The organism is bacterium, assembly GCA_019695305.1.
GTDB lineage: Bacteria > UBA10199 > UBA10199 > UBA10199 > JAIBAG01 > JAIBAG01.
In genome coordinates, this window is sequence record JAIBAG010000009.1 from 1 (window position 1) to 57,671 (window position 57,671).

Below are 57,671 nucleotides of genomic sequence, written 5' to 3' on the forward strand. Positions count from 1 at the left end.
TCATCCGAAATAAAACCATATTGCCCCTGCACCAACCACAAGGTGGGCAAAATAGCCGCTTTTTTGGTAGGATAACGCGTTAAGAGCGTGTCAAATTTCTTTTTATTATCTGCTGTAAATTCAATCGCCATCTTTTTGCTATACAAGACCTAGCGGTCTAATTCTCCTACAATCACATTAATAGAACCAATCACCGCCACCGCATCGGCCACCATTTGTCCAACAATCATTTTTTCGTATGCGTTAAACAGAGGAAAACACGGAGGACGCACTTTAATACGATAAGGGTTCATCGAACCATTACTAATAATATAAAATCCCAATTCACCGTTAGCCGCTTCGGTGGCCGAGTAAATTTCACCGGCAGCAGGCTGAATACCATGCATAATCAGTTTAAAATGATTCATCAAACCTTCAATGCTGCCATACACTTCTTCTTTGGTAGGAAGCACCACGCGTGGATCATCCGTAAAAATGGGACCACCGGGTATTTTATCAACCGCTTGTAAAATAATACGGGATGACTGATTCACTTCTTCCAAACGCACCATGATACGATCGTAGGTATCACCGTTTTCAGCTACAGGAATATCAAAATCAAATTCATCGTAATGATAATAGGGTTCCGTTTTACGTAAATCGTGCTCGATGCCGGTAGCACGCAAAGCCGGGCCGGTAAAACCCCATTTAATGGCTTGTTCCTGGGTTACCGCACCCACATCCACCGTGCGCTCAACCAGAATACGGTTATTTTGAATAAGCCCACGTATATCTTTAATACCGGCTGCTACTTCTTTTAAAACTGCCTTCACATCACTTTCAAAACCGGGATAAATATCACGCGCCAAACCACCAATACGGGTATAAGCATAGGTCAGACGAGCGCCCGAAATTTTTTCGATAATGTTATAAATTTTTTCGCGCATGTTGAAGAAAAACCAAAAATTGGTAAGCGCGCCTAAATCTACCAGATTTGTTCCCACACACACAAAGTGATCCATAATGCGGGAGAGCTCGCAAATAATGACACGAATAAATTGAGAACGGTCAGGGATGGTAATGCCTAAAAGCTCTTCCACCGCTTTGCAATAACCCACATTGTTCATGAGGGCCGAACAGTAATTGAGACGATCGGTATAGGGAATAACTTGCTGGTAGGTAGAGTGTTCGGAATGCTTTTCAAAACAACGATGCAAATAACCCATTTCGCTTTTAGCCGAAATAATGGTTTCACCGTCTAAAATCATCTGCGTGCGCAAAGCTCCGTGCATAGCCGGGTGCGACGGCCCCACGTTGATGGTCATTGTGGGGGTTTCAAGTTCTACATTTTGTAAAGCGTTCTGTGTCATTTTAAATCAATCCCTCTTCAACCAGCGACAAAGTCGCGTTGGGGGGAGGCTCAAATCCGGCTTTGCCGGTTTGAGGGGCGACGCAAGCCCCTACAATAAATCAGCAGGCTCCGGAATAGCCTGGCGTTTTTCTAAAGGATAATCTTTCCGTAACGGGTGTCCTTCAAACGCTTCCCACATGAGAAGCCTTTTTAAATTAGGATGTCCATCAAACTTAATTCCAAACATGTCATACGCTTCGCGTTCAAACCAATCGGCTGCTTCCCAAATATCAATCGCCGATTTCACAGTAAGATCATTTTCGGGAACTTTAACACGCACACGGATGCGCATTTTTTTAGCAAAAGAATACAGGTGATAAACCACTTCAAAACGCACTGACTGACCCAAGTAATCAACACCACAAACATCGAGCAGCATATTAAAAGGGTATTCACTGTTATCACGCAAAAATTTAAGCAGCTCGTGGCTTTTTTCTTTGGCAATAATCACCGTTGGAAATCCACCCTTCTCGTTTGAATCGAGAATAGAAGATGCAAAATTCTTTTTTAATAAATCAATGACTGACATAATTTTAATCTAAACTCTTCCGCGGATCGATCTTATCCATAATTTTGATGACCGCATTCATAATTTGTTCAGGGCGGGGAGGACAACCCGGCACATACACATCCACCGGGATAATTTCATCAATTCCCTGCATCACACTATAATTATTGTAAAACCCGCCCGAGGCCGCACAAGCACCCACAGCAATCACCCATTTAGGGTCACACATTTGTTCGTAAATTCTTTTTAAAACTGGAGCCTGTTTGTAGTTGATGGTGCCCATTACGAGAAGTAAATCGGATTGACGGGGAGAAAAGCGCACCACTTCGGCACCAAAGCGCGAGATATCGTGCATACTGGCAACCGTACCCATAAATTCAATGGCACAACATGCCGTGCCATAGGGCATGGGCCACAGGGCATATTTACGTCCCCAGTTCACCAAGTCTTCCAGCTTGGTTGTAATCACGTTATCTTCAAAAAATCTCATATCGTTTATCGCTAATCGTCTATCGCTAATCGAAAGAGCAAAAAAAGACTCTTGCGAACTGCGATAAGCGATTCACGATCAGCGAATTATTTCCATTCCAGCGCACCTTTGCGCCAGATGTACGCCAAACCAACAACTAAAATAACCACAAAGATAGCCATTTCAACGAACATAAAAGTTCCCATGCCACCTTTAATAGAATCTTTATATAAAATAGCCCAAGGGAACATAAAAACGGTTTCTATGTCGAACAAAATAAACAACATGGCCACATTAGAAAATTTAATATCAAGCTGTTCACGTGCCGAGCCGATAGGATTTAATCCGCATTCGTAAGAAGATAATTTTGCCGCCGAGGCTTTTCTTTTTTTAGGGCCAATAACAGCCGAGAGCGTTAAGAAGAGTGCCGAAAATCCGATACCAACTAAAAGAACAATCAATATGGGAAAGTAAGGATGATCCATGAAAGTGCGTGCATCTTAACAGAATTATTAACAAAAGCTAAAAGTTTTTTCGAAAAATGCGTGCCGTATTTACATTTAAGTTATATAAATGACAAGAAATAACTATGATACGTTCATTAGGACTCGACATTGGTGACAAAACGGTTGGCGTTGCTGTGAGTGATGGCCTGGGAATTACAGCTCAAGCTTTAGAAACCATTTATATCAAAAGCCCTCAAGATAGCTTTAAACGACTTTTGGAAATTATTTCGGAATACGATGTAAAAATTTTGGTTCCAGGCCTTCCGCTCAACATGAACGGCACTGAAGGCCCGCGCGTCGCTAAAACAAAAGAATTTATACGCCAACTTGAAGTATTCTTGAACAAAAGAAACACTTTTGTTGAAATTATTTATTGGGACGAACGTTTATCAAGTGCAGCCGTGGAGCGTACGTTACTGGAAGCTGATATGTCGCGCGAAAAGCGTAAAAAAGTGATCGATAAACTAGCCGCCAGTTATATTTTGCAAGGATATTTAGATTCGAAACGTATTTATAATGATGACACTAACTAGCCCAAAATGAAAAAATTCCTCCTTTTTTGTCTTTTTTCCCTCATTTTAGCATCTGGATTTGTTTTTTACATCTATCAAAAGGGAAATTCTTATAAAAATCCCCAAACCATTACTGTTTATTTTCAAAAAGGCTCTTCTTTAAAGTCAATCGCCCAAGAATTAGAACAAAACCACATCATTTATCATCGTTATCATTTTGAAGTGATGGCCCGCCTTACACATCAAGATCGTAAACTGAAATATGGAGAATACGAATTTGAAGAAGGTTTTACTCAAAACCAAATTATTGAAAAAATGGCCAAAGGCCTTACCAAAAAATACCCGCTTACTATTCCCGAAGGCTATAACTTAAAAGATATTGCTGCCGTAGTTGCTAAAAGTGAAGTTTTGCAAAACAAAGAAAACTTTTTAGCCCTTACACAAAATACGGATCTCATCAAAAAACTGAATATCCCTATCAATAATTTAGAGGGCTACATTTTCCCCGACACCTACAACATTGCACGCGAAACAACATCAGCCGATTTGCTAAAAAGCATGACGGATTTGATGCAAAAAAATTTATCGGATGAAATTGTGGGAAAAGCCAAAGCGATGAATTTAGACAAGCATGCTCTCCTCACACTGGCCTCTGTAATAGAAAAAGAAACAGGAAAAGCCAGCGAACGCCCTCTCATTGCCTCTGTGTTTTTTAACCGCTTTAAAATGAACATGCCACTGCAATCAGACCCCACCGTTATTTATGGAATCCCCAACTTTAACGGCAATTTAACCCGTACCGACTTGGATCGTGATCACCCCTATAATACCTACACACGCCCGGGATTACCTATTGGGCCTATTTGCTCACCAGGCTTAGAATCCATTAAAGCTGTAGTAAGTCCGGCTCAGAGTGATTTTTTATATTTTGTAGGAAAAGGTGACGGCAGCCATTATTTTTCAAAAACGCTGGAAGAACATAACCAGGCTGTGCAGTATTATCAGCTTAAGCAAGGTAACCCGCCGGGGGGAGAGTAAGAGTAACCCCTCCCAACCTCCCCTTAACTTAAGGGGAGGAGAAAGAAAGTCCTCCCCCCTTAAGTTAAGGGGGGAGATAGAGGGGGGTTATTCTTTCTCTGCTACCGCAACTTTCATAGTTTCTTCTTTTTCATTTTGTACACTGCACAAAATAGTCAGATTTGCAGCATCACATTCACCACGTGTGCCACTAACCTGGCAGCCACATTCTTTAGCGGCTTTACGTTTTTCCTGAGTATCATCTCCGGAATATTTTACATAGCTGCCACCGCTGCAAATATAGCAACCATCGGCTTTAGCTAATGTAGAATAACCAGCAACAATAAAACCTACAGCCAACATTAGAAGTACTTTTTTCATGAAGTGTCCTTTACGATGTGATTCTACCGCTTACTTTCCCCATAAATCGTAGGCCGTAGAATCGGTTATGGTTACGGGAACAAATTGTCCCACGCGGGAGTGTAAAGGAGATTGTGGATTTAATGCAATAAAAACTTGTCCGTCAATACCAGGGGCCTGGCCGGCATGGCGGGCTTTCATAAATTGCCCACTCTTAAGAGGAATTTCTTCGGGCATATCATCGCCTGTGGCTAGTCCTTCAAGTAAAACAGTGAGTGTTTTCCCTACATAAGCAGCATTTTTTTCTTCGGAAATTTTTTGCTGGAGGCGCATTAAATGCCCCCGACGATCTTCTTTAACCTGATCGGGCACTTTGCGCTTCAAATTATAAGCAGGGGTTCCTTCTTCGTCGGAATATGTAAAAATACCTACACGGTCAAAACGGGTCTTTTCAATAAAGCTGGCCAGCTCTAAAAAATCTTTTTCGCTTTCTCCGGGATAACCCACAATAAAAGTGGTGCGCAAGGTAATGCCCGGCACATGCGTGCGCAAATTATCGATAAGACGGTGGATGTAACGCGACGACGACCCGCGATTCATGGATTTAAGCATTTTATCAGAAATATGTTGCAGCGGAATATCAACATACGGAACCAAATGCTTATGCCCCGCCATCATTTTTACCAAGCGATCGGGAAATTGAAGCGGATACATATACAAAGGACGCAGCCAAAAATCGCCTTCAATAGTATCCAGCTCTTCAAAGAGTTTAAAAAGACTAGAACGTTCGGATAAATCGCGGCCAAATTCATTAAGATCTTGGGCGATGAGATTAAACTCTTTCACACCTCCTTTGGCAGCTAAACTTACTTCTTTTACTACATCGTCTACAGTACGGCTCATAAGACCACCACGCATTTTGGGAATGGTACAAAATGAACACGCATGCGAACAACCTTCGGACACTTTCACATAACGCGAATAAAAAGGTGTAGCATGCAGACGCGGGATATCAAAACTGGGAAGCTCTTTGGGTTTTTTAATAAAATTGCGCGTTTGTTTTTTAGTAAATTTTTCTTCTGCCAGTTTTAGTTCTAAAAGTTTAGGAAGACTTGAAAAATCGCCGGTGCCAATAAAGGCATCCACCTCGGGCAGTAATTTGGGAAGCTCACCTGTGTAACGTTGCGCCAAACACCCAGCTACAACAAGAAGCTTTAAGCTCCCCTTTTTCTTTTCCTGGGCTAACTCTAAAATAGTGTTGATGGATTCTTCTTTGGCATCTTCAATAAATCCACAAGTATTGATAACGGCCGCATCGCTGGCACTATCATCGCCCACAATTTTAAAATTACCGGCATTTAAATGTCCCATCATAATCTCGGAATCCACCAAATTTTTGGGGCACCCAAGCGACACAAAACGGACGGTAAAAGGTTTATCGTGAACTTCTGCCATAAGGGGGCAAGCTATAATGAACTTGGGGAAAAGACGCAAGGGGGTGAATTTAAAGAGTAACCCCCTCCTGGCCTCCCCCTTAATTTAAGTGGGAGGGACTTTTATCGACCAATTTTGCTATAAGTCCTCCTCCCTTAGATTAAGGGAGGAGACAGAGGTGGGTTACATTCCACGAATGTCAAAAATTAGGCTAAATTAATGCATTTCCACCGACACCAATTGTGATACACCCGGGGTTTGCATGGTCACACCATACATGGTGTCGGCCATTTGCATGGTGTTTTTATTGTGGGTAATCACCACAAACTGTGTACGGCTGGTCATATCACGAATAAGCTCGTTGTAGCGGTGTACGTTTGCCTCGTCCAGCGGGGCGTCAACTTCGTCCAGCAAGCAAAAGGGCGAGGGTTTAATTTGGAAAATGGAGAAAATAAGACTTACCGAAGTAAGTGCTTTTTCACCACCCGATAAGAGTGAAATAGATTGAAGCTTTTTGCCCGGGGGCTGAGCCACAATTTCCACACCGGTTTCCAAAATATTGTTTTCGTCGGTTAAAAGCAGTTCGGCACGTCCACCACGGAATAATTTGGGAAACAAAACTTTGAAACGTTCGTTTACCATGTTGAAGGTGGTAAAGAACCGGTCTTTGGTGGTGCGGTTAATTTTTTGAATCACACGTTCCAACGCTTCCAGCGAGGTGTTTAGATCGTCGCGTTGTTTACTTAAAAATTCAAAACGGGTTTTAATCTCTTCAAATTCTTCAAGAGCTGCCGTGTTTACTTCACCCAAGCGCGCAAGCTTGTCTTTTAATTCGGCCACCAACGCCTTGGCTTCTTCCACATTAAGCTCGGTATCGTAATGCACATCGCATACTTCCGACAAACTGAGCATGTGGCGTTCTAAACACTGCTCCACCAAATTTTTTGTTAAGTTGCGCACGTCGGCCAATTTTAAGGTTACTTCATTTAATTGCTGGCTTGCTTCTTCATGTTCTTTACGACGTTCGCGTATAAACAATTCGCGATCTCTAATTTTATTACCAATGCCTTCAAAAGCTTCACGCTCCTGCGATAATTGAGATTCTAAATCGGCATGCTTGGTTAGTTTTTTATCGAGCACTTTGTCTAAATGAGCCTGCTCACTGGCCAATAATTTTGTTTTAGAGTCTAAAAAGCTTAAGCGTTCTTCGTAAGTAATTTTTTCAATACCAATTCTAAATTGTTCATCGCTTAAACGGTTAATTTCCGATGACAGATGTGTGTTGCGCTCACCAGCCTGGGCTAGCTCCACTTTTAAACGGGTTAAGTTGTCATTTTTAGTATCAAACGATTCTTTTAAAACTTCCAAGCGTCCACGACTATTTTGTAGTATATCGGTTAAACCCAGTTTTTCTTCAGCCAAGCTGTCGCGTTCAATATTTAAATTTTGTAGTTCGGGTTCAATAGCATCTACCGATATTTTTTCGTTTTCAATTTGCTTTAACAACACCTGTTGCTGATCCGACAATTTTTCCATTTCCTTGCGGCAATGATCTAAATCTTTTACTTGCGTGGCGAGTTTTATTTCTTCTTCTACCGAGGTACTTTTTACTTCTTCTAAGGTAGACGTTAAGGTTTCTACTTTTTGAGTAAGCGAGTACAGCGTATCTTCGTTTTGCGACACTTCAAAACTTAAGTGCTCGGTAATAGAAAGAAGTTCTTTAATTTCACGTTTTTTCTCAAGCAAGGCTTTAGAGGTAGAAGCCAAAGTACCGCCGGTAATAATGCCGCTTTTATCCACTACGGCACCATCCATGGTAACAAGAGTTTTATCTTGGTAACCACCTTCCCACAAACCTAAAGCACGCTGAAGCGTATCAACCACAACAGCATCGCCAAATAAATAATCGCCCAATTTATCGTAACCGTTTTTAAAATTAACAAATTGCTTTAACGGCCCCACCACACCTTCTTGATGGGCATAGTCGCCAATATGGGATCCACTAAAGGAGGACGATTCGATGGGGACAAACGAACTGCGACCCGATCCGGAAGTTTGCAAATAATCGATAGCCGAAACACCCTGAGCCTGCGATTTAACCACCACGTATTGAAGTTTTTCGCCCAATACAGCCGAAACTGCACTTTCGTAAACAGGATCGGTTTCAATACCATCGGCAATGGTTCCTAAAATACCATCGGCGCTAATTTCTTCTTTTTTAAGCAACACCGAACGCGGGCCTTCTTGGTAGCCTTCAAAAGTTTTTTCAAGTTCTTCCAAAGATTTTAAACGTGAACGTTTTAACGTAAGATCATCTTTTAAATTTTTAAGTTCAGCTTGTTTTGAAACAAGAAGCTGTTTTTGCGTATGCAAATCAAGAGCCAGCTCGTCTGTTTTAGAAGTAAGGTTAAGTTTTAATTGTTTTAAATTATTGAGCGATTCATTGGCATCGCGGTACACATGACTTAAACCCTGATAATTCTTTTTTAATCCTTCTAACTCCATTTCCTGGCGACTCATGCGAGTTAAGAGATCTTCGCGTTTATTTTTTAAATTTTCTTCAATGGTATTAATTTGCGTAATACGCGAATCAATTTGATGCGAGCGACTTTTAGCATGCTCAAAAGATTCGGTAAGTTCCATCATTTGTAATTCTAAATTATCAACTTCTTGCTGCAACATTTCGGTTTCTTCACGCAAACTTTCTTCGTCGCAATCGGCCAAAAGTTTTTGTTCGTTAATTTGCTCTACGCCATTGCCCATACCGCTCATTTCGGCCGAAAGTTCGTAAACATGCTTTTTAATATCGTCCATTTCACGCGTAATTTGCGTAGTGAGCTGGCGTTTATGAAGCAGAGTGTTTTCGGCCAAGCGAATAATATTGGTGGTTTCAAAAAAATCGTTTTGGATGCGGTTAACGGCGCGTTCTTTTTCAAGCTGGATAAGCTTTAATTCTTCTAATGCGTTTTCTTCTTCTAAAATTAAAGTGCGAGTCTGATTTTCTTTTTCGTCAGCTTCGCGCAGCACTTTTTCAAGTGAATGTTGTTCAGTCTGGTTATTCTTGAACAGATAAGAAGCAAGCTTCAAATCCCAGGTTGTAAATTCGGTTTTTACTTCGCGATATTTTTCGGCTTTTTTAGCCTGGCGATCCAGGCTTTTCATCTGACGATCAAGTTCGGTAATAATGTCGGTTAAACGCAAAATATTTTGCTGGGTTGCTTCCATCTTGCGCAGCGCTGCTTCTTTGCGGGCTTTAAAACGCGAAATGCCAGCAACTTCTTCAATATAAAAACGGCGTTCTTCGGGTTTGGCTGTAATCACTTGAGCCACACGGCCTTGTTCAATAACGGAGTAAGCGCGTTTACCAATACCGGTTCCTAAAAAGAGTTCGGTAATATCCTTTAAGCGACAGGGAACTTTGTTGAGAAAATATTCTGATTCGCCGCTGCGATATAAACGGCGGCATACGGAGATTTCGGATTGGCCCAAATATTCAACGGGTGTGACGCCGCCATCGGTAGAAAAAGTAAGTTCCACATGCGCCATCGATTGAGGCGCGTGACCATCGGAACCGGCAAAAATAACATCTTCCATGTTTTTGCCGCGCAAGTGCTTGGCGCTTTGTTCGCCCATCACCCAACGAATGGCATCCACAATATTAGATTTGCCACAACCGTTTGGTCCAACCACGGCCGTGATGTCTTTTTCAAAAGTCACCACGGTTTTTTCCATGAAGGATTTAAAACCAATAATTTCAAGACGCTTTAGCTTCATTAATAATATGCTTGGATGGAGTTTTCCCTCTTAAATAAGACTAAACTTTGACGTGACCGTAGCACATGCTAGTTTTTTTTGTAAAGGTGATTGTGTGCCTCTGATTAAAATATTTTAAACACGTCTAAACCCTTAATATAACATACTATTTTAGGCGCATTTTGGACCAACTTATCCACAGCTGTGGATAAGTCTGTGAATATAAATGTAAGGTAGTGTATGGTCATTCGCTTCTGAAATTATTTAGCGCTTACAGCTTGAGACGTACTGGGTACATTGGCTCCCCACAGAAAAGAGCCAGGGGAATAAGACAGAACACTTTGTTCACCGGCTTTTTGCAGTTGATCAAAAGTATAAACATCGTTGGGTTTTCCAAAAACAAGTACACCCTGGCCAATAGTATTGGGCTCTGAAGCTTCTACTCGCCCTGCCCATCCCCGCATAGAATCAAACACCATGGTTTCGTAATCGTGGCGATCTAACAGAGCCCCTACTTCGGAATGATCTACCAAATGCGTGCGACGCGGCGAGACTCCTACCAAATCGAGGTACGGTTCGCGGTCCATAAGCATGGCTGTGGGCACACGTTGAGGTTGAGCCCGTAATAACACCGTGCCCTCGCCCAAAATTTCATCAATGAGAGCATTGTTAGTAGCATCTTGCTGCATCACGCGCGGATAATAGGCATATTCTTCTTGTGCTTTACGAAGGCGCACTTCCAAATTTTCGTCCAAGCGAATTCCCACACGCGGCGGCTCTAACATATTGCGCACTCCTGTTTGTACCGGCTGCGGTACCCATTCGGGAATCCAGCTACCAGCATTTTGCGTTGGATTCATGAGTGTCCACAATACTTGCGAACGCGTTTTGGGACCGTAGATGGAACCTTGAAAGTCGCCGATGATGGCACTGTGTAAATCATCGGATAGTTCCACCACCTCAAAGCCCTGTGCGCGTAAGGCGTCTACACGGGCATAAAGAGCATCACGTACTGCAGGTTCTTGCATCTCAAAATCTTTTTTCACATAGGCTATACGCGGAACATACGGAGTAAGCGTTGGTGCTGGAACACTTGACGTGGCGCTAATACCCTGAGCCACTCTAAAAGCGGTTTCGGCATCTTGCGCCATCATGCCAATATGATCGTCGGTAAGTGAATAATGCACCACACCCTGGCGCGGAATACCATCTACCGGTGGAATATAAGAACCCACACCCGATACAAGTGATGCGGGCGCGTGAATAGACCCGCCTGTATCCGAACCTGAAGCCACCTTGATGGGACTAGTAGAAGATTTTACCAAATAGACTGTAGGTGATGACGATCCTCCAATATCGGTACCGCGATAAATAACACCATCAATTTCTACCACCTGCTCGGAGGCAGGCGACGGGTTAGGAATATAACGTCCACGCACATCTTTAGCCGTTCCGCCATTACCGGCTGTAACCGCGCCAATAGGAACTTCTATGGCACCCAACTCACCCACACGGCGTGAAAAGAAACTCACTTCGTCGCTGGCTAATCCTGGTCCCATCGACCCCATGGTAGTGTAGCCTGCAAATCCATCTTTGGGCACACTCGTTACCACTAAATCTTTACTGCCAACAAGTAAGCCAGTAATTGTTTCTTTTTGTCCACCCACTTCAAAATAAACCGGACGCCCGCTGTCCCACAAGCTATCCGCCTCACGAGCCACGCTTCTATAATGAGTTACATCGGCTTGGGTATTACGTGTGTAGATAGAGTTATTGGCAAAATCGGGATCACGCAGCATGACATCAATCTGTGTTTCACAACGCATTAACCGTTGCCCGTTAATCCCGTTTTGCGGATTAAAAGCCCAAATCAAATCGTCGGTAGTAAATTGGCGATTGATAAAATCGAGTGCCACATTAGGTTCGCTTGCTAATAATTCTTCAAAATTGCGATACCCATTCCGTTCCAAATAAGTCTTCATCTGCTGAGCCGCTGATGTATTGGGAATACGGGTAATAGGGGTTGTGAGTTTATTAGGTTCTTTTTTACCACCCGTAATTGTATCCACAGTATCCAGTTCACCGCTGTCTAATTTAGCACGTGCTTCGGCATGCATGGTATCGTTGGCATCTAAAGTTCTTTCAAGTCCTGCGCGATGATTGGCACGTGTGGGTAAATAACGTTCGGCATCCAACGCAGCCACGGTGCGCGCGTGTGTTGATGCATCTTCGGGAAGAACAGGATGTTCCTCAGGCAATGTTCCTATTGCACGCCTGGCACGCTCAACAGCCAAACTTTCTTCGCCTGCTGCATGGCGTGTTGCATCGGCCAAAATTTGTTCGGCTGTAAAATCACCGTTAACGGCAGGATTTGAACCTGTTTGCGACATCATGCTGCGATTAGCCGCATTTTTCATGAGTAAAGGTTCTAGGTGAGCTAGACTTAACAAGCTTACGGTTGCTGCAGAAAAAAGCATTTGTCCCACACTCACTTGCGAATCCTCATCAGTAGCAGCCGAATAAAGATACGATCCTAAGCGTGTAAGTTCGATGGGTAAAAGTGTTTTGGATAAAGGATCCCACACGCGCGCCAAACCGGCGTGCATGGTCGACAAATTGCCGGCAAAGCGAGGATGGGACGCCATTTCTGCAGCATAATGGGTTGAAGACATAAAGCGACGTACGGCATCAGCATCTTTAAGAGCTTGCCCCATAGCAGCAGTCCCCATACCGCTTGATTGGTACATCGACAAACTGTTACCAAAAGTTCTGGCTCCTTGCGCCCAGGCACTTACACCAAAAGCAGTGCCCACGGCACCTACAGCCCACCCACCCACATTAAGAGTATCATCTAGGGGTGTATGCTCCGAATTTGCGGGATAATCTTGCGTAGCGAGCCTTTCGGCAGATTCCAGAGCAGCTGGTGCCGACCGCACCGTTAAATAGGCACCGGCGGCTGTAATGGTAGCTGCTCCTGCCGCAGAAAAAGCAATAGTAGAAGCCGTAGCGCCAACACCTGCTACAAAAGCTCCCGCTCCCACTAAACCAGCACCCACCAAAGCAGCGCCGGCAACAGGTGCCAGCAACGCAGCCCCTGCTACAAGAGCCCCACCAACTACAATAGTAGTGGCGGCCACATCTACATAATCCCAAAAACCCCATTCTTCTTCAGCGGCCGCAATTGTGCCAGAAGCTTCCGCCGGCTCATGGGGTGGTACATAGGGTTCAATAGGTTCATCCACCACAGGTTCGTACGCCGGTCTTAATACCGGAGGCACATATTCATCTTCTATAGTAGAACAGGTTGGAGGCGGCAGACACTCATCCTCATCCATCATCGACATGCCATATGCGTCTTCTAGAAAAGAAGTATCGTAGGCAACAGAATCTATGTAGTCCCCAGCGCCCATCTCGTTCCTTAATAAAAGAAGCCATCGTTCTGATGTCTTCTCTAGTGGAAAGCCTGAGCAAATATGATGCCATGCGTCATTAGCTAAGTAAGCACCTGAATTTTATTGCTTTTTATAAGTAATTGCTCAATTAGAAAACGCCTCAAAACCGTGCAATGCCCTAAAATAGGGCATGAGCGGGCTATAGGCCTACAAATTAAGCAAAATTAAGTTGATTAAAAACCAAAACGCCTGCACAACCAAAAAATGAACAAAATAACTTTCCTATTTATTGTTGCTTTCTCTTTTATCACTCTTTCTTTTGCCCACGCTCAAAGCTTGCCCGCACCCTGTAACGGCATTCAAGCTGGAACTGGACTACAAATGGCCGGGTGGGATGTTTTAAAAGCAGCTCAACTGTTCTGTGCTTCACATCCTCAAGGGAATTGGAGTGGAATGACACTGTTTGCTCACGAAGAACCCCGTAAAATTAAAAAAGGAAAAGGGAAGCAAGCTTTTGGCTGGTCTACCAAGAATAGACAGGCTCATATTAGCCTGGTCGGCAACAAAGTAAGCCAAATTGAAATTCTCCATCATGAAATTATGGGACATTTAATTCCCAACGCCTGGGAACATGATGATAAATTTAGAAGAAATCGGATGCAATCGGCCGTTGATTTAGGCTGGCTTACTAAAGAAGAAATGAACCGTGCCTTAAGCCAAGATCTTAAAGAACGAGTATATCAGCAATGGATGTACCCACGTATTAGAGAGTGGATGATGAAAAATAATATTGCGCAAAACGATTAATAATTTTTTAAACCTTAAAATGACTGTTATCGCATTCAAAAAAATCGTTTCCTTTATCGTCGGTAATAATAAAGGCCGGAAAGTTTTTAACTTCAATTTTACGCACAGCCTCCATGCCCAATTCGGGAAAATCAACCACATCCACACTTAAAATATTTTCTTTAGCTAAAATAGCAGCCGGCCCACCAATAGAACCCAGATAAAATCCGCCATATTTTTTACAAGCATCCTTCACAACAGAAGTGCGATTCCCTTTAGCCAGCATAATCATACTACCGCCATGTTGCATAAAAAGATCAACGTATGGGTCCATACGCTGCGCTGTAGTGGGGCCAAAACTGCCGCTGGGCATGCCTTCGGGTGTTTTAGCGGGCCCTGCATAATAAACAGGATATTTTTTAAAATATTCCGGCATAGACTTACCCTCGTCTAGCAACTTTTTAATTTGGGCATGGGCAATATCACGCGCCACAATGAGTGTTCCATTTAAAATGAGACGCGTTTTAATAGGATATTGCGATAACTCGGCCAGAACGTCTTTCATGGGACGATTAAGATTAATGACCACCGGTTTTTCCAAAGTGGGTGGGGTTTTTGGTAAATATTTTTCGGGATTTCGTTCCAGCTTTTCCAAATAAATACCTTTGGGTGTAATTTTAGCTTTAATATTTCTATCAGCCGAACAGCTCACACCAATTCCTACAGGGCAACTAGCCGCATGACGCGGCAAACGAATAACACGCACATCATGCACAAAATATTTACCGCCAAATTGCGCGCCTATGCCGCTTTCATTAGCTATAACATGTGCTTTCTTTTCCCATTCCAAATCGCGATAAGCCTGCCCTCCCGCATTCCCCTCTGTGGGCAAATAATCGAGCTCGCCGGCACTGGCTTGCTTCACCACCTTTAAATTGGCCTCGGCCGAAGTGCCACCAATAACAATAGCCAAATGGTAAGGTGGACAGGCAGCCGTGCCCAGTTTTTTAATTTCGTCGCGCAAAAACTGCGTAAGACTTTCTTCATTTAAAAGTGATTTATTTTTCTGAAATAAATACGATTTATTGGCCGACCCACCACCTTTGGCCAAAAACACAAAATGATATTCGTTGCCAGGCACCGAATAAATATCAATTTGCGCCGGCAAATTGGTGCCGGTATTTTTTTCGCTAAACATGCTTAAGGGTGCCAGTTGCGAATAGCGTAAATTTTCACTCTGATATGTTTTACAAATTCCTTTTGATAAAGCTTCACAATCATCCACATCGGTCCATACGTTCTGTCCTTTTTTAGCCATGATGATGGCTGTTCCTGTATCCTGGCAGGTAGGCAATTGCCCCTTAGAAGCCACAACCGAATTTTGCAAGAGCGTATGCGCCACAAAACGGTCGTTATCGCTAGCTTCGGGGTCTTTTAAAATTTTAGATAATTTTTCGAGATGAGCCGGACGTAAAAAAAACGAAACATCCTTTAAAGCTTCGGCAGCCAGTAACTCGAGTCCCTTGGGATCGATTTTAAGAATGGTTTTATCCTTTACCTTTACCGTTTTAATATAATCTTTGGTAATAAGACGATAAGCGGTTGGATCCTTTTTAATGGGGAAGGGTTTTTGATATTTAAACATATTCACCTCTTAACATTTTGCTCTAAGAAGTGAAGAAAAAAGCTTAAAACCTCATCTGCACCCCGCCCTGAATAGTTTTACCATCATACGAAACAGTAGGTTCTATACGTTTAGCCGGGCTTTTAAGATTTTTATTATGTTTGTGTACCAAAAGAGGTGTCATCACGGCATCCACCAAAAAAGCACTGGCAACAAAAGTAACGCCAAAACCAAGGGCAATGCCTTTAAACCCAAAATCATCGTCACCGTCAATTTTAAGCCCGGCAATTAAAAGAGGAACACCAACAGCCTGTTGAAAAATAAGCAACCCTCCCCATACAGGATGACCCGTGTAAATAAGACCATCCCCACCAATGGGCGACAAAGCCAAACCCCAACCTATACCTGTACTTAAGGGTTTAAAGGTATCGGTACGACTATCGTATTGTTTTTCGTAATAAGGAGCAGTGTCGTTAGGGTTTTGAGCAGGTATTATTTCAACGGGCGGATTTGTTACTACCGAAGATTCGGATTGGGTTACCGAGGGCGCTTCTTCTTGCTTTTTATCCTGACGCGATCTGTTTCGTAACGAAGGATAATCACCGGCAATTGCAACAGTAGCTTGTAAGAAAACTAAACCAAACAATACAATTTGCTTCATCATCACCACCTTGGGAATCTGCAATCGCTAAAACCTTTCCTATTTTAGCGATTGCAGATTCAAATATCCACATTTATTGCGTGCATTACAAGCAGTAATCAACCCATGCATCATTCATCTTTACTTTTTTAGATTCTCCTTCGGCGCAACGATATTTTTGTGAGTGCGAAAAAGCACGTGTGGTATGTAAGGCCGTGTCTAAACTTTCAACGGTTACGGTGCGTCGCGAATAAGTGCTAATACGAATATCGGCATCGCCAAAACCTTCCATAGATTCGTAAGCAGTATCGTGACGAAGAGAAATTGTCATATCACCACTAGCTAAATCATCAAAAAAATAATGATCTAAATCCAAGGTGTACGAACCATCATCACTGGTGGAAAACTGGGTCCAACCTGAAGCTCCGTCGGTAGTAGTATAAGAAACATCTACATAAAGCTTACCCAAATTTTTCTTAGTCCAGGTAAGCGATACTTCGGAACCCGGTTCCACAATGTCATCTTGAGCAGGCGTGATAAGTTCGGGAACACCTTGCGAAGAAAACTGCGCTGTGGTTTCTACACCATCCACATCTTTATAGATGAGGTAATAATCTTCACCTACAGCTGGTTTGTCTAACTTGGTTTTATAGGTTTCGCCAATATCTAAAAAGTTATAATCATAGCTCATGAGCGTATAATCTACAGGATCACTTCCTTCTTTGGTCCCTACTTTAAGGGTTTCACCCTGGTTAAGCTGAATACCTGTGCCATCCGGAATGGTTTTTAAAAGAGCCGTAGCGTCCACCTGGTCTTCATCATTATATTCATAAAAAGTACCGGTAATTTTAAGATCACTGGCTTTAGTTTCCTTTAATTCGGAACTCGTAATATTAGGGTTACAGGCTTGTGTTAAGCCCATAAGCGCCATAAAAACAGCCATTTTTGTCATTTTAAATTTCATCATATTTCTCTTCTCCATCAATAAGGTTAATTTGAACCCTTTTAAGCTTTGAGCAAAGCAAAGTGGAAAATGGGTAAATTTAAATTGAATATTAAATGGGCCCATGACAAATAAAGTTACCCATTTCAGCACGTTATCTTGTCAGATAAAGGAGAACACATGGACAAAGGGGACATTAAAACCCTTTACGAAAAATACGCCGGAGCCCTGCACGCCCAAGCTTTCAAGATTTTAAGAAACAAGGCTTTGGCCGATGAAGCACTGCAGGATGCGTTTATTAATGTGGTGCGCTATGGCGATTCGTTTAAGGGAGAATCTAGCCCTTATACGTGGCTATATAGAATTGTAACAAACTGCGCGCTCAGCATTATTAAAAAGAACAAGCCCATGGATGAATGGGATGAAAAAGATAGCCGGGAAACTGTTCCTGTATCGCGCTTTGAAAAAAAGGATGTTTCTCAGTTTTTAGATAAGCTTAAAGACGATGAAAAGCAGATTTTTATTTACCGCTATTTTGACGATTTGAAGATGGATGAAATTACCGCATTAACGCAACTTTCGCGCAAAACGATATTTAATAAATTAGAACGCGTGGAAGAGAAAATTAAGAGATTTTTTGGAGAGCATCATGAATAATAATCAATGCCCCAGCTCCTTTGCCTTGGAACTGTATGTTTTGGAAAATACAGGCGATGAGACCTTAAAAGATCATATAGCCTCGTGTGCGCATTGCCAAGAACAGATCGCGTCTATTCGCAATGAACAAAAGGCTTTTTTGGTTACGCATCCGTTTGAACCTTTTTATGAGAAGATAACCACCCCGTCGTCATCCCGGCGGAAGTCGGGATCCATCTTCGATTTCTTTTCACTCCCGTCTTTTCGATGGGCTTCCGGCCTGGTAATGGCCATGCTCGCTCTCTTCATCTTAAAACCTGTGCTATTTGAAAGTAAGGGTGTACGTTTTAAAGGCGAACCGGTAATTGGCTACTATATAAAAGAAGGCACTGAAGCCGTTTTAGGAAAACCCGGTGACCTTGTTTCTCCCGGAAATCAAATTAGGTTTTATGTAAACCCCGGTACTTACACGCATGTTGTGGTTTTGGGAGTGGAATCGGATGGAACCATCAATCGTTATTATCCCGATAAAGGCGACACCAATATTCCTATTCCACAAAATACACCCTACTTTTTTCCTGATAGCATTGTGCTCGATACTTCACCGCATAATGAGCTGATTATAGCGGTTTTTGGAGATGCTGATTTATCGTACGCTTCCGTGGAACAAAAATTAAAAAATATTCCAGGGCTTTATGACAGTATTAAAAAGAAAGAAACACCGGCTCTTAATAAATTAGGTTTAGTCACCTCGAGCCTTATCCTTAATAAGGGCGAATAATTGATGAAATACTGGCTTACATTCATTCTTTTCATAATTAGTTTTTCGGCCCACGCCGCCATTAAAAAATTTGCCATCATTGCCGGCAATAACACAGGAGGTTATGGCAAAGCAGCCCTGCAATACGCCGAAAAAGATGCCACCAGTGTTTACCAGGTACTCACAAGCCTGGGTGACTTTAATCAAAACAATGTGGTTTTTTTAAGAAACCAAGACGCCATTGCCTTAAACGATTCATTTAGTGTCCTGTCTAAAAACATCAAAAAAAGCACAGAGTCGGGAGATGAAGTTGTTTTTTTCTTTTACTACTCAGGCCATGCCGATAATAACACTCTGCGTTTAGGCGATAGCGTTTTCCCTAGCGATAAACTTAAAAATTTAATTAAAACCGTACCGGCTCAGGTAAAAATTGCTGTTATCGATTCGTGCCATAGCGGCAGTTTTACGCAAACAAAGGGAGGCACCAAAGCCGCTCCCTTTGAAGTGGTGGTGGATGATCAACTTAAAGTTTCGGGCGATGTTTTTATCACTTCCAGCACCGAACTTGAAACCTCGCAGGAATCGGACGAGCTGTCTGGATCTTATTTTACACACTATTTTACGGCTGGTTTAAAAGGAGCGGCCGATAGTGATCATGATAACCGCATTTCACTGTATGAAGCCTATCAATATGCCTACACACACACGGTACGTCATTCGGCCGAAGCTATAGGTCCCATTCAGCATCCCACGTTTTTGTACGAGCTTAAAGGCAAAGGCGATATTATTTTGGCCGATTTAACAAGCAAATCTTCTTATCTGTTATTTCCACCACCTCTTAAAGGCACTTTTTATATTTACGACCGTAACAGTCAATGGATGGTGGGTGAATTTGATAAAGAATCTGCGCAAAATATGAAATTTGCAGTTTCTCCCGGACGCTTTTCTATTAAACAAAAAGATGGAACTTTGTTTTACGAAAAAGATTTTGATGTGATTGATGGGCAAAGCTTAACAATAAGTATGACAGATGCCATTAAAAAACCGCTCACTCAGGGCGCCTTTAAACGCACACTTCAGTATAGTTATGCTTCGTCGGCTAAGGCTGGTGAAAAAGTTATTTTGCAAAAAGGCACCATTATCAAAGTTCGTTTGCTGGAAAATTTAAGCTCTAAAACCAGTTATATTGGTGAAAAAATTCACATGGAAGCAGCCACCGATGTACAAATCAACAATAAAGTGGTGATTCGTGAAAATGCACAGGCTATTGGTGAAATTTTAGACGTAGGTAAAGGCTTAAAAATTCCTCCTTTCCCCAACAGAAAAGGCATGCTCATCATCTCCATCCGCTTTGTAGAAGCTGTAGATGGCACCATGGTCCCGCTGTCCTCCATGTATGCCAAAAAAGGCAAGGGCGGCCGTTTGCAAAATGCAAAATACATCCGCGGCACCGAGTTTGATGCGTTTGTGGATGAAACAACTACACTCAATATCCCCTAATGCCTGGCCCTCTTCTTAGATGGTTTTGAGTTATTTCCACCAGCGTTAAATAATACTGGCACTTCTTGAAAAGATTCTTCACACTCTCTTCATGCTCAAAAAATTTATTTTATTATCCTTTGTGTTTGGAACATTTATTTCTTCAACAACGCATTCTATGGAAATCCATCCCAGTTTTTCTCTTTTTAGCGCTTCACAATTTGGCAATAACGATAACATGGGAAAATATGCTCCGGGCCTGGGTGTGGAGGCTTATGTGAGACTTTTTAGATTTTTTGGCACCGGTGGTGAATTTGTTTATAATTTTGGCCGTGATGATCGTAAGTTGGGCCAACTTAATTTACTAGCCGGACTTCATCTGCTGGATCCCGATAATGAAAAACTAGATGTGTATGTAAAAGCCGGTATTGGAGATGCCTTTTATACAGGGCAAAATAGCATAGTAGCCATAGGACGCCTGGGTACCGATTACTGGTTTATGCAAAAACTGGGAGTAACAGCAAGCGCTGGTGTAACCAGTGTCCTTAAGTTTAAAAACAGCGATGATTCTTTTAGCTTGGGGCAACTTAATGCAGGTGTTCGATTTAGATTTGATTAATTTTGTACCCCTCTTTTTCTTTTTTTCCTTCGCCAAGTAATGTCTAAAAATACTAAATAATATCAGTTATTTAAATAAATAAATGAACATGTTCAATTTTTTAATTGACAAATTCGAGCCTATTCTGTAAATATTTGAACATGTTCAAAAGTACAGGGATGGTCCTGATACTTTAAGAAAGGAAACACAATGGAATTAACAACAGTCAACAATACATTAAACCTTACCACTTTGGGTATATACTTAAGCATTAGCTTACTCATTACTGTTTGGGTGGCCAACACACTCTTCAAAAATGGTCGAGTCTTTTTGCTGGATGCTTTTAATAACAATATAGGCCTGGCCGATTCGGTAAACAAACTGCTGGTCGTGGGCTTTTACCTGGTAAACCTGGGTTATGTAAACCTGCGCGTGAGCCATATCTATATAGACAACTCGGTAGACTCCGTTCTTTTTTTAATGAAAAACATCGGCACGGTTTTGGTAGTGCTGGGCTGCATGCACTTTTTCAATATTTTTGTGCTGTCGCGCTTTAAAAATAAAAACGGTAAAAACACACTAACCCCGCAAGAGGCTTAAGAAAGGATTTTATGGATATCTTAACATTTAGTCTCTTTTTAAAAAGATTTGGCAGTCAAATGCTGCTGGTGGGAACGGTCAGCCTGGTGCTGTATATCAGTGCCAGCCGCTGCTTTAAGCATACTCTACCCCACAACAAACCTTTGGCCCGTTTTTTAACACGCCATTTTATAGGAGGTTATTTTGTGGCTGGCGCCGCCTATTGCTGGCCACGCTATTGGGAAAACTTAGAAGCTTATAGTGTAAAAAATATGGGACTTGCTCTATGGCGCAACATGGACGCTCTATTGGCAAGTCTTGCCTTTGCTTATATTTTATTGCTCCTCATCGCAGGACGGTTTAAGGAGTCTCATGCCTCGTAAAAAAGAAACACCCAAAGCACTTGAAACCAAAGAAGCACTGTTTGAATGTGCCATGCAGCTTTTTTTGGAAAAAGGCTTTGAAAAAACCACCATGCGTGAGCTGGCCGCTAAAGCGGACATGGCCTTGGGGGCCACCTATTATCATTTTGAGTCTAAAGAGGCCATTGTGCTGGAATTTTACCACCGCAATTTGGGTGTGATGGGGCAATTGGTCAATTCACTGGTGAATCAGAGCACAAGCTTTGAAACACGCTTTAAAAACTTGATGCGGGCGCAATTTGATTTTGCACTCCCTTACCGTAAAGTATTTCCGGTACTAGCCGGGCTTTCCACTAACCCCACACACCCGCTCTCGCCCTTTAGCACTCAAACGCAACCTATCCGCGAGGCTAGCATTGCCAATATTGAAAAACTCATTACCGGTAGCGACATTGTATTTTTTGATGAACTCAAACCTCATTTACCCACTCTCTTTTGGCTCTACCACATGGGGCTCATCTTTTTTTGGATTTACGACAATTCGCCCGATCAGCAAAAAACATTAAGACTCTTAGACAAAAGCTTTGGCATGATTGAATCCCTCTTAAAATTAAGCAAAAATCCACTCTTAGGCAGCATTCGCAAAAATATTTTAGCCCTGTTAGGCGAACTGTTGCCGTTCTCAAATGGGTCTTAAACCCTTATTTTTTAAAGCAACTTTTTATTGAGGCGTCCGATAATACTTTATGGGCAACGGGGATATTTCCTTACCAACTTATTCTATGCCGCCACAGCATGTGGCCGATGTTCCTATTGTAGACATAGAATTTACTAGTACTCAAACCACCGTGGTTCCCGCTAACAATAACCCCATGGTGTATGTTATCGACCAATTTTCTACCGCCGGAACGCCCAGATTAGCCATGGATTTACCTCATGGGTTTTTAACACTTATTAACCTGTTAACCATGGATTTAAACCACGATGGTGTAGCCGATGTTCCTGTAAGCAATACTATTGGTATAGCCACCAGACTCGATGACGCATCCTCCATATACGAAAACTTAGATCACATCTTCAGCACCCCACAACCCACAGGACTGGTCAATTTATCTATGGGACAACCAGGATTCCCTCTTCCACTTTTGTACTGGGATATATTGCCCTTAAGAATGCGCCCTGTAAAAAAACAGGATGATTATGTCGATTTTGCCTTAAAGCCACACGAAGCCGAGCGTTTAAGAATGCGTTTAAGTAAAGTTGAAGGGCTTGTAAATCATTCATTAAACAAAAAAAAATCACCAATCCGTTTAATTAACACAACGCTCATGCAAACCATGGAGAGGCTCAGCACTCAATATTCTTTTTTTCAAGCTGGTGGAAATGAAAGAGTGGCAGAAAATGATAAACACAAAAAAATAAATATTAAAGGCTACACCCAATTTTCACCCGCATGGTTAAGCAGCGCTCTGGTCGCCGTAGGCGGACTAGACGCAAACGGAAATCTGGATGATGAATCGGCCTATGCAAACGACGTAGGTGCCCCCTTTGAAGCCCGTTTTTCATTGGAAGTTTTTGCTGATGAAACCGGCAAACCACAAATACGATGGACTAATCAGTTAAGCGGTTTATCGGTTGTGACTGGTTTTATAGTTCCTTTAGAAACCGTCTATGCTGTGAGTATAAATCATACTGCCAGCAATCAACCCATGGTTTTTAATTATGGATACAATGTCCAAAATAGAGACCCCAGAGAAGCGCACATTACAACAAATGATAATGGAGTTTTTTTAGAAGATAGCGCCGGCCTTACACCTGTTACTCCGCTGTATCCATACGATTATGTAGATTTACCCGATGTTGTTGGTCAAGACCAACATAGTGTTGCTGCCTATCTGTATGCCAAAGATGCCAACCAAGACGGATTACCCGACATACCGCAAGAAGTTGTTGTAAGCGGCACGTCTTTTTCTACACAATACGCCGTTGCCCTGGCTTATTTAGTACAAACAGCTGTTCCACTTGAAACACGCAACACTTTAAACCCAGCCGAATTCGATGACCGGTTTGTAAAGGCCTTGCACATTCTTACCAGCGGAAAAATAACACCCGAGCTCATCAATCAGGATGTTATTGATGAGTTGGTACAACGTATTTACTATTAATTCCCTAAAATATTTGTGATAGAAGTAAAAAAGGAGCCCGTATGTCTTTTTTAGATACCGAATTATTAAAACAAGCCTCTCTCTTTTCGTCACTGGCCGATAAAGAAATTAAGGAACTCGCTTTTTTGTTTATGGAAAGCGTGTGCAGCGAGGGCGAAACTTTATTTGAATTTGGCGATACTGGCGATACGCTTTACCTCCTTGTGAGTGGCCATGTAGAATTATCGGTACGTGACCACACGGGGCAAAAAGTAATTTTAAAAGTAGCTAATCCCGGCGATTTATTTGGTGAGCTCTCTCTCATGGACGGCGGCCCCCGCACAGCCACAGCTACGGCACTGGAAGATTGTGTATTAGCTTCCCTCACGCATGATAACTTTATTGCTTTTTTACAACGAAAACCCGAAGCCGCACTCGATTTATTATCGGTACTTGCCGGTCAAATCCGTCAGGCCAACGATTTAGTACGCGGCCGTGTGGCCCGCAATGCCAACGATGAAGCCATCGAAGACTTTACACGCGGCCAAAAACTGGCCAATTTTATCTCCGATTTTAGTGGCAGCATGCCGTTTCTATTTCTTAATGCCCTCTTTTTTACAGCATGGGTAATAGTAAATCTGGACCTCATCCCTGGCATTCCGGCGTTTGACCCCTATCCGTTTGGTTTTCTCACCATGGCCGTATCGCTAGAGGCCATCTTTTTAAGCATCTTTGTACTCCTCTCACAAAATATTCAGGCCGCTAAAGATAAAATTAGAAGTGATATTGAATACGAAGTAAATTTAAAAGCCGAACTGGAAATCACTTACCTGCACGAAAAAGTAGACCGCATGAATGATGAAATTCTTAAGCTGTTGCGCAAAAAGAAATAATATACCCCAGCTCCTAACGGCCTGAAATGCATTGTTAAATCGATGGCCTGTGGATAAGTTTTTCTTGACCAATCAGGGGGGCAATGTTACCCACTCACCCCTCATGGCAACTAATATAATGGAAGAAATCGTAAGTTTGGCTAAACGCCGTGGCTTTGTGTTCCAAAGTAGCGAAATCTATGGAGGAATTAACGGTTTTTGGGATTTTGGACCCATTGGCGTGCGCCTTCGCAAAAATGTGAAAGATTCGTGGTGGAATGCCATGGTGAATTTTAGGAACGATGTAGTAGGCGTAGATACCTCCATTATTGCGCACCCCACAACCTGGAAAGCTTCCGGACATGTTGACTCGTTTTCAGACCCGATGGTGGATTGTAAAAAATGCAAAGGTCGATTTCGCGCCGATCAATTAGCCGACCAACCCTGCCCCGAACGCCCCAGTAAAAAAGTGGGTGAATGTGGTGGTGAACTGACGGAAGCAAGAGCTTTTAATTTGATGTTTCAAACCTATGTGGGTGCTAACCAAGAAGCAGCAAGCATTGCCTATTTGCGGCCTGAAACCTGCCAATCTATTTTTACCCAATTTAAAAACGTACTCACTACCTCGCGCCAAAAAGTGCCTTTTGGCATTGCGCAAATTGGCAAAAGTTTTAGAAACGAAATTACTCCTCGTAACTTTATTTTTCGTTCACGCGAGTTTGAACAAATGGAAATGGAATTTTTTATTAAACCCGGCCCCGGTGAAGATACCAAATGGTACGAATACTGGAAAAACGAACGCATGAACTGGTTTTTAAGCCTGGGTGTTAAAAAAGAAAAACTGCGCTTTAGAGAACATGAAAAAGACGAATTAGCGCATTATGCCAAGGGTTGCGTAGACGTGGAATATGAATTCCCCATGGGTTTTAGTGAATTAGAAGGCATTGCCAACCGCGGTGCGTATGATTTAACGCAACACATGACGCACTCCAAAAAAGATTTTAATATTTTTGATGAAGCCACCAAAGAACGCTATGTACCCGCTGTTATTGAGTGCTCGGCCGGTGTGGATCGCACTTTATTAACCGTGCTTTGTGACGCGTTTGATAAAGACACCGTTGGCGGCGAAGAACGCATTGTATTGCGTTTTGCGCCCCACATGGCACCCTATACTTTAGGTGTATTCCCGCTTTCCGGCAAACTGTCGGAACCCGCCATGAAACTGGAACAAGATTTGCGCAAAAAATTTGCAACCGAATATGATGATAGCGGCTCTATTGGCAAGCGCTACCGCCGCCACGATGAAATTGGCACACCTTTTTGTGCCACGTACGATTTTGAATCGGAAACCGATAAATGCGTGACTATTCGTGAACGCGACACAACCAAACAAGAAAGAATTTCGATCGATAAGATTGAACAGTTTTTAAATGACAAATTGAAGAGGTAACCCCTCCCGACCTCCCCTTAATCTAAGGGGAGGGGAAAGAAAGCCCTCCTCCCTTAAGTTAAGGGAGGAGACGGAGGTGGGTTATATTTTATGGCAAAAAAGAAAATTAAAAAAACATCCAAACCTAAAAAAGTAGTATCTTCTAACAAAAAAACCTCCAGCAAAAAAATGGTGTATTTTTTTGGCGGTGGCAAAACCGAAGGCAAAGTAACCATGAAAAACTTGCTGGGTGGCAAAGGTGCTAACTTGTCCGAAATGGTGGGCTTGGGCATTGCCGTTCCTGCCGGTTTTACCATTACTACCGAAGTGTGTACTGCTTTTTACGCCAACAATAAAAAATACCCTGCCGAACTTCGTAAGCAAGTAGAAGAAGGTTTGGCTAAAACCGAAAAAGTGATGAATGCCAAATTTGGCGATGCCGAAAATCCCTTGCTCGTTTCCGTTCGTTCGGGAGCCCGAGTATCTATGCCCGGGATGATGGACACCATTTTAAACTTGGGCTTAAACGATACCACTGTGCAAGGTATTATTAAACAAAGCGGTGATGCCCGTTTTGCTTATGACAGCTACCGCCGTTTTGTGCAAATGTACTGCAACGTGGTTTTGGGCGTAAAACATTCTAAATTAGAAGACATTATCACCAACATGAAAGCTAAACGCGGTATTAAAGAAGACACCGACGTAAAGGCCGATGATTGGAAACAGATTGTTAAAGAATTTAAAGAACGCATTTTATCCATTACTGGCAAACCCTTTCCGGAAGATCCCAAAGAACAACTCTGGGGTGCTATTGGCGCTGTATTTAGTTCATGGATGGTTCCCAGGGCCATTGAATACCGCCGTATTTATGGCATTCCCGAAGAATGGGGAACTGCTGTTAACGTACAGTCGATGGTGTACGGCAACATGGGTAACGATTGTGCTACAGGCGTTGCCTTTACCCGCGATCCTGCCACCGGCGAAAAAGTATTTTTTGGTGAATACCTTATTAACGCCCAGGGCGAAGATGTGGTGGCCGGCATTCGTACACCTCAGCCTATCAACATTATTGGTAAACAAAGAAGCGGCGTAAACTTGCCTTCCATGGAAGAAACATTGCCCGAATGTTATCAGGCACTGGTTAAAATTTATAAAAAACTCGAAGCACATTATAAAGACATGCAAGATATTGAGTTTACCATCCAAAAAGGCAAAGTGTGGATGTTGCAAACTCGCAATGGCAAACGCACAGCCCAGGCTCAGGTTAAAATTGCAGTAGACATGGCCAAAGAAAAACTCATCACAAAGGAAACAGCCATCTTGCGCGTTGATCCTGCAGCCCTCGATCAGCTGTTGCACCCTACTATTGATCCTAAGGCTAAAAAGAATGTAGTAGCCAAAGGCTTACCCGCTTCTCCCGGTGCCGCTACAGGTATGGTGGTATTTACTGCCGATAAAGCTGTTGAACTTGCAGCCGAAAAAGTAATTTTAGTACGCGAAGAAACGTCTCCCGAAGATATTCACGGCATGAACGTAGCCCAGGGTATTTTAACAGCCCGTGGCGGCATGACAAGCCACGCCGCAGTGGTAGCTCGCGGTATGGGGAAATGCTGTGTAGCCGGTTGCGGCGATATTCATGTGGATGCCGAGAAAAAAGAATTTCATGTAGCGAACCAGGTTGTACGCGAAGGCGATTGGATTACACTGAACGGTTCAACAGGTGAAGTAATGTTGGGTAAAGTAGATACCATTGAGCCTCAACTTTCCGGCGATTTTGGCATTATTATGAAATGGGCCGACGAGTTCCGCCAGCTCAATGTACGCACTAATGCCGATACGCCTCACGATAGTAAAGTGGCCCGTAGTTTTGGTGCTGAAGGTATTGGTTTGTGCCGCACCGAGCACATGTTTTTTGAAAGCGACCGTATTGATGCCGTGCGTGAAATGATTTTGGCCGATAGCACCGAAGGTCGTAAAAAACCCTTGGCTAAAATTTTACCCATGCAACGCGGCGACTTTAAGGGCATTTTCCGTGAAATGAAAGGGCTACCGGTAACCATCCGCTTGCTCGACCCTCCTCTTCACGAATTTTTGCCTCACACCGATGAAGATATTAACGATTTGGCTCAAAAAATTGGTGTGGATGCCATTATTCTTAAACGCAAAAATGCAACCTTGCATGAATTTAACCCCATGCTGGGTCACCGTGGTTGCCGTTTAGCTATTACCTTCCCTGAAATTTACGATATGCAAGTACGCGCCATTATGGAAGCAGCTTGCGAACTGGTCATTGAAGAAAATTTTAAAATTATTCCCGAAATCATGATTCCCTTAGTAGGTCATGTGAAAGAATTGGCTATTTTACGCAACAACGCCATCCGCGTTTGCGAAGAAGTGCTGAAAGAAAAGGGTGTAAAAATTAAGTACCTCATTGGTACCATGATTGAGTTACCCCGTGCGGCTATTACAGCCGATGAAATTGCCCAAGAGGCCGAGTTTTTTAGCTATGGCACCAACGACTTAACCCAAACTGCTTTGGGTATTTCTCGCGACGATGCTCAAAAATTTTTACCGGCCTACGTGGAACAAAAAATTTACAAGACCGACCCGTTTGTATCCCTCGATCAATCAGGTGTGGGCCAGTTGATCAAAATTGGTGCTGAAAAAGGTAGATCTACCCGTCCCGATATTAAACTAGGGATTTGCGGGGAACATGGCGGCGATCCCGAATCGGTTATTTTTTGCCATGGTGCAGGGCTCGATTATGTGAGCTGTTCTCCCTACCGTGTGCCTATTGCCCGCTTGGCTGCAGCCCATGCGGCCTTAAAAAACCCACGGAAAATGAAGAAGAAATAAAACTTCCAGGCCCCTGAAAAGGGGCCTTTTTTTTGCCCTCTCCCGTGCTACAATAGAGGCATGGATTTTGTAACTCATTTACTGCTTGCCTTTATCCCTCTTTTTGTAGCGGCCGATCCAGTAGGACTAGCCGCTATGTTTGCCGCCATGACACGACACATGACCGAAGACCAAGCGCGCAAAGTAGCTATTCAGGCTGTATTTACAGCCTTTGGCGTGGGGCTTGGTTTTATGTTTTTAGGGCAAGCTATTTTTAGTGTGGTAGGCATTACCGTGGGCGATTTTCAAATTGCGGGCGGCTTGGTACTTTTCTTTTTATCGGCGCAGGATCTTTTAGGTTATACGCATGCTCCTACCGAAGATCGTGATGATATCGCGATTGTGCCCCTAGGCATGCCGCTCATTGCGGGTCCTGCCATGATTACAGCTCTTTTATCGCTTTCTAAAACTGTTGGGCTATTCCCCACTCTTACTGCCTTAACCGCAATTATGATGCTTACAGCGCTGCTTTTTATTAAAAGCCGCCTTCTTAAAAAAATAATAGGCGTTAAGGGACTAAAAGCCTTTTCTAAAATCATTCATTTGCTTTTGATTGCCATTGCCGTGAACATGATACGCCATGGTATTGAAAACTTCATCCGCCAAACACCGTAACTAATTAGATTAAAAAACAATTGTAAAAGCCTCTAAAATTATCTATGCCTGATCTCTCATGAAGCACTTCAAAACAGGCGTTTTGGTTTTTACACTTTTTACGGCAGTGGCATGTACCAAAAGCAGCGATATTTTTCCGGACGTACCGGTAGATGTAACCGCCGATGATTTTGAAATTCCTAACCCCATTGCCATTATTAACGACACCGTTAACACTCAACTTATTGTTGTTAATTCTAACGTCGATTTCTTTTTTGATGGTGGCTCTATAACCACTTTTGACGTCGATGGCACCGACCCCGATAATCCGGTTTTAACTCCTACAGCCGCTTTGGCTACCGCCAACTATGCAGGAAATGTTGTATTTGATGGTGCCAGTCTTTATGTCCCCTTTCGCGAACATGCTGAAGATGATGAAGAATCAGACCGTTTAGCCAAATATACTATTGGATCAGCCTCTATTACATTAGATACCGAAACCACCACTGCCAAAAACCCTTTTGGTATTGCCCTTTCTGCGGGCGGTTTGTTAACGGTAGTATGTGATAACGAACTCGATATTTATAACACCTCGCTTGAAATTCAAAACACGGTAGATTTAACAACAGCCGATGATGCCGGTCTTGCTGATGCTACGGCTCTGTATGTTGAAAACGTAGCCATTGATGATGCCAATAACCGTGCTTACATTACCAACCGATCTGATCGTATGTTTGTAGTGAGTTTAGATACCAATGCCATTACCCATGTAATAGACGGCCCTGAAAATTCCCGTTTTATTGTAAACGATGGTTCCAATTTTTATGTTACCGATGGTAACGATGCCTCCCTCTGGATTCTAGACCCAACTCTACTCCCAGCAGCAGCCGATCCTGTAGAAGTAGTTGATGATTCCGAAGTGTTTGTAGACGTTATGGACTTAGGTGCTGCTCCCAATGGGATTTTAGTAGATACCGCAACTAACCGCATTTACGCCACCAATTCTAACGATAAAACTCTATCGGTTTTTGATTTAACCACACATAACGAATTGGCCCGTATTTCGCTGGATGAAGACGATACCGATTTAGATGATGTGAGATTTCCACTAGCCCTTGCAACTGGCACTTTTGATGGTACCGATTATATTTTTGTATCAGGTTTTGAAACCAACAATATTGCTGTTATTCGATCGGATACTCTAAAATTGGTAGCTGTTTACGAATAACAAAAGATATGAAAAAACTTACACTCTTGAGCACTTTTTTGTTTTTTACAGCCTGCGCCGGCAGCGGGGGTGATGGTATTTTTTTGGAACCTGCTTCTTTAGCTGTTGATTCAACCAATAGTCGTGTTTTTGTACTTGAAAATGAAGGACGTCTTATTGCTGTTGATGCCACAAATCAAGATGACATTGGTGATCAGCCTCGTATTTCCAGAAAACGTAACGCAGATATACACGATTTACTCCCTTCGTCTCCCGCCCATACGGCTGTTTATAGCGACGGAACCACATCACGCCTGTTTATTAGTGGGGCCATTGCTAACGATGAAGGTAATTTAGTGACAAACCGCATTACAGTTTTGGATTTTGATGGCACTACTTTCTCCATCTCTGGCATATCTCCCATTACCGTGGATGATGGCAATGATGGCACAACGGATACCGATGATGTATTAGGTGATTTAGTTGTCGATCAAGCAAATGGTCTTTTATATGTAAGTAATGTTTCTAACGGAAATCTTTTTGTTTATAACACAAGCGATGGAACAGAAGATGTAGCTGCTATTGCTATTGGCGGCGAACCCAATCAGATGAGTTTAGATAATGACCGTTTGTATATTGCCAACACCTCAACGGTAGAAGCTGAACAGGTCATTACCGTTGTCAATACAGTCGACAATAGCCTTACCGAAATTGATTTAGATGCTCCTACAAGTGATGTGAGTGTATCTACAAACGATGCTGGCACTATAATGTTAGCCACACAATCCTCCGGCGGGCAAAAAGTTTTTGTGCGCTTGGTTGATACCGCTACCTATGCAGCATCAACAGCCATAAGCGCAGGAGATGATTCGGCTCAAGATGGCGAATTGGTAAGCGGGTTGGGGTTAACATCAACCGTGGGTGGCGTTATTGTGGTATCAAACGGCACCAGTCTGTTTGGATATGTGGGTCAAGCCGATGGCGATGCAGCCTTTATTAGTTTTGCCAACGATCTCTCTTCATTTACAACCACTTCGCTTATTTCATCCACTAGTGTTTTAGAACAACCGGTTGTGTATGCCGATGGCAGCACGGATGCAATCGTGTATATGCTCGCCACTTCTTCTGGCGATTTGGTATGGGTAGATGCTGGAGATAACGGCTTAGATGCGCGCTTTTAACCTTTCATTTCTTTTAACAAACTACGGCTCATCCAAAATAAAAATAAAACGCCCGCTATAAGTGCTCCCCAGAGTATTCTTTGAGCACCCACTTTTTTATCGGATACTACTGGCATTAACAATTTATCGGGACCCCCTAAATCTATTTTTTCTCCAATAATAGCCGTACCATAATTTTGTTTACCCAAGGTCACATTGGGTGTCCCTAACACATTTTCAACCTTAAATGTTGCGGGTTCAACAATAGCCGAGCCAAAGGCTAAAGTAAAAGGACCATTCCCTTGAGCTAAAAATACGAGATCATGCGGGTAATATCCCAACTCCAGTTCAACATCACCCGAACCTACTCCTCCTTCTTTTTCTGTAAATTCCACAATAAAATATCTGCCTCGAGCAAGCCTCTCAAAAGCTTGAGTTTTCGAATAAACAGCCTCTCCCTTCTCTGCCAGCTTAAAAGCAAACCCGCTAGCCAGATAAAATCCATCTGGCTTCCAGTCTTTACCAGAAGCGTAAAGCAAATAAGGAACCACTGTATTATTTTGTGGCAAATTGATTTTTACATTATACCAGGGATAAGCGCCGCCCATATCAAAGCCATAGCGGTTGTCGCCCAGCTTTATACCCTTTATGCGAACTCTCTTTGCGTCCTGCAAATAACTCTCACCCGGCTTTTTAAACAAAACCTGCTTTAAATCAAAAATAGGTTTTTCATCGTGAAATATAATTCTGTAGTATTTATATTTGTCACTTCTTGCCGATAAATCAATTTCTCGCTGCTCCAAAACATGCTCACCTTGTTGCATCATCGCTAAAGCTTCAGTGTCCGACAACGTAAACCAACTACTTAAATTATCACTCCCTTCTACACTCACAAGAGTCATAAAAACAGCACTGGGGCTATCCCATTTTAAAATAATTTTTTCCGGGCTAAAATCTAACTGTGAAGCATCTATTAAAAACCCCACCCTTTTTTTATCGCCAGTAACTGCAGCATTTTTGGTTTTAGTTTTTAAAATCCCCTTAAAATATTCAATTTCCATTTCATTACCTTGTTCTACATCAAGGGGATAAAAAGAAAGATTCGTAAACACTTCTTTTCCTAAAACACTTTTCTGACCCGATACAAGAGTATGTGGCACAACAAGACTTTCTCCATTAAAAACCCGCATATCACCCCATTCGCCATTTACCGTGCTTTGATAAACTGTATCAGGTAATTCCATTTTATTAAGTGAGGCTTGCGCATCTACATCAAGCTTATACCCATAAGCAAAATCTTGCGGCACCGGAACAGCAGCACGCAGTGGCAATGACCATAAAAGAATGGATACAAGTAATATTTTATACATTTTTTACCTCCTGTTTAGGGGGAAGCGGTGAAAAATAACCCACAACCAATATAAGCATTCCAGACCCCATAAAAGCTATAATACGATAGAGGCTATCGATACGCTTCATATCAACACCCACTAGTTTAATGACTGTTACTAAAAGCAACGCAACACCCACTTGCCATATTAATCGGCTCTTGTTTTTTGTTCCTCCCAGCATCAACACCATTGCAAAACATGTCCATAATAACGACATAAGAGCTTGGAAAAGCGGCGTTTGCAGTAAAACCTGAGAAGAATATACAAGCTCCGTATAAAATGAAATGGTGCGTGCCAATACAAGATTGAGAAACACAAAAATGCTAATGCCCACACAAGACATCCACATCATTTTTTGTTTAGAATTTATGATTCCATTTTTTTCAGATCTTTTAATCCAATAAAAAAGTAACATTATAATGGCAACACTAAATAAATCGGCAAAATTTAAAAACGGTAAATATGAATTAAGAAGAACGCTTACTCCTGAATGGTGCGGGATTATCAGAAAAAACCAAACTAATAATACAGCTGTAACCACGTTTAACGCCTTCATGTAGACATTGCTTTTTTGCGCAAATGGCCAGAAGTTTTTATGACTCAGTTTTACAATTGTAAAACTGGATAATATAAATGCCAAAATGGGGCCAAAATAATATTTATCTTTAAACATAAAAAGGGATTCATCAGCGGCATAAAGTTGCATTTTAAAAGTCATTTGCACAATTTGAAACAGGTGCCCTACAAAAAGAAAAACTGCATACAAATTTAAAGCGTGCATAAGCAACTTAACATACGTTGTTCCATCGTTTTTATAGAGATAGTAGGATTGCGCCAATAAACAGGCTGCTAACGATAAAACCACATGCCATTGGGGTAAACTGTAAAAATGATCCCCAACAATTATGACCATACCTATAACGCTAGCCGGGAAAACAAGAGGAACAAAACATTTAATATTTTCCCATTTTAAAATTACCGACACAAATTGCCAAAATAGAATTGATGTTGCTATAAAAATGAGTATAGCGGTATCAAGATAGGCAAATGAAATATGCTTACTCAGCTCGAAAATAAAAATGAAATTAAACCAAAAGTGTCCAAAAAATACACACCACCCATAAAAAAATGTTTCTCCTGGCTTAAGAACATTTTTGTTTTTAAAATATTGGTACGAAAAAAATAAGTGCCCAATAGCTAAAATAAGGAACACAACAAAAATTTCGTTCACAAACAGTGTATGGCCATGATCCTTTGTTAATAGTTCAATAACCCTAATACTCCCCATAATAATTAACAAAAAACCCGCCAAACGTGGCAAAATACGCGCCTGCTTAAGCCCCATCCAGGCAACACCACAGCCTTCTATTACCCAAACAATACTGGTTGCCGACTTATCCAAAGCGAGTGGAACAGCGAGTGTAAAAAAGCCAATGCCTAGGGCCACAAAACCTTGCACAATAAGCTTTAGCGTTTCGGCATATTTGTTCCACATTAGCCGCCCTACAGTAATATAGAGCGCACTTAATAAAATTGAAAAAATGGCAAGAGCATTATTACTTTCAAAAACGAGAGATTGATAAAAAATAGTAATGAGCGGCGTACCAAAAACCAGTGTAGCATCAACAGGATTAGATTTTCCGTTTGTCTTTTTTATGGCAAATAAAATGGAAACCGCAAAAAAGATGGTAAAAAAGAGCAAAATAAATGGTTCGGTCGTACTAAAATTTTGAGGAGTATAATATTTAAATCCCCAGATAGTGCCAACACCATAGGTAAAAAAGAAACCAATCAAATTAAGAACTCGCCACGACTGATAATAAGCTACACCCAAAATACCCAAATTAAGCACAGCATAATATCCAAATAACGCCACATGGTTACCCGATCCGGTAGAGGCCAAAATGGGCGCCATAAATCCACCTAAAAAACCCGTAATAGCCATCGCTTTATTACGTTGAACTACCGAAAGTAAAACGCTGATCACCACGGTAATAACAAGAAGCGTAAAAGTAAATCCGGCAGGAATTAGATGATAAAGCCTATAAGAGGCAAAAATAGTGAGATAAAATACAGCCAGCCCTAGGCCCTGCAAAAAAAGCCCATATTGCCCTTTTTTGCGTAAAAACCAGCCCAGCCCCAGCAAGCCTAAAGCCATAAGGGCTGCCATAGCCAAACGATATTCAATAGGGAAAAGTCCGCGATCGGAAACATATTTTACTAAAAAAACAATACCTAAAAAAAGAACAATACCTCCAATGCGAAACACCAAATTTCCTCCAGTAAAAAAATTTTTAATAAATGTTGTAACAGGATCAGGTTTTCTAGGAATTACCGGTATTGACCTGGGGGTAGTAGATGCGGCTGGTGGCGGTATATTAACACTTATAGAGGGAGCGGGACTCTCAGAAGCCAATGCCTTTTCTGGGGTTTTATCAGGCTTTACTTCTGTTTGTACAGAATCAGGCGGTATTGCACTATCGGGTTTTTGCTTTAACCGGTCAATTTCTAGGTACAATTGCGAAATTTTTTGTTCAAAATCTTTTTGTCCAATTTTTCCAGTACTTTTAATAATTGCAATTATTGAGATTACCAGTGCAATAAAAACCCAAAAAGCCATAATACCCCCTTATTAAAGAAAGAGTAGATTAAACACCCTTTTTAAAGCGAAGTCATGATTTATTTAAATAGACCCACTGTCGGGCCATTCGGGGGCTAATTCGGGAACATGGGTAGAAATAACGTAGATTAAGGCTTTCACATCATCCACAAAAGTCAGTGCTTCGGTTCCATCTTCAAAAAATACATCATGTACATCCTGTTTTACTGCGTCCCAATCAATGTCGCTGTCATCGGGATATGTGTAACTTAACAGATCAATTAACCACTCAACATCATCTTCGGTATAGCTTGCACTGTAAGTGGCCTCTCCCCCCTGATATTCCTTGCAATAATCAACTACGCGCGGTGCATAAGTTTGCGTTTCATCATGCATATGGTCTAAAAAGTCACTGCCATAAACTTCCAACGCATTGGCGGCGCCATAGGCACCACCATTATAAGCAGCAGCTTGCCACAATGCTTTGCCATCATCACTTTGAAAAAGATCTACAGCATTGTCTTCCACAAAATTGTACGTGTTAAATAAAAGATACTGTTGCCAGTAAAAATAAAGTCCTGACGCAATAACTCCATGCGGAAAATTCACCACACTCGATACATCGGTGCCGTCTATGTCGTGTTGAGATGGGTCTAGTGTGAGTCTAAATTGATCGCTTGAGGGAATTTCACCAAAATAGGATTCCTGATCTACAAAAAGATCATCTTCATAGTAATCGCTGTCACGATCTGTCCAAAACCAGCCCGACACTCGGTTTGGATAGCTATCGTTTAGCTGTGCCTGGCCAAAAGTATTGGTAATTTGAAAACAACCTTCACCATTAGATGAAGAAACCGCTGCACAATTGCCTGATGATTCGGCCGAAAGAACGCCCATTAAAAAATAGGGATTGATCTTAAAACGTACCGAGGTCCAGGCAATAAAGAAAAGGTCTTCTTTGGAAAGAAGAAGCTCTAGCCCATTAACCTCGGCATCCACACTATTTAAAACAAAAGTAGAAATTGCATTGGCATCATAATCAAAGTCACATACATCGCTTGTAAGTTCCTCCTGATTGCCCACATCCCTGTAGGTATCGGCAATCACTTCGTATGGAGGGCCACAAATAGTATCATCCACACACATATCATCAAGGCTAGCCGAGGCATAAATAGTTTGAGAACCAGGGCTTGGATTTCCCCCTATTTCACGAATAGGATCTCCTTCTCCATTATTGCCACCAAATATACCAAAAGGATCAAATACATCTTCAAAATTACAGGACGATAGAAAGCAGACAATCAGAATAAAAAATAGAGAGCGTTTCATGTAGGGATATACCCTATCATACCTTGACCGTATTAAACATTAATTGTTTGTTAATTAATTCAAAATTTGATATTTTTATTCTTTATGAATATTTTTCTATTTTCTGTTATTGCTGCTTTTATTCCTGTGTCTGTTTATGTTCTTTTTTTACGCTGGCTCGATCGTTACGAACCCGAGCCACTTCTCCACACGGGGCTTGCTTTTTTAGGCGGAGCCACCCTTTCGGTTGGGTTTTCTTTTGTTATCAATACCGCTATTTCTGCTATTGGTTACTCTGTAATGACCGAATCGGGCAGTGAATTTTTTTCGGCCGCTGTTGTAGCCCCCTTTGTTGAAGAAATTAACAAAGGTTTAGTTGTGTTACTGTTTTTTATTTTAAGTGACGAGTTTGATACTGTTACCGATGGTATTTTTTACGGTGCCGTAGTGGGGCTTGGTTTTGCATTTTCCGAAAATATCTATTATTTCACCAATGTATATAAGTCGGGAGGGCAGTTTAACTGGTTTGACAATATTTATACCCGTAGTCTGTTATCGGCAGGGGTTCATGCTAGTGCTACAGGCCTTTTTGGTGCTGCAGTTGCTTACTCATACCGTCATAAATGGCTTGAAAAAATAGGCACCTTTTTGGTGGGGCTTATGTTGGCCATGATGGTCCATTCTTTTTGGAACGCTCTTCTCACCGAAGCCTCTCTTTCTCAAGATCGCGTTTTACAATTAGTTCCGTTTATTGGCCTACCCATCATCATGCTCACTATGTTTTTGATGTTTCAAATTTCGGTTTATAAAGAAAGTGCCATTATCGAACAGGAATTATTATTTGAATCTCAAAATGGAGTTATACCTCCTGAACACATCAGTTTTATTAAATCCTATTTTGCCCGATCCAAAGATCATTGGCTGGAAAAACATGTTCCTAAAGATAAATATATAGATCTTACCACGAGCCTAGCATTTACTCGTAATCGTATTTTTTTATCACCTACTCATAAAAGACCGGCACTCGAAAAAACAGCCGAAGAACTTAGAGGCAAAATTAAAAGCTTGCTGGCAAAAAATCCATGATAAAAATTAACAATAATAAAGGGAATATTTTACGCACTGTTTTGGTAATTGTAGCTTACATTACCTTTTTTATTGGCGCTTTCATTTTTAAACACACCTACAAATCCAAAATGCTGCGCGATTTTCCAGCAACTCATACGGCCAAGCAGTTTTTGCTGGCCCATCCACAAGTTGCTGCTACTTTGGGCGATAACATTGTGTATGGTTCAAATCTTGGTGGCAGCTTTACGTATAACAACCAGGGTGGAGATGGCACTATTGCTTTTCCAGTAGCGGGTTCCAAGGCTAATGGTGTGATAAAGGTAACACTGGTTCAAGATGGAAATAATATGCCCTGGTTTGTAAGCAAAGCCGTGTTTAAAGGACCAGAAAAAAAGGAATACCCTCTAGATACTCCTGCCGACTGGCTTAAACAGGCATACGCAGCTTTAGATAATTTAAACGAAAAAGAAGCTGTTCTCATGTGTGAGCGCCTTAAAACAGCTGTACCTGATGATGAGAACGTTACTTATTGTGAATCGGAATTGGCTTTTAACCGATACGAAGACCATCGCTATATAGAGTTAAAGCGAATTTTGGCCGAAAAATATCCGCAATATGCACGCTACGAATCTGAATTAGGAAATGCCTTTTACGAATTAGGGCAACCTCAAAGTGCTATTGTATACTACAACAAGGCCTGGGACATAAAACCCGACATTCAAACGGCTGGATGGATTGCCGCGTTGCATTTAGATGACAATCAACTAGATCAGGCTAAAATTTGGCTCGATAAAGCCTATGCTCTTGGCAAGCCTACGGCCTATATCGATTACTTAGAAGGTCTGTATTTACTTAAAAAGAACGATCCTAAGCTCGCCATCAGCTATTTTAATTATTCGCGTGAAGCCGATCCTATGTACGAATACCCTTACTTTGGACTGGCTACAGCCTATCAAACTTTAGGACAAGATACCGATGCGGTTTATTATTACGAACAGGGAATTTCACGCAAACCTACCGGTGTTTTAAAATTTAGAAAAGCCCTGGTTAATTTGTTGATTAAAATGAAATACACCGACGATGCTATTTATCATTTACTTAAAATTGCCGATTATCATCCAACCGATGTAGAAGGTTTGCAAAAATTGGCACAAATATATGATTCTCAGGGCCGTACCTCAAGCGGCGATTGGGCCCGGCAAAAAATTGCCGAGATTCAAGCTAAAGCCCAGCCTAACAACAACTCTCTTTAATGTTTGAACTAGACACCCTTATTGCCGGTATTTTCTTTAGCATTATTGGCTTTTATGCTTGGCGTTACGGCCGGCAAAATAACAGTGCCCGCCATATGCTGTTGGGCGTAGGCTTAATGGCTTACGGTTATTTTATACCCAATATTTGGTTATGCCTTCTTCTGGGAGGGATCATGACGCTTTTCCTCTTTTGGCCGTAAACTTCCACTCTGTACAGCTCTCTTAAAATATGGTTAGAACAAATTATGTCTTATTTTGAGGTCCCCGATATTTTTTATGAAGTAAAAGGCGATAAAGCCGCTACATTTTTGCATGGGCAACTTACGAACAGCATCAAAACACTTAAAAATGGCGAGTGTAACTACAATCTCTTGTTAACCCTTAAAGGCAAAGTGTTGGCCGATTTGTATGTGTATAAAAAAGAGGATAAATTTTATTTTTCGTGCGCTCCCCAAGCCGAACCTATCATCATCACGCATCTAAAAAAAATGGCACCTCTCTCCCGTGTAGAACTTATTCCGTACCCTACTTGTGTTTTTCATGTGTTAGGGGCCAATAAAGCGGGGGTTTCTTTCAAAACAGATCGCCTGGGAATAGAGGGATATGATGTGTGGGATTTAGATAAACCGGAAGGTGAAATAATACCACCGGAAACTCAAGAATGTATTCGGATAGAAAACAAGATTACTCGATGGGGCATCGACTTTAACGATGAAAACCTGCCACAGGAGGCGCTGTTAGACCGCGCTCTTCACTTTAATAAGGGTTGCTATCTGGGCCAAGAAATTATCGCCAGACTTCATTATAAGGGCCATGTAAACAAAATTATTGGTCTTTTAAAATCGGATACAGAAATGAAAAAAGGGGACGAAATTTATTATGAAAAAAAGGCCATTGGAAAAATTACATCGAGTGTTTATTCTAAAAATTACAAATCGTGGATGGCACTAGGTTACCTGCCTTACAAATTAAAAGATTCAAATTCAGCTTTTGAGGTAGGAAAAAGCCGCATCAAAACCACACTTGTTGTTTAATCCAAATCTTGTGGGTTGTTAGCCAATGCCGCTTCAATCATCTCAAGCTCTTCAGCAATATCCTCATCATCTTGACCGTAGCGCATGACATTATTTTGCTGGCACACCATAATTTCATGTTCATCTTTAGGCAGCGTAATGAACATGGGCTTTTTAAACGTGGCCAAGTTTTGAGGTGCATTTTGCGGCAAAAAATTACCGCCACAGCTCAATACCTCTGACTGATGAGACGGCATGAAGGTTTGTTGTTGGGAGGAATTACCCAGGATAACCGAACCACACAAAGTGTCTTTCCATCTGCTCATAGTGCCCTCGTTTTTCCCAAACCCATCATGGGTTTAATAACTTAAATATAAAGCAAACCCCATGCCAGAAGCTCAAAAAAACAGCTCCTCGCCAAGCCTTGAAAATATTGGGTTTTATAACCATCAACCTATAAAATCTTAACGCATGGCCCCAAAAAGCGTCATGTTTTTAAGGGGTTAGTGTCAAAATAATGGCAAACTTCCCTTTTTGATTCTCTTTTAATTATTTGGATTTTTCTGATTCCAATTTGAAGGCGGGGATGGAGATGGGTTGCTGCATAAAAGTCCAGTAATCGAGTTCCGAAACACGTTTGTTAAGAATTAAAAAGCTCACTAAAAGAGTAATAAACCCGGCCAACGCATAACCAAAACCATATGACTCAAAACCAAAATAAAGTGTCATAAATGTACACACAGCGTTACTCACAAAAAATACTGCTGCCGTAAAACAGGCTTCCTTTTGAAAATCAAAATAGAAAATAATATTAATCACCATCAAATAACCCATTTGTAAAAAAGCAGCTAAAATTCCAATGCGAAAAATACCCATTTGCAAAGGGTTTAAATTAAAAAAATCGGCTATAACATAAATAAAAAGAACTACCATGCCGCTAATGATGCCTTGAAAAATAGCATACTTTTGAAAATGCCCCGACAAACTATCCACCATCTCTTGTCTTTTTTGTTCAATAGTATGAAGTGAAGCTCTTTTACGAACGTGCTCGTAGTACGACAAATACACCTTTAAAAAATTGGTTTCCATCTGCACCATAAAAAAGGCCATAGAAGGAATTACTGTTAAAAACGAAAGAAATATGGGGGTATCGTACAAGGTAAAAACACGTAAATGCGGAATAATTACATCTCCATTGGGCGAAAACCAAAATATAAATTTATCAATCCATAATCCTGCATAATAGAAAATACCCGCACCCATTAAATAGGGATGCTTTTTAAAGTATTCAAAAAAACCAAAATCGTAAGCAGAAGTGTAACCAAACTCTTTAAAAATACGCATTGTTAAAATAGTAAAAACTACACCTTCACCAACCGTAAACGCCTGAATGTAACCAATAAGACCCTTAGATGATCCCCATATATAAGAAAGAGCAGCACTAATAATAGCCCCGGATAAAAAAGCCCACACCACCGCCAAGTAATTTTTTCCGGCCGACAAATACACCATGGCCATCCAAATACCGCTCATAAATAAAAATAATACGTACAAAACCCATTTTGCCGTAAACGGTATTTGTAAAAAATATAAATAGGGTAAACTTACTACCGTTTGAACAGCAAAAAGAACGTGCAAAACAGCAATGTACGATGGTGAATAGGCCGACACTTCTTTTAAAAAATATTTATCGGCCAAATAGCGTGTCACTACATAAAAAAATGGGGCTGTGCCCAGCATAGAAAATGCAAACACGTATACAATAAGAGAGAAAAATAAATTGGACTCCTCTAAACTTAAATAATCTTGAATAAAAAATTTAATACCAAAAAGAGTCCCCATCACCACCAAAAAAGGTCCCGACGAAATCATGGCCGAGTATGAATAAGCCCGTGCAATATCGGTATAAGAACCGCCTGCCAGCATTTTTTGTAATTTAAATGCAATTCCAGCCATATTAATTATAGGGGCCTACGCATCCCCTTCATCGCTCGCATTCGTTTTCTGCTTTATTTTAACGCAACTCAGTTTCGTAAACATTGAGATAGCGGCTTAATAAATCATCCTGATCGTAATAACGTGCCACCCTTTGTTTACCAGCCTCTCCCATTTTTTTATAAGTTTCTGGCTCCGCCAATAAATCGACCATGGCTTTAGCAGTTTGGGCTGGATTAGCCACTCCCGTCACTACACCACTAGGCCCTAAGGCTACGTCTTCAGGATATACGCCATATAACATTTCGGCACAGGCCCCCACATTGGTAGAAACCACCGGAATACCCACTGCATTTGCTTCTAAAACAACATAGGGCTGTGCTTCAGATACACTGGTAAGTACAACTAAATCGAGTTTCCCCAAAATATCGGCCATATTCATTCGGCCCGTAAACTGTATTTTGTTATTAAGCCCTAAAATATCAACCAGAGACTTACATTCATTAACATAATCTTCTTCCTCCTCTAAAGGCCCTACAATAAAAAACTCCGCATCGGGCTTTGATGCCAGTACAATTTTAGCGGCTTCAATAAAGGTTTTGATGTCTTTAATTCCTACCACACGCCCAATTAAACCAATACGGGGATGAGTGCTTGGTGTGGGCAAAATTTTCATATAATCGGTCATTCTAATACCGTTTGGAATCACCATTACTTTTTCGGGCGCAGCACCTTCAAAAATTTGTTTTAATCTATTCCCCTCGTACAGAGTAAAAATTTTATCAGAAGCAAAATAACTCATCCTGCTTAAAATTTTAAAAAGCGTAATCCACCATTCTTTAAAAAATGAAATACGCGACGTGGCACGGACCAAATCGGATTCTTCATCATATATCCAATTGGCCTGTGTAATTTCTAAAATACGCTCGTGCGTATATATCCCATGCTCTGTTAAATAATATTTACCACCGCTCATGCTTTTTGCCACAGCTCCCAATAACCCGGCATACCCTGTAGAAACAGCATGATAAATTTTAGATTGCGGAACTTCGGTAGTTAAAATTTGTAATAGAGGAAGATGTGTACCACGCCATGTCCAAAAAAAATCGATGAAGGACACATCAATTTTAAGTTCATAATAAAGTTTATGAAGCAAATCCCATACTCCCTTGGATTTAAAAAAAGAAGGGATGGTAAAACATTTATTTTGTCCCTGAAAAAGCCTCAAAAAATCATCCCAAATGTCAAAATTGTTTTTTAATATCCCTCGGTAGAACAATTCAATAGTGTCAAAGTCGTGCTTTTGAGGTTTACGTATTTTTTCATCTTCCAAACGATAATCGTGTAAATCAACTTCTTTGATGTAAATAATATTATCGGGCAAATGATATTTAAATGTGCGGGTAGGATCTGCATGAGGAGAAATATAAACAATACCAAAACGAATATCACGCATGTGGCTTACAAGTTGATGAACCCATGTTGAAACACCACCCGCCACATACGGATAAGTACCTTCCAATAAAAGGCAAACATCAATCATGCTACCTGCCTCTCTGTTCGGCTCATAAAAAAACGAATCGCTTTGGTACAAATACTGTTAAAACTCACATAATGGGAATCACATAAAAATGAAATCAGCTCAGACAATGTTTCCGCTTTATAACCACAACCTAAACTTAAAATAAGTATTTCAACATTTTTGGCATCTGATAATTCGGAGAGTTTACGAATAATATTTTGCGATAAATCGAAATATAATAAATCACCATCATAAATACGCCGCTGCATTTGTTGCAGCGCTTCTGCCATCAACTGCCTGTTGTCCAAATGCTCTATAAAATCATTTAAAGCAAATAGATTCAATTTCAAACATACAGCGAGCCAATCAAAAAGTATTTTTGTAAAGCGGCCTTCTTGATCTAAACACATTAAGGTTTTAGAAAAATTAAAAAGAACAATAGGGGATAATTTTTGAATAACAAGAAGGCTTAAAAGGCGCTCTGCAAAAACTACATCGGTAACCGTCATTAAAGTTTCTGCTGCCTTGATTGGATCTTGGCTAACAATATCATGGATAATATCATCTAAAACCTGCTTAATAGCGGGGTCTTGCTCTTTTTCTTCCAAAATTGTGAGACTTAAAAAAAGTGAGGGATCGACTTTCAATTTTAAAAGCTGCAAAACTAAATACCGAATATTGGCTACTGGATGGTTCATGAGCGGAATAAGAAAATCTTTTAAGTTCTCATCTGCTTCAAATCCCATTTTACAGGCGTGCTTTAAAAAAACTTGGATTGTTGACTCGTATTTTATGGTTTTTTCCAAGTAAAATAAAAGTGGCATATTTTTATTGTTTCCCCATATTTTACATAAAACTCCACTAGCCACATACGCATTAACCTGACTTTTACTTAAACCATCTTCTAGTAATGGAATGTATCGCTTATCACCCTGGTACCCCATGCATTCCATTAAATGAATGGTTTCCTTATCGTCCTTTTTTCCCCTCCATTCTTGCATCAAATAATGAAAGCAATCATCATCCTTCTTTAATGAAGCATATAAAGTAAGCACTCGAAAACGAATAACTGAATTTTTATCAGACATCATTTTTTTAAGATAACGAGATAACATGGACATGGGGAAACCCAATAATGTAGCTTCGGCTTTGAGAACCACATTTCTGTCGTTAGAGCGCGTTAAAATATCTACCAAATGTCGCACCACTTTAAAATTGGGATGTACCGCTAAACAAGAAATAGCCTCTTGACGAACATCAGCCGATAAATCACCCATAGAAAGTTCAAAAAATAGGTTGCGAACCTTGTGTTTACGGTCTCTTTTAATAATCCACAAAATGGCTTTTCGAATACGTGGTGAAGGATCTTTAATTTGAAGCAAAATAAGTTTTAAAATCTGGCGCTTCATATAGTGGTATATAGAGCCCAGAGCTAATAAGGCATGAAAGCGCACATTTTCGTCGTTACTATTTAAAAAATACGCTGCATCATTAAAAATACGCTTATCGGCTAACAACCTAATTCCCATCAAACAGGCCATAAATGTTTTTTCATCTTGTTCCCGCATAATTCTTAAAATTGGAACAGTGCTTTCAGAAACTGCATGTGAGGTCAGTTTATCAATGGCATACAGCCTTGCCTTGGGATGTGGTGCCTTTAATATATTAAGAAGTCTTTTAATTTTTTCGGGATAGCGGTTTTTATCGTAAGCCAAAATGGCTCGTTCTACTACCGACTCGTTTAAATCATTAAGAAGTGTTACCAAATAGCGGGATGAGCGTTCATCTTCTAAACGGGACAAAAAGCGACAAAATAAAATTTTTAAAATAGGATCAGTTGCAATGAGTATGCGTGTTATTTCCTGAAACGCCTCTGGCGTTTGAGCATAATACAAATCAAACCACGCCTTGTGTTGTACTGCCTCATCCTGACTTTCTAAATTAGACCGAATTAAATCGAGGTTCATACTACCCCCCACCACTGCGCCAATGAAATATACTGTGATGGCAATGTACCGTTTGTGGTTCCTTGTCTTAACTCCTTGGTCAATTCTTGATACCTTTGTTGCTCAAATAAAATACGAATACGCCAATCCAGTTCGTTGGTAAAATCAATAAGCTGCATGTGACGTGCTTTTTCTAATACATCCAATGCTTTTATGTAGTTTTTTTGCTTAAAAAGTAACTCCAATAAAAAAAGAACAACTCGTGTATTCACGTGCTTACTATCAAAACAAAATAAAAGATGTTTTTTAGCTTCTTCGTAATAAATAGCAGCTGTTTCACTATTTACTAAACCCGATTCGGCATATTGCTGATAGACTTTAGCTAAAAAAATACGTGCCGAAACTTTGTATTCTCCCTCTTTCAACTGTTCATGGGCCGCTTCAATTTCTTCTTCAAATTTCTTTCTTATTTTTTCAAGCCCAGACGTAACATAAAACCGCGTATCAGCCGAAGCCGATGATCTCATCGACATTAAAAGATTTACCGACTCGGGACTTGCAAGTGCTACCAAACGATCAATGGCCCCTCTCTTCATTTCGTCATCGGATAGCATCATAATATCGGCAAGCGATAATACGTCGTTTGCCTCAATTAAGCGCTCTTCTAAAGGACGTATATCGTATAAACTACGTTTGGTAAGTTCTGGGGTTATTTCATCTTCGTAGTAATTGGGATTGTCTACATCGGGCTTAGCAAAGCGACAAAATAAAAAAATAGGTAAAGCCATTACCGCGCCAAAAACAGGAAAAAATAATCCAAAAAAAGAAAAAAGACGCGGCCAGTTCCGCATGTGATCAAACCAGCCAAAGCCTTTTGATTCGGAAAAAAGCAAAACAATAGACGATAGCAGATGAATGGCCATAGCCGATTCGGGCCTAAATAAAATTTTTGAATTATTCCCCAAAAAAAACGACATGAAAAAAGGATATTCAAGGCTGAGTGCTATAACCCAGCACAAGATGAACCTCACAGTAATGTAGAGTCTTGTTTCAAGCATCCAGCATGGTCCTGGCTTTTTCAATAAGCATCTGTGCGTCGTTCATTCCCGGCATAAACGACGAAATTCCCAGATGTAATTCCACTCCATCGTGTAACTGCAACTTATTGAACCTGTCTTCAATAATTTTGGCCAATTCACTCGCTTTGGCTTCGGTAGTTGTGCTTAACAAACACATAAACGACAAACGAGCATCGGTACTTTTAGCAAGTACATCGGTATCACGCAGGCTTTCGTTTAACAAACGTGATACCAATACATAATATTTATGTTTAACGGCTATATCCTTATCGGCTAGTCCCGTTAAACGTACCAACATAAGAGAAACAGGCAGATAGTATGTTACTGAACGGATAAATTCTTGCTTCAAACGTGTTTCAAAATAACTGTAGGTGTAAACATTGAGTTCATTATCCATAATTTCCTGTCCTCGCATTTCTTCCATATAAAAAGAACGGCCTAACGACCGTGATGCCCAGGCTGCCAAAAAGGATAATAAATTAGTTGTGGCACTGTTAAGATTAGTAATCGCTATTTTTTGTACGGCAAATATAGCCACCAAATCGCCGTTTTCACCGTTATAAAGAGGGCACGCTAGCAAACACTCCCTTGGGCCATGTCCTTCATTACCGGTTGTTGTAAAATCTTTAATGGTTACAAGTCTACGCGATGAACCCGCCAAACCCACCAAACCCTCATTCGCCCCATAGGCCGCTGGAAATTGATTTGGGTTTTCCCAACCATAACGGGCCCTTAAAACCCACCCCGTATCGGTACGCATATATAAAGATGCTGCTTCCAAATTTAAGGCTTTTGCAAAAAAATCTACTATACCGGCGGTTAATTCATCTAAATCGTTTGCATCTAAGCGACGTGCACCTTCATAAAGTGTAACCATTGTGGTAAAACGGCTTACAATTTTTTTCTCTAAATCGCGTGAAATCGCCTTTTGTGCCTCTACCTCTCGGGATAAATTTATAATTTCCTGACCCAAATCCTGCATACTCTTTTTTTGGTTAGCAATAATAAAAATATATCGATTTACCCCCAAACCAATTAACGTTCCCAAAATAATAAAGAGAGCCGGCAAAATGTAAAAGGTAACATCTTCAAAAACATATCGTTCACCAAAAAACCAAATAAGCCCCAAATACGAAAATGTAGAAACAAACCCGGATAACGAGCCAGCAACTAACCCATAACGAAAACCAAACAGCAAAATACCCAACCAAAACGGATGTGGATGAATATCTAAAAAACCGGGATAAGCTCGAAAAAAAGTAAAATTAACAACAATAATAAGGAAATAAAAAAAGAAAATTTCAAAATAAAAGGATTTGTTTTTCATTTACCCTTTAAAAAGGAGAGAATTACCCAATACATTTAACTAGCCGGCCAATAACGTTTTAATTTGCCCCACTAACTCCTGTGGCTCAAACGGCTTTACGTAAAAATGAACATCGTTTTGAAACAATAATTTTCTTTCGGCATCACTTAATGTTTTGGCTGTTAATACAATAATGGGTGTTTTTTTATAACGAGAATCAGCCCGCGCCGACTTAATAATGTCAAAACCACTCACCTCAGGCATCATCAGATCTGTTAAGATTAAATCGTAGGTTTGTTTTTCCAGTTCTTTGAGTGCAACAACCGGATCGTTTAAGGTAACAGCTTCAATGTTATGAAAATGAAGCATTGTGGTGAGTAAATCGGTAAAATCTTTCTCGTCATCAATAAATATTACTTTTTTTGACATACCAGTAAGCTAGTGTATTTCTTATGGAAACTCAACTGAATTTAAGTTTGCTACTTCCAATATCCGGTCATACTGAGCAAGCCCTCATGCGACTGTCCGCTGGTGGTTGACTGGCTCTCCGAACCATAGCGATAAAGACCCTCCAAAACATAATTTTTACCCCAATACCATTTAAGATTGCTTTGGGCACCCCACAAATCGCCTTCAAAAAGATGCAGGTTTCTCTTAGTATCTTCTCCACCAAAAACACCCACTTGGTAATACAAATTGCGACCAACATGATGAGCAAGATCTAGTGAAAAATAATGAGTACGGGTATCGGCCAAAAGATTAACTTGGCTTAAAAATGAAGCACTTTGGTTGATATGCATAAAACTTAAGCGATATCCTGCGGTAAGTGAAGGATTTTTTAAAAATTTGTAGCTAATACCGGGTTCGATCACGTGACCTGTTGCTGTATCTCCTGCTTTTAAACTGTAACGACTAAATTCGTAGCGAGCATTGAGGGCTAAACGATCACTTGGTTGAAATAAAGCCAAAAATTCTCCCGTATGTTCCTTACCCCCCGCAGGAATCGCCTGAGGCGTACTGAGCATGGCCTGGTTGACTTTAATATTTTGAATCAACGTGAGTGAATCATATATTACTTCACGACTCTGCAGCGAAAAACCAGGCGCCTTTACAAAATGACTTTGAGTATAATCGGCCTGTACTTCCACGTTCCAAAACGGATTAATATTAAAACCCACGCCTAAGGCAGCATCTACAGTATTGTTTTTAGTATTTTTACTGCCCACATCATAAAAACCATGGCGCCCTTGGCCCATTACATAAAAGCGGTTATTTAAAGCAAAACGCACAAAAGCTGCATTTTGCATATAAAAATCCAGTCCCAAATCGTTAAAGAAAAACTTGTATCCTGCATGGCTTGATTTCTCGTCACGAATCAAACGATACAAATCTTGCACTAAGGGGATATGTTTCTTTGAAGCCGAAAGAGATTCAAGGGTATTTAAAGCTTCTTTCCACTGCCCATTTTTATCCTGCACATACGCTAAATCGTGGTGTAAAAAATAATTATCCGGGTCAAAAGTCAGTGCTTCTTTAAAATACCGAATCGCCTTTTTCCATTCTTTATCAAGCACCGCTATACGTGCCAAAGTAGAACTTTTGGTCTGCACGTCATCGGGATAGTAAGTAGTATAACGCACATAATAACTTCCGGCCTCCCGAGACTTTTTATTTTCAATCAAAAGATCAATCACATCAAAATAAAACTGCTGCTCACGGGGATATTTTTTTATTATTTGGGCGTAATCGTTAAGAACATGATCGTTTAAGCTCATACGGCCACGCGCCTTTAAGGCTTTGGCCATAAGCTGAATGGAAGGTGATTTTTCTTTTTTGTAGAGAGTTAAATAATGTTGAAAATGAACAAAAGCTTCCTGTTTACGATCTTTACCGTACTCAATTTCACCCAACCAATAGGAAGGAACAAGTTTATCGCCTTTTTTTAGAAGATTGTTAAAAATAGATTGGGATTCCGTTACTTGACCCCAAAAATAAAACAAAGCCCCCATCTCTTCCATAATTTTATCATCATTTTCATAATGAACCACAACATGATGGGCCCATGTTTCAGCTTCGTTTTGTTTGCCACTTTTATCCGCTAAAAAAATAAGGTCTTTTAAAATTGTGTAAGAAGGATTTTTCCCGGCTATTTTTTTAAGGCGACTATAGGCATCGTTATAACGGAGAGCATCCACCAAAACCGACACCAGTGTTTTTTGATAAACAGATGAATTACCAAATGCTTTTTCGTGCTCTAGTAGCCATGCAAGAGCAACTTCTCTTTTATTTTTCTCAATCAACAAATTAGCCACATCCATGGCAAAAGACGCATCCGGGAAAAAAATCAAAACTTCGCGGTACAAACTCAAGGCGCTGTCATCTTTTAACTTATACAAAAGGGTTTCGGCCATATTTTGCTTCATCGAGGTATCATCTGAAAAGTTCTTAAGATAACGCTCCATGTAATAAAGCACTTCATCAAAATTACCCAAACGAGCATAAGCATCAATCATACCCCGCCATGAGTCTCGATCATTTTCATCTAAAGATGTCAGTCTTTCAAAAAGTTTTATACCTTCTTCGTCGCGTCCCACATCTACATACAAAGTAGCCAATAAACGCATCATGCTAATGCGCTCCAAATCATTTAAGGTTTTTAAACCCAAGGTTTTTTCGGCAAACGGGATTGCATCGGAATATAATTTTAAATCATTAAAAACCTGCGTAATGCGCATGAGAAGAATTTTATCAAAAGGGGAAAGTAAAAGACCTTCTCTTAAAATTTTTAATGCCTCCTGGTTTCGCTTTTGAACCTGTAAAATAGAGACAATTTCGGTACGAATACCCGAATTTTGTGGCTGTTTTTGAAGTTCACCTCTTAAAAATTCCAAGAGCTTATCTGTTTTTTTAAAGCCCTTGTCTAAATCAACAAGTCGATAGGTATAAGCCTCTGGACGCGGGGTAATAGGAATAATTTTGAGCAATATAGAATAGGCCTCATTAACCTTTTGTGTCCACAAGGCATGCTGTAAGGCAGCATCATATAGAGACGCCACCTTGTAACGCGCTACTCTTTTATCGTTTATAAACATATCGGCTATTTTAAGCCTGGCTTTATAAAGATCTTCATCTTGGTTCATTTCAGAAAGCATATCCAGGTATAATTGTGCCACTTCCCAGTCAGCTTTTCGATAATCCATTAATTGTTGTAATACATGTAAAGCCTTGCTTGGTTCTCCCATCCGCTTATACAAAGAAGAAAGACGTTTAATAACAAATTTGCTATTTGGTTTTTTTTGAAGATAATCCAGATAATATTGCTCGGCACGTGTTAGCTCACTTTGTCCCTCGTAAATATATCCCAAAAAAAGTTTAGAGGGATACAAAAGCCACAACAAAAGAAATATTGTGAGAAAAAAAATCCCTATTTTGATTTTAGATAAATTCAATCCAGTCCCTAATTTCTAAAAAAATAACTTATACGTTTTCTATACAGCTAAGGAATTAGCGTTATATTAACCGCAAGCGCTTCCTTTTCATTTTCTGCACTTGGAAAAGTGTAATCCAAGATTCCATCTTGAGAGGCAGAAGCCACAGCTTCTTGATTGGCATAACTAATTAAATACCTAGCCTTTGAAGGTAACCCTCCCAGGCTCATCCTGCTTTTATGCCAACCTTTTTTTTCAAATGAAATATTTTTCCCTTTAACATCCCAATTCATGACATCAAATGTAGATTGAACAATATAAGGCTTTCCAGGTTTTAATCCGGTTAAATAAATTATCTGAGAGTCTTCATCATTTAAAAATACATACAAATTACCCTGATCATGATGAAAACCAAGCACACCTCGTGAGCGTACAAGATCTACATTTAAAATGGTGTTATCAAAACGGATAGTTTTTAAATGAGAGTGATTACTAATAACATAACCACCGCTATCATTAATGGCAATTTGGGTGGAATAGAAACCTTGGGCTAATTTTGAAAAACGGCTGGCGGTAATAGCAAAAATGGACTGGGCCAGTGCATAATCGTATGCTTTTTTAAGTGCTTTTAAAGAGGCTTGATACTCACCTGAATAAAAATGATAATAAACATTGAGAGGTTTAATTCGTTTGGGGGTATTGGTATTTTGAAAAGTTTCAATTACATCCTGATAACCATAATAAGGACCCTTCCAGCGATTGGTATAGGTATTTTCATTGGAATTACTGGCATAAATTTGCCAAATGCCATTGTGATTCAAACCCAAAGGCGCCACATAGGAAACGCTATCAAAAATGCGATCAAATCGACTGTCACCACCATTAATATTGGCCAAACCTGCCTCGCTTGGTACTCGAGCCTGCTCGTCGGTGGGCAAACAATTTCCTGTCCATTCAAACAAATCTACTTTTTTGGAAACGCCCATTTTTTTTAATAATTGATTCATTTTTTCTGCAGAAGTCGCTATTTCCTTTTTTTCATCAAATCTGTAATCCGCAATTTTCAGGGAGTAAGTTTCCTTTTTCCAATCTAGGGGATGAGCATAGCCATGCGAAGAAGGTTCAATATTGGGTAAAGAATAAATATTCTGGTATAATTTTTGAATACGCTCTGTATTAAATTCTGGCATATCAAAGTAACCGGTAATCAGAGAAGCCGTGATGGGAATAGAGGAATATTTTTTAAGAATCTCATTATAAATTATTTCACCATCATACGACTTGCGATCGATATTAGATAAATTAACAATACCATCTCCATCAATATGGCTGTAAAAAATTCGGTTGCCGTTAATGGTAGTAGTGTCGGGTATTGGAAGCCCCTGTAAGCCATAGGCTTCTTCAAAAAACAAAAAGGGATTAACTCTCCACTGCTGCTTTTTAATATCGGGAACCATATAAAAAGCATGTGTGGGTTGTGCATAGCCCCCGTTTTCGGAAGTAAACACCATAGACGAGTCGCTATTCTCCAAATCGGTACGGCGTATCGTTAAATGGGAAGTAACTGTTGAACGTGCGGGTTTAATAAGACGATAAACTATAGGCTCTGAAAAAAGAAGTTTTCTTTCATAGCTCATCATTTTGGGATTAGAGTAAACTAATTCAAAAAAATAAGGGTTATCCGAATACTCCGATGTATATATACCGCCCAATCTTTTAAAAGCTTCACTACACACAGGAGAAAGCCCCGAAGCTTTTTCTTCTAAAAATCCTAATTCCGATAAAACCACCATCTTTACCCCGCGGTCGAAGGCCTGGTTTAAAAAGTTGCAATAATCTTGTGTGTTAGGAACAACATTGGGTGTTTTAAACCAACTCAATATCCCTCTCACATCGCTTAATGTATCCCAATTTGGTAAAGGTTTATTTACACCCCAATACATGAGTTTAAGCCCCAGATGGTTAAGAGAGGACTCTACATACTGATGAATATCGGTGTAAAATGGTGCGGGATAAATTTTGTCGTCATAAAAAACGAGAATGGTTCGCTTTACCGGAGTTTCACCAGCAAAAGAAAAAGGCAAGATAGAAGAAAATGCCCATAAAAAAAACAGCGCTTTAGCAAATAAATTTTTCATTCATCTTCAATCAAAACATTTTTTTCAAAAAGAATGTCGCTTACCAAATAATGGAACCCCATTTTTTTTAAATCACGAATGCCATTTTGGATGCGATAGGAATGTATATTGGTGCCGTACAGTACCACATAAACCGGTTTATTGAAACGTTCTTTAAAGCTTTGCAAGTACCGTATTTTTACTTCTCTTTCATCCCGGGCCACATCGGTATAAGTCTTGTTTTTAAAATCATATCCCGTCATCACATCTTCGGCCACCGCACCAGTAATGATATTTCCCATTTTGTCTAAAAGAGCGAGAGCGTTATTGGTATAAATCTCTAAATCGGGGTATTGATTGTGAAGTTTGGCTATAAAACCTAACAACGCTTCCTGTGATCCTTGCTGATTGAGTACGTTTTCGGCATAAAGCGCCGTATCGAGCGTATCTAAAAAAAGTCCACTATAACCATCAGCCATAAAACGAGGAATAAGTGTGTTAATCAAATAGGTCTGCCATTTGGCATTTCTAATATCTACCCTATAAGCGCCGTCCCAATCGGGATTCTTTTCAAGAATGGTTTTAGAATTGTTAAAAAGCACAAAATACGGCCGTGTGTCATGGATTTCACCCACACTTAAATAGGCAATAAATTTAGTAGTCTTGGGATAGGATGCAGGCGTAATATTGTCGGGGTCGGTAATAATAAAATTGAGCTTAGATAAAGACGAAGCGTTTAAATTTTTACCATAATAGATCATCCAGCCCGATGTTTGTGAGGAGCAAGCACTTAAAAAAAATAAAAAAAGAATTAGAGTAATTCTTTTTTCCACTCATCCTCCTTAAATCCAACCAAACCTATTTTTGGCGATAAAACAAAAGGTCTTTTAATTAAATTACCATTACCTGCTAGCAATTTTAGGATATCCGCTTGTGAGAGTGACGGTAATTGATTGGCAATTTTCAAGGTTCGGTAATCCTGGCCAGAGGTATTAAAAAGCTTTTTGACTTCTCCTTTTAAATGGACCAGCATACTTTTTATTTCGCCTTGAGATGGAGGTGTTTCTCGAATAGGAAACACTTGATGCTTAATATTGTGCGCGTTTAAAAATTTAAGTGCTTTTTGACAGGTGCTACAGTTTTTATAGACGTATATTTTAAGTAACATAGAAGCACTATACTGGACATTTTTCTTATGAAAACAAAAATTTTACTCTTTCTTCTTATTCTCCCTTACCCTGCATTTGCATTTACCATTGCTCTGGGTGGAGATACTATGTTGGGACGTAATGTCGCATTGGCTAATCGTGATGCTTCGGTTAGCGAAGTGTGGGGTAACAGCCAGGAACTATTTCTAAAAGCCAACTTTGCATTGGTAAATGCCGAACTCGCTTTTACAAATCACACCAAAACTTACGAAAAAAAGGCATTTTACTTTAAAGCACCGCCGTCTCATGTTCGTTTTTTAAAAGCATTAGGTATAGATGCCGTCAATTTGGCCAATAATCATGTTCTTGATTACGGGCTTGCGGGCTTAAAAGACACACTTCAAACCTATAAAAAAGCTGGTATCACAATAGCGGGCGCCGGACTCAAGCACAATGAAGCCTACACTGTTCCTCTGATTAAAGTTCAAAACCATACTATCGCTCTTATTTCGCTAACCGATAATGTAGTTTCCTGGCAAGCCCAAGATAATAAGCCAGGTATTGCCTACGCTCCTATTAATAGTAGCGGTTTAGCACAAACCATTGAACGAATCAAAAAAGCCAAAGCGAGCGGCGCTGATTATATTATTATATCTCTTCACTGGGGCGGCAATTGGGTAAAAGCACCCTCAGCCGAATTTCAACATTTTGCCCACGGTCTTGTGGATGCCGGCGCTGATCTTATTCACGGGCATAGCCCGCATGTTTTTCAAGGAATGGAACTTTATAAGGGCAAACCCATTTTTTATAGTTTGGGCGATTTAATTGATGATTACGAGGTAAAACCAGACATGCGAAACGATTTGGGACTTATTGCCGAGGTAAGATTAAACGAAAATATGACATTTAAAAAAGCGTCTCTTTATCCAGTTAATATTATCAACACAAAAACGCGTTTAGCTGAAGAGAACAATCTTAAAACAGCCCTTGATCGCGCTAAGATGTTATCACAAGCTCTTGGCACACAGGGTGCCATAGAGCAAAACCAATTTGTAATAACAGCGAAGTAAATTATGAATGAGCTCCATTACCGTTCTGTCATTATAAGTTTGCAAGTTCCTTATCGGCTGTTTGATAGATAGACGATTCTTTATCACCCACCAAATTTTTGGCTGCTTCTAAAGCCGCACGGGCTTCTTCTTTTTTACCTTCGCTCTTAAGCACAATGCCATTGTAAAGCGATAAATTTGCCGTTACTTTTTTATCGTGATGTGGATCCATTTTTTGTGTGGTTTCTAAATACTTACGGGCTTCAACATATTTTTGCTGTTTAATAAGTCCAGCCAGTAAATAATAATTTGACTGAAACTGGTAATAAGAATTGCATTTGTGACTGTCACAAAAACTCATAAAATCCTGATAGGCAGCCTCCGATTCCGCATATGCCTTACCACGATATGCATATTTAATTTTTGAAAACCGAAACTGCGGATTATTGGGATATTTGGCAATAAGAGGTTCTAAATATTTTTTAGTTTGTGTGTAATCTTTTTTAGATTCGCCAAAAATATAAGTAAGCAAAAATTGGGCATCGGCCTGATAAATATTAGAATTATTAGCGGTTTGGTTTAGTTGCGATATGCCCTTTTGCTCATTACCCGAAATTCCCATAATACCCGTTAAAAACTTAAGCCCAGGAGGAATATTGGCAGCAAAATAATTAAATGAGCCAATGGCCAAATAGGCATCGTAACGGCTAGGATCCTTTTCTATGGCTTCTTCCATATGCTTTTTACATTTTTTAAGAATAAGCCCTGCGCGCGATTTTTTATCTAAATCAATCCATTTACGCGCCAAATACAAATAGGAATTTCCCAAGTTGATCATTTTATCAATATTGTTCTGGTCTTTATCCCATTGATGAAAAGCCAAATCATTGGCCCTTTTATAATCAGCTAAAATTTGAGTATCGTTTGCTCCTCTTAAGTTATTGACTTGGTCTTCCCAATCACCAATGGTTCCTTTGACAATATAACCCACAGGATCATCGGGATGAGCCCCTATATATTGGTTAATAGCGGCTTTAGCCTCAGACGTTTGTGCATTATAAGCCGCATCGATGGCTCTCTGTAAGGTAGGATCCACACCGGCCTGAACGGCTGACGATATAAAAATAAATGATACTACCAACCAAACTTTTTTCATAAAGACCTCGCTTCCTTTAAGTAGGGTATCAACAACCATTAACTTTAAACATTAATAGTTTTTAAGGCTTGTTTAAACTGGGCTACCAGATACAGCGACCCTGTAATGATAATGTGATCGGATTGAGAATAAGACTCAAGCCATTTTTTTAAATAAATCTCTTGAAGATTAAGTACTTTTATATCTGCTCCAAGCTCTTGAGACAGGCGCTTGGCTTCTTTCTGTAACGTTTCAAGAGGGTACATACGATTGGTTTCAAAATAAACCAATGTTAAGGACAAAACATGGGGTAATAATAAACCCG

Annotated in this window: 48 protein-coding genes (1 of these 48 running past the window's edge); 21 read left to right on the forward strand and 27 right to left on the reverse strand. The window is 40.6% G+C overall.

The window, feature by feature from the left end; genetic code table 11:
• Nucleotides 1-149: 149 nt before the first annotated feature.
• The 4 genes from K1X76_05770 to ndhC all read right to left on the reverse strand — a co-directional run bounded on the left by K1X76_05770 (nt 150) and on the right by ndhC (nt 2,852).
• Entirely contained in the window at nt 150-1,349 is a 1,200-nt protein-coding gene (locus K1X76_05770; protein ID MBX7148575.1) for an NADH-quinone oxidoreductase subunit D, read from the reverse strand.
• A 90-nt stretch (nt 1,350-1,439) separates the two neighbouring features.
• On the reverse strand, nt 1,440-1,919 hold the full coding sequence (locus K1X76_05775) for an NADH-quinone oxidoreductase subunit C (GenBank protein MBX7148576.1): 480 nt from the start codon (nt 1,917-1,919) through the stop codon (nt 1,440-1,442).
• Nucleotides 1,920-1,923: 4 nt separating this feature from the next.
• The gene (gene nuoB, locus K1X76_05780; GenBank protein ID MBX7148577.1) at nt 1,924-2,388 is read right to left on the reverse strand and encodes an NADH-quinone oxidoreductase subunit NuoB; all 465 of its coding nucleotides are present in this window, start codon (nt 2,386-2,388) and stop codon (nt 1,924-1,926) included.
• A gap of 86 nt (nt 2,389-2,474) precedes the next feature.
• Nucleotides 2,475-2,852, reverse strand: a complete 378-nt coding sequence (ndhC, locus tag K1X76_05785) for an NADH-quinone oxidoreductase subunit A (protein ID MBX7148578.1) — start codon at nt 2,850-2,852, stop codon at nt 2,475-2,477.
• Nucleotides 2,853-2,959: 107 nt separating this feature from the next.
• Here ndhC and ruvX point away from each other — a divergent pair, with 107 nt between their 5' ends.
• Both ruvX and mltG read left to right on the forward strand, forming a co-directional pair.
• A complete protein-coding gene (ruvX, locus tag K1X76_05790) occupies nt 2,960-3,406 on the forward strand; it encodes a Holliday junction resolvase RuvX (protein ID MBX7148579.1) in 447 nt (148 codons plus the stop codon).
• A gap of 6 nt (nt 3,407-3,412) precedes the next feature.
• The gene (mltG, locus tag K1X76_05795; GenBank protein ID MBX7148580.1) at nt 3,413-4,423 is read left to right on the forward strand and encodes an endolytic transglycosylase MltG; all 1,011 of its coding nucleotides are present in this window, start codon (nt 3,413-3,415) and stop codon (nt 4,421-4,423) included.
• A gap of 87 nt (nt 4,424-4,510) precedes the next feature.
• On the opposite strand, the gene K1X76_05800 is transcribed toward mltG, so the two are convergent.
• The 4 genes from K1X76_05800 to K1X76_05815 all read right to left on the reverse strand — a co-directional run bounded on the left by K1X76_05800 (nt 4,511) and on the right by K1X76_05815 (nt 13,359).
• Nucleotides 4,511-4,783 (reverse strand): hypothetical protein, encoded by a 273-nt coding sequence (locus tag K1X76_05800; protein ID MBX7148581.1) that lies wholly within the window; start codon nt 4,781-4,783, stop codon nt 4,511-4,513.
• 30 nt (nt 4,784-4,813) lie between these two features.
• On the reverse strand, nt 4,814-6,217 hold the full coding sequence (gene rimO / locus K1X76_05805) for a 30S ribosomal protein S12 methylthiotransferase RimO (protein ID MBX7148582.1): 1,404 nt from the start codon (nt 6,215-6,217) through the stop codon (nt 4,814-4,816).
• A 195-nt stretch (nt 6,218-6,412) separates the two neighbouring features.
• A complete protein-coding gene (smc, locus tag K1X76_05810) occupies nt 6,413-9,970 on the reverse strand; it encodes a chromosome segregation protein SMC (protein MBX7148583.1) in 3,558 nt (1,185 codons plus the stop codon).
• Between the two features lie 239 nt (nt 9,971-10,209).
• Nucleotides 10,210-13,359 carry an amidase gene (locus K1X76_05815; GenBank protein MBX7148584.1) on the reverse strand — a complete coding sequence of 1,050 codons (3,150 nt, stop codon included), beginning with the start codon at nt 13,357-13,359 and terminating at the stop codon, nt 10,210-10,212.
• 246 nt (nt 13,360-13,605) lie between these two features.
• On the opposite strand from K1X76_05815, the gene K1X76_05820 reads away from it, so the two are divergent.
• The gene (locus K1X76_05820; GenBank protein ID MBX7148585.1) at nt 13,606-14,148 is read left to right on the forward strand and encodes a hypothetical protein; all 543 of its coding nucleotides are present in this window, start codon (nt 13,606-13,608) and stop codon (nt 14,146-14,148) included.
• A gap of 7 nt (nt 14,149-14,155) precedes the next feature.
• On the opposite strand, the gene K1X76_05825 is transcribed toward K1X76_05820, so the two are convergent.
• From K1X76_05825 to K1X76_05835, 3 genes are all read right to left on the reverse strand, one after another.
• Nucleotides 14,156-15,772 (reverse strand): fumarate hydratase, encoded by a 1,617-nt coding sequence (locus K1X76_05825; GenBank protein MBX7148586.1) that lies wholly within the window; start codon nt 15,770-15,772, stop codon nt 14,156-14,158.
• A 43-nt stretch (nt 15,773-15,815) separates the two neighbouring features.
• Entirely contained in the window at nt 15,816-16,436 is a 621-nt protein-coding gene (locus tag K1X76_05830) for a hypothetical protein (GenBank protein ID MBX7148587.1), read from the reverse strand.
• Between the two features lie 61 nt (nt 16,437-16,497).
• A complete protein-coding gene (locus K1X76_05835) occupies nt 16,498-17,358 on the reverse strand; it encodes a hypothetical protein (GenBank protein ID MBX7148588.1) in 861 nt (286 codons plus the stop codon).
• Between the two features lie 156 nt (nt 17,359-17,514).
• Here K1X76_05835 and K1X76_05840 point away from each other — a divergent pair, with 156 nt between their 5' ends.
• The 14 genes from K1X76_05840 to K1X76_05905 all read left to right on the forward strand — a co-directional run bounded on the left by K1X76_05840 (nt 17,515) and on the right by K1X76_05905 (nt 32,070).
• Nucleotides 17,515-17,991, forward strand: a complete 477-nt coding sequence (locus K1X76_05840; protein ID MBX7148589.1) for an RNA polymerase sigma factor — start codon at nt 17,515-17,517, stop codon at nt 17,989-17,991.
• Nucleotides 17,984-18,751 carry a DUF4384 domain-containing protein gene (locus K1X76_05845; GenBank protein ID MBX7148590.1) on the forward strand — a complete coding sequence of 256 codons (768 nt, stop codon included), beginning with the start codon at nt 17,984-17,986 and terminating at the stop codon, nt 18,749-18,751. The genes K1X76_05840 and K1X76_05845 overlap by 8 nt, the downstream gene beginning before the upstream one ends.
• Nucleotides 18,752-18,754: 3 nt before the next feature.
• Entirely contained in the window at nt 18,755-20,230 is a 1,476-nt protein-coding gene (locus tag K1X76_05850; protein ID MBX7148591.1) for a caspase family protein, read from the forward strand.
• Between the two features lie 91 nt (nt 20,231-20,321).
• A complete protein-coding gene (locus tag K1X76_05855; protein MBX7148592.1) occupies nt 20,322-20,828 on the forward strand; it encodes a hypothetical protein in 507 nt (168 codons plus the stop codon).
• 189 nt (nt 20,829-21,017) lie between these two features.
• Nucleotides 21,018-21,407: a hypothetical protein gene (locus K1X76_05860; protein ID MBX7148593.1), complete on the forward strand. Its 390-nt coding sequence runs from the start codon at nt 21,018-21,020 to the stop codon at nt 21,405-21,407.
• An 11-nt stretch (nt 21,408-21,418) separates the two neighbouring features.
• Entirely contained in the window at nt 21,419-21,769 is a 351-nt protein-coding gene (locus K1X76_05865; GenBank protein MBX7148594.1) for a hypothetical protein, read from the forward strand.
• Nucleotides 21,759-22,445, forward strand: a complete 687-nt coding sequence (locus tag K1X76_05870) for a TetR/AcrR family transcriptional regulator (GenBank protein ID MBX7148595.1) — start codon at nt 21,759-21,761, stop codon at nt 22,443-22,445. Before K1X76_05865 ends, K1X76_05870 begins: the two co-directional genes overlap by 11 nt.
• 49 nt (nt 22,446-22,494) lie before the next feature.
• Complete coding sequence (locus K1X76_05875) at nt 22,495-23,913, forward strand: hypothetical protein (GenBank protein MBX7148596.1); 1,419 nt, start codon at nt 22,495-22,497, stop codon at nt 23,911-23,913.
• 41 nt (nt 23,914-23,954) lie between these two features.
• Nucleotides 23,955-24,785: a DUF1003 domain-containing protein gene (locus tag K1X76_05880; GenBank protein MBX7148597.1), complete on the forward strand. Its 831-nt coding sequence runs from the start codon at nt 23,955-23,957 to the stop codon at nt 24,783-24,785.
• 103 nt (nt 24,786-24,888) lie between these two features.
• Nucleotides 24,889-26,214: a glycine--tRNA ligase gene (locus K1X76_05885; protein MBX7148598.1), complete on the forward strand. Its 1,326-nt coding sequence runs from the start codon at nt 24,889-24,891 to the stop codon at nt 26,212-26,214.
• A gap of 90 nt (nt 26,215-26,304) precedes the next feature.
• Nucleotides 26,305-29,049: a pyruvate, phosphate dikinase gene (ppdK, locus tag K1X76_05890; protein ID MBX7148599.1), complete on the forward strand. Its 2,745-nt coding sequence runs from the start codon at nt 26,305-26,307 to the stop codon at nt 29,047-29,049.
• Between the two features lie 60 nt (nt 29,050-29,109).
• Complete coding sequence (locus K1X76_05895; GenBank protein ID MBX7148600.1) at nt 29,110-29,703, forward strand: MarC family protein; 594 nt, start codon at nt 29,110-29,112, stop codon at nt 29,701-29,703.
• A gap of 58 nt (nt 29,704-29,761) precedes the next feature.
• On the forward strand, nt 29,762-30,910 hold the full coding sequence (locus tag K1X76_05900) for a hypothetical protein (GenBank protein MBX7148601.1): 1,149 nt from the start codon (nt 29,762-29,764) through the stop codon (nt 30,908-30,910).
• 8 nt (nt 30,911-30,918) lie between these two features.
• On the forward strand, nt 30,919-32,070 hold the full coding sequence (locus tag K1X76_05905) for a hypothetical protein (protein ID MBX7148602.1): 1,152 nt from the start codon (nt 30,919-30,921) through the stop codon (nt 32,068-32,070).
• Here K1X76_05905 and K1X76_05910 read toward each other — a convergent pair.
• From K1X76_05910 to K1X76_05920, 3 genes are all read right to left on the reverse strand, one after another.
• Entirely contained in the window at nt 32,067-33,419 is a 1,353-nt protein-coding gene (locus K1X76_05910) for a DUF3999 domain-containing protein (protein ID MBX7148603.1), read from the reverse strand. The two genes, K1X76_05905 and K1X76_05910, sit on opposite strands and share 4 nt — an antisense overlap.
• Nucleotides 33,412-36,060: a DUF2339 domain-containing protein gene (locus tag K1X76_05915; GenBank protein ID MBX7148604.1), complete on the reverse strand. Its 2,649-nt coding sequence runs from the start codon at nt 36,058-36,060 to the stop codon at nt 33,412-33,414. Before K1X76_05915 ends, K1X76_05910 begins: the two co-directional genes overlap by 8 nt.
• A 63-nt stretch (nt 36,061-36,123) precedes the next feature.
• Nucleotides 36,124-37,368 (reverse strand): hypothetical protein, encoded by a 1,245-nt coding sequence (locus tag K1X76_05920; protein MBX7148605.1) that lies wholly within the window; start codon nt 37,366-37,368, stop codon nt 36,124-36,126.
• A gap of 84 nt (nt 37,369-37,452) precedes the next feature.
• On the opposite strand from K1X76_05920, the gene K1X76_05925 reads away from it, so the two are divergent.
• From K1X76_05925 to K1X76_05935, 3 genes are all read left to right on the forward strand, one after another.
• Nucleotides 37,453-38,433 carry a PrsW family intramembrane metalloprotease gene (locus K1X76_05925; protein ID MBX7148606.1) on the forward strand — a complete coding sequence of 327 codons (981 nt, stop codon included), beginning with the start codon at nt 37,453-37,455 and terminating at the stop codon, nt 38,431-38,433.
• Complete coding sequence (locus K1X76_05930; GenBank protein MBX7148607.1) at nt 38,430-39,668, forward strand: hypothetical protein; 1,239 nt, start codon at nt 38,430-38,432, stop codon at nt 39,666-39,668. Before K1X76_05925 ends, K1X76_05930 begins: the two co-directional genes overlap by 4 nt.
• Nucleotides 39,669-39,913: 245 nt before the next feature.
• Nucleotides 39,914-40,702 carry a hypothetical protein gene (locus K1X76_05935; GenBank protein MBX7148608.1) on the forward strand — a complete coding sequence of 263 codons (789 nt, stop codon included), beginning with the start codon at nt 39,914-39,916 and terminating at the stop codon, nt 40,700-40,702.
• Here the strand turns inward: K1X76_05935 and K1X76_05940 are convergent.
• The 11 genes from K1X76_05940 to K1X76_05990 all read right to left on the reverse strand — a co-directional run bounded on the left by K1X76_05940 (nt 40,699) and on the right by K1X76_05990 (nt 55,182).
• Nucleotides 40,699-41,007 (reverse strand): hypothetical protein, encoded by a 309-nt coding sequence (locus K1X76_05940; GenBank protein MBX7148609.1) that lies wholly within the window; start codon nt 41,005-41,007, stop codon nt 40,699-40,701. The two genes, K1X76_05935 and K1X76_05940, sit on opposite strands and share 4 nt — an antisense overlap.
• 223 nt (nt 41,008-41,230) lie before the next feature.
• Nucleotides 41,231-42,637: an exopolysaccharide Pel transporter PelG gene (gene pelG, locus K1X76_05945; GenBank protein MBX7148610.1), complete on the reverse strand. Its 1,407-nt coding sequence runs from the start codon at nt 42,635-42,637 to the stop codon at nt 41,231-41,233.
• A gap of 58 nt (nt 42,638-42,695) precedes the next feature.
• A complete protein-coding gene (pelF, locus tag K1X76_05950) occupies nt 42,696-44,159 on the reverse strand; it encodes a GT4 family glycosyltransferase PelF (GenBank protein MBX7148611.1) in 1,464 nt (487 codons plus the stop codon).
• Nucleotides 44,156-46,105, reverse strand: coding sequence for a hypothetical protein (locus tag K1X76_05955; protein MBX7148612.1), 1,950 nt, complete (start codon nt 46,103-46,105; stop codon nt 44,156-44,158). Before K1X76_05955 ends, pelF begins: the two co-directional genes overlap by 4 nt.
• The gene (locus tag K1X76_05960) at nt 46,102-47,061 is read right to left on the reverse strand and encodes a hypothetical protein (protein ID MBX7148613.1); all 960 of its coding nucleotides are present in this window, start codon (nt 47,059-47,061) and stop codon (nt 46,102-46,104) included. The genes K1X76_05955 and K1X76_05960 overlap by 4 nt, the downstream gene beginning before the upstream one ends.
• 73 nt (nt 47,062-47,134) lie before the next feature.
• Nucleotides 47,135-48,490, reverse strand: a complete 1,356-nt coding sequence (locus K1X76_05965; protein ID MBX7148614.1) for a hypothetical protein — start codon at nt 48,488-48,490, stop codon at nt 47,135-47,137.
• 39 nt (nt 48,491-48,529) lie between these two features.
• Nucleotides 48,530-48,898, reverse strand: coding sequence for a response regulator (locus tag K1X76_05970; protein MBX7148615.1), 369 nt, complete (start codon nt 48,896-48,898; stop codon nt 48,530-48,532).
• A gap of 50 nt (nt 48,899-48,948) precedes the next feature.
• Entirely contained in the window at nt 48,949-51,918 is a 2,970-nt protein-coding gene (locus tag K1X76_05975) for a tetratricopeptide repeat protein (GenBank protein ID MBX7148616.1), read from the reverse strand.
• A 47-nt stretch (nt 51,919-51,965) separates the two neighbouring features.
• Nucleotides 51,966-54,035: a hypothetical protein gene (locus K1X76_05980; GenBank protein ID MBX7148617.1), complete on the reverse strand. Its 2,070-nt coding sequence runs from the start codon at nt 54,033-54,035 to the stop codon at nt 51,966-51,968.
• On the reverse strand, nt 54,032-54,847 hold the full coding sequence (locus K1X76_05985; protein ID MBX7148618.1) for an endo alpha-1,4 polygalactosaminidase: 816 nt from the start codon (nt 54,845-54,847) through the stop codon (nt 54,032-54,034). The genes K1X76_05980 and K1X76_05985 overlap by 4 nt, the downstream gene beginning before the upstream one ends.
• Nucleotides 54,826-55,182, reverse strand: a complete 357-nt coding sequence (locus K1X76_05990; protein ID MBX7148619.1) for an arsenate reductase family protein — start codon at nt 55,180-55,182, stop codon at nt 54,826-54,828. Before K1X76_05990 ends, K1X76_05985 begins: the two co-directional genes overlap by 22 nt.
• A gap of 27 nt (nt 55,183-55,209) precedes the next feature.
• On the opposite strand from K1X76_05990, the gene K1X76_05995 reads away from it, so the two are divergent.
• Nucleotides 55,210-56,232, forward strand: a complete 1,023-nt coding sequence (locus K1X76_05995) for a CapA family protein (GenBank protein MBX7148620.1) — start codon at nt 55,210-55,212, stop codon at nt 56,230-56,232.
• Between the two features lie 31 nt (nt 56,233-56,263).
• Here the strand turns inward: K1X76_05995 and K1X76_06000 are convergent, their stop codons facing one another.
• Together K1X76_06000 and K1X76_06005 are read right to left on the reverse strand one after the other, a co-directional pair.
• The gene (locus K1X76_06000) at nt 56,264-57,367 is read right to left on the reverse strand and encodes a hypothetical protein (GenBank protein MBX7148621.1); all 1,104 of its coding nucleotides are present in this window, start codon (nt 57,365-57,367) and stop codon (nt 56,264-56,266) included.
• A gap of 44 nt (nt 57,368-57,411) precedes the next feature.
• A protein-coding gene (locus tag K1X76_06005; protein MBX7148622.1) for a bifunctional folylpolyglutamate synthase/dihydrofolate synthase crosses the window boundary here: on the reverse strand, nt 57,412-57,671 show its 3' end. It continues 964 nt past the right edge of the window; the window shows 260 of its 1,224 coding nt (coding positions 965-1,224); the start codon falls outside the window, past its right edge; its stop codon occupies nt 57,412-57,414.

Coding starts and splice junctions, on each gene's coding strand:
- K1X76_05770 (MBX7148575.1), bottom strand. CDS start 1,349: ATGACACAGAACGCTTTACAAAATGTAGAACTTGAAACCCCCACAATG.
- K1X76_05775 (MBX7148576.1), bottom strand. CDS start 1,919: ATGTCAGTCATTGATTTATTAAAAAAGAATTTTGCATCTTCTATTCTC.
- nuoB (MBX7148577.1), bottom strand. CDS start 2,388: ATGAGATTTTTTGAAGATAACGTGATTACAACCAAGCTGGAAGACTTG.
- ndhC (MBX7148578.1), bottom strand. CDS start 2,852: ATGGATCATCCTTACTTTCCCATATTGATTGTTCTTTTAGTTGGTATC.
- mltG (MBX7148580.1), top strand. CDS start 3,413: ATGAAAAAATTCCTCCTTTTTTGTCTTTTTTCCCTCATTTTAGCATCT.
- K1X76_05800 (MBX7148581.1), bottom strand. CDS start 4,783: ATGAAAAAAGTACTTCTAATGTTGGCTGTAGGTTTTATTGTTGCTGGT.
- rimO (MBX7148582.1), bottom strand. CDS start 6,217: ATGGCAGAAGTTCACGATAAACCTTTTACCGTCCGTTTTGTGTCGCTT.
- smc (MBX7148583.1), bottom strand. CDS start 9,970: ATGAAGCTAAAGCGTCTTGAAATTATTGGTTTTAAATCCTTCATGGAA.
- K1X76_05815 (MBX7148584.1), bottom strand. CDS start 13,359: ATGGGCGCTGGGGACTACATAGATTCTGTTGCCTACGATACTTCTTTT.
- K1X76_05820 (MBX7148585.1), top strand. CDS start 13,606: ATGAACAAAATAACTTTCCTATTTATTGTTGCTTTCTCTTTTATCACT.
- K1X76_05825 (MBX7148586.1), bottom strand. CDS start 15,772: ATGTTTAAATATCAAAAACCCTTCCCCATTAAAAAGGATCCAACCGCT.
- K1X76_05835 (MBX7148588.1), bottom strand. CDS start 17,358: ATGATGAAATTTAAAATGACAAAAATGGCTGTTTTTATGGCGCTTATG.
- K1X76_05840 (MBX7148589.1), top strand. CDS start 17,515: ATGGACAAAGGGGACATTAAAACCCTTTACGAAAAATACGCCGGAGCC.
- K1X76_05845 (MBX7148590.1), top strand. CDS start 17,984: ATGAATAATAATCAATGCCCCAGCTCCTTTGCCTTGGAACTGTATGTT.
- K1X76_05850 (MBX7148591.1), top strand. CDS start 18,755: ATGAAATACTGGCTTACATTCATTCTTTTCATAATTAGTTTTTCGGCC.
- K1X76_05855 (MBX7148592.1), top strand. CDS start 20,322: ATGCTCAAAAAATTTATTTTATTATCCTTTGTGTTTGGAACATTTATT.
- K1X76_05860 (MBX7148593.1), top strand. CDS start 21,018: ATGGAATTAACAACAGTCAACAATACATTAAACCTTACCACTTTGGGT.
- K1X76_05865 (MBX7148594.1), top strand. CDS start 21,419: ATGGATATCTTAACATTTAGTCTCTTTTTAAAAAGATTTGGCAGTCAA.
- K1X76_05870 (MBX7148595.1), top strand. CDS start 21,759: ATGCCTCGTAAAAAAGAAACACCCAAAGCACTTGAAACCAAAGAAGCA.
- K1X76_05875 (MBX7148596.1), top strand. CDS start 22,495: ATGGGCAACGGGGATATTTCCTTACCAACTTATTCTATGCCGCCACAG.
- K1X76_05880 (MBX7148597.1), top strand. CDS start 23,955: ATGTCTTTTTTAGATACCGAATTATTAAAACAAGCCTCTCTCTTTTCG.
- K1X76_05885 (MBX7148598.1), top strand. CDS start 24,889: ATGGCAACTAATATAATGGAAGAAATCGTAAGTTTGGCTAAACGCCGT.
- ppdK (MBX7148599.1), top strand. CDS start 26,305: ATGGCAAAAAAGAAAATTAAAAAAACATCCAAACCTAAAAAAGTAGTA.
- K1X76_05895 (MBX7148600.1), top strand. CDS start 29,110: ATGGATTTTGTAACTCATTTACTGCTTGCCTTTATCCCTCTTTTTGTA.
- K1X76_05900 (MBX7148601.1), top strand. CDS start 29,762: ATGAAGCACTTCAAAACAGGCGTTTTGGTTTTTACACTTTTTACGGCA.
- K1X76_05905 (MBX7148602.1), top strand. CDS start 30,919: ATGAAAAAACTTACACTCTTGAGCACTTTTTTGTTTTTTACAGCCTGC.
- K1X76_05910 (MBX7148603.1), bottom strand. CDS start 33,419: ATGTATAAAATATTACTTGTATCCATTCTTTTATGGTCATTGCCACTG.
- K1X76_05915 (MBX7148604.1), bottom strand. CDS start 36,060: ATGGCTTTTTGGGTTTTTATTGCACTGGTAATCTCAATAATTGCAATT.
- K1X76_05920 (MBX7148605.1), bottom strand. CDS start 37,368: ATGAAACGCTCTCTATTTTTTATTCTGATTGTCTGCTTTCTATCGTCC.
- K1X76_05925 (MBX7148606.1), top strand. CDS start 37,453: ATGAATATTTTTCTATTTTCTGTTATTGCTGCTTTTATTCCTGTGTCT.
- K1X76_05930 (MBX7148607.1), top strand. CDS start 38,430: ATGATAAAAATTAACAATAATAAAGGGAATATTTTACGCACTGTTTTG.
- K1X76_05935 (MBX7148608.1), top strand. CDS start 39,914: ATGTCTTATTTTGAGGTCCCCGATATTTTTTATGAAGTAAAAGGCGAT.
- K1X76_05940 (MBX7148609.1), bottom strand. CDS start 41,007: ATGAGCAGATGGAAAGACACTTTGTGTGGTTCGGTTATCCTGGGTAAT.
- pelG (MBX7148610.1), bottom strand. CDS start 42,637: ATGGCTGGAATTGCATTTAAATTACAAAAAATGCTGGCAGGCGGTTCT.
- pelF (MBX7148611.1), bottom strand. CDS start 44,159: ATGATTGATGTTTGCCTTTTATTGGAAGGTACTTATCCGTATGTGGCG.
- K1X76_05955 (MBX7148612.1), bottom strand. CDS start 46,105: ATGAACCTCGATTTAATTCGGTCTAATTTAGAAAGTCAGGATGAGGCA.
- K1X76_05960 (MBX7148613.1), bottom strand. CDS start 47,061: ATGTCGTTTTTTTTGGGGAATAATTCAAAAATTTTATTTAGGCCCGAA.
- K1X76_05965 (MBX7148614.1), bottom strand. CDS start 48,490: ATGAAAAACAAATCCTTTTATTTTGAAATTTTCTTTTTTTATTTCCTT.
- K1X76_05970 (MBX7148615.1), bottom strand. CDS start 48,898: ATGTCAAAAAAAGTAATATTTATTGATGACGAGAAAGATTTTACCGAT.
- K1X76_05980 (MBX7148617.1), bottom strand. CDS start 54,035: ATGAAAAATTTATTTGCTAAAGCGCTGTTTTTTTTATGGGCATTTTCT.
- K1X76_05990 (MBX7148619.1), bottom strand. CDS start 55,182: ATGTTACTTAAAATATACGTCTATAAAAACTGTAGCACCTGTCAAAAA.
- K1X76_05995 (MBX7148620.1), top strand. CDS start 55,210: ATGAAAACAAAAATTTTACTCTTTCTTCTTATTCTCCCTTACCCTGCA.
- K1X76_06000 (MBX7148621.1), bottom strand. CDS start 57,367: ATGAAAAAAGTTTGGTTGGTAGTATCATTTATTTTTATATCGTCAGCC.